Source organism: Gillisia sp. JM1, assembly GCF_000424645.1.
GTDB lineage: Bacteria > Bacteroidota > Bacteroidia > Flavobacteriales > Flavobacteriaceae > Gillisia.
The window spans coordinates 1,639,794-1,697,464 of record NZ_KE384218.1 but is presented as its reverse complement, the minus strand read 5'-3'; the positions used below and the strand labels follow the sequence as shown (position 1 = coordinate 1,697,464).

General features: G+C 34.1%; 62 protein-coding genes (2 of these 62 cut by a window edge). 12 read left to right on the top strand and 50 right to left on the bottom strand.

All coding sequences use genetic code 11. The features are described 5' to 3' along the window. The 16 genes from H033_RS0110815 to H033_RS21325 all read right to left on the bottom strand — a co-directional run. On the bottom strand, positions 1–77 hold the 5' portion of the coding sequence (locus H033_RS0110815; RefSeq protein WP_026838343.1) for a D-cysteine desulfhydrase family protein. Its footprint begins 919 nt before the window's first position; the window shows 77 of its 996 coding nt (coding positions 1–77); it begins with the start codon at positions 75–77; its stop codon lies beyond the left edge, outside the window. 171 nt (positions 78–248) lie between these two features. Further along, entirely contained in the window at positions 249–1,004 is a 756-nt protein-coding gene (locus H033_RS0110810) for a DJ-1/PfpI family protein (RefSeq protein ID WP_026838342.1), read from the bottom strand. Between the two features lie 227 nt (positions 1,005–1,231). Continuing rightward, positions 1,232–1,684, bottom strand: a complete 453-nt coding sequence (locus tag H033_RS20995; RefSeq protein ID WP_026838341.1) for a hypothetical protein — start codon at positions 1,682–1,684, stop codon at positions 1,232–1,234. A 768-nt stretch (positions 1,685–2,452) separates the two neighbouring features. Continuing rightward, positions 2,453–3,352: a hypothetical protein gene (locus H033_RS0110795; protein ID WP_026838339.1), complete on the bottom strand. Its 900-nt coding sequence runs from the start codon at positions 3,350–3,352 to the stop codon at positions 2,453–2,455. Then, complete coding sequence (locus tag H033_RS0110790; protein ID WP_026838338.1) at positions 3,352–3,810, bottom strand: DUF2141 domain-containing protein; 459 nt, start codon at positions 3,808–3,810, stop codon at positions 3,352–3,354. The genes H033_RS0110795 and H033_RS0110790 overlap by 1 nt, the downstream gene beginning before the upstream one ends. Continuing rightward, complete coding sequence (locus H033_RS0110785) at positions 3,794–4,189, bottom strand: hypothetical protein (protein WP_026838337.1); 396 nt, start codon at positions 4,187–4,189, stop codon at positions 3,794–3,796. Before H033_RS0110785 ends, H033_RS0110790 begins: the two co-directional genes overlap by 17 nt. A gap of 134 nt (positions 4,190–4,323) precedes the next feature. Next, on the bottom strand, positions 4,324–5,445 hold the full coding sequence (locus H033_RS0110780) for an ABC transporter permease (RefSeq protein WP_026838336.1): 1,122 nt from the start codon (positions 5,443–5,445) through the stop codon (positions 4,324–4,326). Next, entirely contained in the window at positions 5,445–6,551 is a 1,107-nt protein-coding gene (locus H033_RS0110775) for an ABC transporter permease (protein WP_026838335.1), read from the bottom strand. The genes H033_RS0110780 and H033_RS0110775 overlap by 1 nt, the downstream gene beginning before the upstream one ends. Positions 6,552–6,609: 58 nt before the next feature. Next, positions 6,610–7,344, bottom strand: a complete 735-nt coding sequence (locus H033_RS0110770) for an ABC transporter ATP-binding protein (protein WP_026838334.1) — start codon at positions 7,342–7,344, stop codon at positions 6,610–6,612. A 24-nt stretch (positions 7,345–7,368) separates the two neighbouring features. Then, a complete protein-coding gene (locus H033_RS0110765) occupies positions 7,369–8,271 on the bottom strand; it encodes an ABC transporter ATP-binding protein (protein WP_026838333.1) in 903 nt (300 codons plus the stop codon). A gap of 22 nt (positions 8,272–8,293) precedes the next feature. Then, positions 8,294–8,770 carry a Dps family protein gene (locus H033_RS0110760; protein ID WP_026838332.1) on the bottom strand — a complete coding sequence of 159 codons (477 nt, stop codon included), beginning with the start codon at positions 8,768–8,770 and terminating at the stop codon, positions 8,294–8,296. A gap of 22 nt (positions 8,771–8,792) precedes the next feature. Beyond that, positions 8,793–9,293, bottom strand: coding sequence for a hypothetical protein (locus H033_RS0110755; protein ID WP_026838331.1), 501 nt, complete (start codon positions 9,291–9,293; stop codon positions 8,793–8,795). Positions 9,294–9,335: 42 nt separating this feature from the next. Beyond that, positions 9,336–10,220 (bottom strand): HlyD family secretion protein, encoded by an 885-nt coding sequence (locus H033_RS0110750; protein WP_026838330.1) that lies wholly within the window; start codon positions 10,218–10,220, stop codon positions 9,336–9,338. A 7-nt stretch (positions 10,221–10,227) separates the two neighbouring features. Then, positions 10,228–11,475 (bottom strand): TolC family protein, encoded by a 1,248-nt coding sequence (locus H033_RS0110745; protein WP_231367599.1) that lies wholly within the window; start codon positions 11,473–11,475, stop codon positions 10,228–10,230. Positions 11,476–11,497: 22 nt separating this feature from the next. Then, a complete protein-coding gene (locus H033_RS0110740; RefSeq protein WP_026838328.1) occupies positions 11,498–12,106 on the bottom strand; it encodes a TetR/AcrR family transcriptional regulator in 609 nt (202 codons plus the stop codon). A gap of 157 nt (positions 12,107–12,263) precedes the next feature. After that, a complete protein-coding gene (locus tag H033_RS21325; protein WP_081661836.1) occupies positions 12,264–12,431 on the bottom strand; it encodes a LuxR C-terminal-related transcriptional regulator in 168 nt (55 codons plus the stop codon). A gap of 152 nt (positions 12,432–12,583) precedes the next feature. Between H033_RS21325 and H033_RS20020 the strand changes: the two genes are divergently transcribed. Further along, the gene (locus tag H033_RS20020; RefSeq protein ID WP_231367598.1) at positions 12,584–12,958 is read left to right on the top strand and encodes an integrase core domain-containing protein; all 375 of its coding nucleotides are present in this window, start codon (positions 12,584–12,586) and stop codon (positions 12,956–12,958) included. 16 nt (positions 12,959–12,974) lie between these two features. Here H033_RS20020 and H033_RS0110725 read toward each other — a convergent pair whose 3' ends face one another. The 12 genes from H033_RS0110725 to H033_RS20010 all read right to left on the bottom strand — a co-directional run bounded on the left by H033_RS0110725 (position 12,975) and on the right by H033_RS20010 (position 27,717). After that, positions 12,975–13,391, bottom strand: coding sequence for a pyridoxal-phosphate dependent enzyme (locus H033_RS0110725; protein WP_026838327.1), 417 nt, complete (start codon positions 13,389–13,391; stop codon positions 12,975–12,977). 320 nt (positions 13,392–13,711) lie between these two features. Then, positions 13,712–13,918 carry a GDCCVxC domain-containing (seleno)protein gene (locus H033_RS21320; protein WP_081661835.1) on the bottom strand — a complete coding sequence of 69 codons (207 nt, stop codon included), beginning with the start codon at positions 13,916–13,918 and terminating at the stop codon, positions 13,712–13,714. Between the two features lie 13 nt (positions 13,919–13,931). Beyond that, complete coding sequence (locus tag H033_RS0110720) at positions 13,932–15,278, bottom strand: dihydrolipoyl dehydrogenase family protein (protein WP_026838326.1); 1,347 nt, start codon at positions 15,276–15,278, stop codon at positions 13,932–13,934. A gap of 1 nt (position 15,279) precedes the next feature. Next, positions 15,280–15,882, bottom strand: coding sequence for a mercuric transport protein MerTP (merTP, locus tag H033_RS0110715; protein WP_026838325.1), 603 nt, complete (start codon positions 15,880–15,882; stop codon positions 15,280–15,282). Positions 15,883–15,968: 86 nt separating this feature from the next. Next, a complete protein-coding gene (locus H033_RS0110710; protein WP_026838324.1) occupies positions 15,969–16,343 on the bottom strand; it encodes an ArsR/SmtB family transcription factor in 375 nt (124 codons plus the stop codon). A gap of 156 nt (positions 16,344–16,499) precedes the next feature. After that, complete coding sequence (locus H033_RS0110705; RefSeq protein WP_026838323.1) at positions 16,500–18,701, bottom strand: acylase; 2,202 nt, start codon at positions 18,699–18,701, stop codon at positions 16,500–16,502. 295 nt (positions 18,702–18,996) lie between these two features. Beyond that, a complete protein-coding gene (locus H033_RS0110700; RefSeq protein WP_026838322.1) occupies positions 18,997–19,509 on the bottom strand; it encodes a GNAT family N-acetyltransferase in 513 nt (170 codons plus the stop codon). A 327-nt stretch (positions 19,510–19,836) separates the two neighbouring features. Continuing rightward, a complete protein-coding gene (locus H033_RS20015) occupies positions 19,837–20,289 on the bottom strand; it encodes a Gmad2 immunoglobulin-like domain-containing protein (RefSeq protein WP_081661834.1) in 453 nt (150 codons plus the stop codon). Between the two features lie 201 nt (positions 20,290–20,490). Continuing rightward, positions 20,491–20,985 (bottom strand): hypothetical protein, encoded by a 495-nt coding sequence (locus tag H033_RS0110690; RefSeq protein WP_026838321.1) that lies wholly within the window; start codon positions 20,983–20,985, stop codon positions 20,491–20,493. Further along, positions 20,985–21,287, bottom strand: coding sequence for a hypothetical protein (locus tag H033_RS0110685; RefSeq protein ID WP_026838320.1), 303 nt, complete (start codon positions 21,285–21,287; stop codon positions 20,985–20,987). The genes H033_RS0110690 and H033_RS0110685 overlap by 1 nt, the downstream gene beginning before the upstream one ends. Positions 21,288–21,447: 160 nt before the next feature. Beyond that, on the bottom strand, positions 21,448–24,171 hold the full coding sequence (locus H033_RS0110680; RefSeq protein ID WP_026838319.1) for a TrlF family AAA-like ATPase: 2,724 nt from the start codon (positions 24,169–24,171) through the stop codon (positions 21,448–21,450). 87 nt (positions 24,172–24,258) lie between these two features. Beyond that, positions 24,259–27,717 carry an Eco57I restriction-modification methylase domain-containing protein gene (locus tag H033_RS20010; RefSeq protein WP_051227880.1) on the bottom strand — a complete coding sequence of 1,153 codons (3,459 nt, stop codon included), beginning with the start codon at positions 27,715–27,717 and terminating at the stop codon, positions 24,259–24,261. Between the two features lie 56 nt (positions 27,718–27,773). On the opposite strand from H033_RS20010, the gene H033_RS0110670 reads away from it, so the two are divergent. From H033_RS0110670 to H033_RS0110650, 5 genes are all read left to right on the top strand, one after another. Further along, entirely contained in the window at positions 27,774–28,115 is a 342-nt protein-coding gene (locus H033_RS0110670; protein WP_026836780.1) for a hypothetical protein, read from the top strand. Between the two features lie 58 nt (positions 28,116–28,173). After that, entirely contained in the window at positions 28,174–29,094 is a 921-nt protein-coding gene (locus H033_RS0110665) for a transposase (RefSeq protein ID WP_026838318.1), read from the top strand. Positions 29,095–29,132: 38 nt separating this feature from the next. Beyond that, positions 29,133–29,864, top strand: a complete 732-nt coding sequence (locus H033_RS20005; protein ID WP_231367597.1) for a transposase — start codon at positions 29,133–29,135, stop codon at positions 29,862–29,864. 93 nt (positions 29,865–29,957) lie between these two features. Next, positions 29,958–30,299 carry a hypothetical protein gene (locus H033_RS0110655; RefSeq protein WP_026836780.1) on the top strand — a complete coding sequence of 114 codons (342 nt, stop codon included), beginning with the start codon at positions 29,958–29,960 and terminating at the stop codon, positions 30,297–30,299. A 58-nt stretch (positions 30,300–30,357) separates the two neighbouring features. After that, the gene (locus H033_RS0110650; RefSeq protein ID WP_026838317.1) at positions 30,358–31,278 is read left to right on the top strand and encodes a transposase; all 921 of its coding nucleotides are present in this window, start codon (positions 30,358–30,360) and stop codon (positions 31,276–31,278) included. On the opposite strand, the gene H033_RS0110645 is transcribed toward H033_RS0110650, so the two are convergent. After that, positions 31,262–31,573, bottom strand: a complete 312-nt coding sequence (locus H033_RS0110645) for a hypothetical protein (RefSeq protein WP_026838316.1) — start codon at positions 31,571–31,573, stop codon at positions 31,262–31,264. The genes H033_RS0110650 and H033_RS0110645 overlap by 17 nt on opposite strands. Positions 31,574–31,953: 380 nt before the next feature. Here H033_RS0110645 and H033_RS0110640 point away from each other — a divergent pair, with 380 nt between their 5' ends. Genes H033_RS0110640 through H033_RS0110630 form a run of 3 tightly spaced genes read left to right on the top strand, consistent with a single transcriptional unit; the run spans position 31,954 to position 33,909 of the window. Beyond that, positions 31,954–32,991, top strand: a complete 1,038-nt coding sequence (locus tag H033_RS0110640) for an ATP-binding protein (protein WP_026838315.1) — start codon at positions 31,954–31,956, stop codon at positions 32,989–32,991. A 4-nt stretch (positions 32,992–32,995) separates the two neighbouring features. Continuing rightward, positions 32,996–33,412 carry an STAS-like domain-containing protein gene (locus H033_RS0110635; RefSeq protein ID WP_026838314.1) on the top strand — a complete coding sequence of 139 codons (417 nt, stop codon included), beginning with the start codon at positions 32,996–32,998 and terminating at the stop codon, positions 33,410–33,412. Further along, positions 33,403–33,909, top strand: coding sequence for a hypothetical protein (locus tag H033_RS0110630; protein ID WP_026838313.1), 507 nt, complete (start codon positions 33,403–33,405; stop codon positions 33,907–33,909). Before H033_RS0110635 ends, H033_RS0110630 begins: the two co-directional genes overlap by 10 nt. 112 nt (positions 33,910–34,021) lie before the next feature. Here H033_RS0110630 and H033_RS0110625 read toward each other — a convergent pair whose 3' ends face one another. Genes H033_RS0110625 through H033_RS0110585 form a run of 9 tightly spaced genes read right to left on the bottom strand, consistent with a single transcriptional unit; the run spans position 34,022 to position 41,314 of the window. Next, positions 34,022–34,387 carry a hypothetical protein gene (locus H033_RS0110625; RefSeq protein WP_026838312.1) on the bottom strand — a complete coding sequence of 122 codons (366 nt, stop codon included), beginning with the start codon at positions 34,385–34,387 and terminating at the stop codon, positions 34,022–34,024. 7 nt (positions 34,388–34,394) lie between these two features. Continuing rightward, positions 34,395–35,249, bottom strand: coding sequence for a DUF4138 domain-containing protein (locus H033_RS0110620; RefSeq protein WP_026838311.1), 855 nt, complete (start codon positions 35,247–35,249; stop codon positions 34,395–34,397). A 27-nt stretch (positions 35,250–35,276) separates the two neighbouring features. Then, the gene (gene traM, locus H033_RS0110615) at positions 35,277–36,209 is read right to left on the bottom strand and encodes a conjugative transposon protein TraM (protein WP_026838310.1); all 933 of its coding nucleotides are present in this window, start codon (positions 36,207–36,209) and stop codon (positions 35,277–35,279) included. Then, a complete protein-coding gene (locus H033_RS0110610; RefSeq protein WP_026838309.1) occupies positions 36,199–36,813 on the bottom strand; it encodes a conjugal transfer protein TraK in 615 nt (204 codons plus the stop codon). Before H033_RS0110610 ends, traM begins: the two co-directional genes overlap by 11 nt. Positions 36,814–36,831: 18 nt before the next feature. Continuing rightward, a complete protein-coding gene (locus H033_RS0110605; RefSeq protein WP_026838308.1) occupies positions 36,832–37,674 on the bottom strand; it encodes a hypothetical protein in 843 nt (280 codons plus the stop codon). A 3-nt stretch (positions 37,675–37,677) separates the two neighbouring features. Then, positions 37,678–38,310 carry a conjugal transfer protein gene (locus H033_RS0110600; RefSeq protein WP_051227878.1) on the bottom strand — a complete coding sequence of 211 codons (633 nt, stop codon included), beginning with the start codon at positions 38,308–38,310 and terminating at the stop codon, positions 37,678–37,680. A gap of 1 nt (position 38,311) precedes the next feature. Then, entirely contained in the window at positions 38,312–40,720 is a 2,409-nt protein-coding gene (locus H033_RS0110595; RefSeq protein WP_026838306.1) for a TraG family conjugative transposon ATPase, read from the bottom strand. Continuing rightward, entirely contained in the window at positions 40,707–40,991 is a 285-nt protein-coding gene (locus H033_RS0110590; RefSeq protein WP_026838305.1) for a hypothetical protein, read from the bottom strand. The genes H033_RS0110595 and H033_RS0110590 overlap by 14 nt, the downstream gene beginning before the upstream one ends. A gap of 35 nt (positions 40,992–41,026) precedes the next feature. Beyond that, complete coding sequence (locus H033_RS0110585; protein WP_026838304.1) at positions 41,027–41,314, bottom strand: hypothetical protein; 288 nt, start codon at positions 41,312–41,314, stop codon at positions 41,027–41,029. Between the two features lie 194 nt (positions 41,315–41,508). On the opposite strand from H033_RS0110585, the gene H033_RS0110575 reads away from it, so the two are divergent. The 3 genes from H033_RS0110575 to H033_RS0110560 all read left to right on the top strand — a co-directional run bounded on the left by H033_RS0110575 (position 41,509) and on the right by H033_RS0110560 (position 43,737). Next, on the top strand, positions 41,509–42,183 hold the full coding sequence (locus H033_RS0110575; RefSeq protein ID WP_051227877.1) for an N-acetylmuramoyl-L-alanine amidase: 675 nt from the start codon (positions 41,509–41,511) through the stop codon (positions 42,181–42,183). A gap of 270 nt (positions 42,184–42,453) precedes the next feature. Beyond that, positions 42,454–42,822, top strand: coding sequence for a hypothetical protein (locus tag H033_RS0110565; protein WP_155827782.1), 369 nt, complete (start codon positions 42,454–42,456; stop codon positions 42,820–42,822). 210 nt (positions 42,823–43,032) lie between these two features. Further along, complete coding sequence (locus tag H033_RS0110560) at positions 43,033–43,737, top strand: SUMF1/EgtB/PvdO family nonheme iron enzyme (RefSeq protein ID WP_026838300.1); 705 nt, start codon at positions 43,033–43,035, stop codon at positions 43,735–43,737. A 464-nt stretch (positions 43,738–44,201) separates the two neighbouring features. On the opposite strand, the gene H033_RS0110555 is transcribed toward H033_RS0110560, so the two are convergent. The 12 genes from H033_RS0110555 to H033_RS0110500 form a co-directional block, all read right to left on the bottom strand. Then, entirely contained in the window at positions 44,202–45,455 is a 1,254-nt protein-coding gene (locus H033_RS0110555) for a Y-family DNA polymerase (protein ID WP_026838299.1), read from the bottom strand. Position 45,456: 1 nt separating this feature from the next. Then, a complete protein-coding gene (locus H033_RS0110550) occupies positions 45,457–45,879 on the bottom strand; it encodes a LexA family protein (protein WP_051227874.1) in 423 nt (140 codons plus the stop codon). Between the two features lie 212 nt (positions 45,880–46,091). Next, on the bottom strand, positions 46,092–47,249 hold the full coding sequence (locus H033_RS0110545; RefSeq protein ID WP_026838297.1) for a hypothetical protein: 1,158 nt from the start codon (positions 47,247–47,249) through the stop codon (positions 46,092–46,094). Next, positions 47,221–47,877 (bottom strand): ATP-binding protein, encoded by a 657-nt coding sequence (locus tag H033_RS0110540; protein WP_026838296.1) that lies wholly within the window; start codon positions 47,875–47,877, stop codon positions 47,221–47,223. The genes H033_RS0110545 and H033_RS0110540 overlap by 29 nt, the downstream gene beginning before the upstream one ends. Further along, entirely contained in the window at positions 47,861–48,349 is a 489-nt protein-coding gene (locus tag H033_RS0110535; RefSeq protein WP_231367596.1) for a hypothetical protein, read from the bottom strand. The genes H033_RS0110540 and H033_RS0110535 overlap by 17 nt, the downstream gene beginning before the upstream one ends. Positions 48,350–48,511: 162 nt before the next feature. Further along, positions 48,512–48,787, bottom strand: a complete 276-nt coding sequence (locus H033_RS0110530; protein WP_026838294.1) for a helix-turn-helix domain-containing protein — start codon at positions 48,785–48,787, stop codon at positions 48,512–48,514. A 312-nt stretch (positions 48,788–49,099) separates the two neighbouring features. Beyond that, positions 49,100–49,924: an RteC domain-containing protein gene (locus H033_RS20000; protein WP_196809432.1), complete on the bottom strand. Its 825-nt coding sequence runs from the start codon at positions 49,922–49,924 to the stop codon at positions 49,100–49,102. Positions 49,925–50,076: 152 nt separating this feature from the next. Next, positions 50,077–52,245 carry a prolyl oligopeptidase family serine peptidase gene (locus H033_RS0110520; protein WP_026838293.1) on the bottom strand — a complete coding sequence of 723 codons (2,169 nt, stop codon included), beginning with the start codon at positions 52,243–52,245 and terminating at the stop codon, positions 50,077–50,079. Positions 52,246–52,315: 70 nt separating this feature from the next. Then, on the bottom strand, positions 52,316–52,438 hold the full coding sequence (locus tag H033_RS22290) for a hypothetical protein (RefSeq protein WP_262489307.1): 123 nt from the start codon (positions 52,436–52,438) through the stop codon (positions 52,316–52,318). An 83-nt stretch (positions 52,439–52,521) separates the two neighbouring features. Continuing rightward, entirely contained in the window at positions 52,522–54,162 is a 1,641-nt protein-coding gene (locus tag H033_RS0110510; RefSeq protein WP_026838292.1) for a helix-turn-helix domain-containing protein, read from the bottom strand. An 88-nt stretch (positions 54,163–54,250) separates the two neighbouring features. Next, positions 54,251–55,534 carry an HlyD family secretion protein gene (locus tag H033_RS0110505; protein ID WP_026838291.1) on the bottom strand — a complete coding sequence of 428 codons (1,284 nt, stop codon included), beginning with the start codon at positions 55,532–55,534 and terminating at the stop codon, positions 54,251–54,253. 15 nt (positions 55,535–55,549) lie between these two features. Continuing rightward, positions 55,550–57,671, bottom strand: the 3' portion of a protein-coding gene (locus H033_RS0110500) for a peptidase domain-containing ABC transporter (RefSeq protein WP_026838290.1). It continues 53 nt past the right edge of the window; 2,122 of the gene's 2,175 nt are visible here — the last part of the coding sequence; its start codon lies beyond the right edge, outside the window; its stop codon occupies positions 55,550–55,552.

Sequence of the window (57,671 nt, the reverse complement as noted above, 5' to 3'; positions counted from 1 at the left end):
GGATATTTTTTTGATAATTTTCTTAATTCTTGAAGTGGAGTAGGAAAAAAACCTAAATTAAATTTATTGTTAATCATATTGTCATCCTATGTTTGTAAATAGTCTTGATTAATATATGGAGCTATGAGTAGCCACACGTCACGATTGCCATCGGTATTACCGGCTTAGGTATTTATTACTTAGTCTCTAAAATATCACTTTTCGCTCGACCATCCACTATTTGCTATTACCAATGTCGACCACAATTCTCACTCTTTCCAATTTTGAAGTCGGTCAAGATATAAGTAGCTTTCTACAAATTTTCTATGTTCTTTACTAGTCATTTTTTCTAATAGATTTAAAGCAGAAATATAACTGGTTAAATTTCCGTTTGAAGAACTAAATTTTCCGTCTTCTACAAAAGTTACCAAACTATCATCTTGAACTTTTAAATTCGGATAATCTTTTTGAAGCTGTTCGCCTCCACCAATCCAAGTAACGATTTTCCTTCCATCTGCAATTCCAGATGCTCCAATCAATTGTGCCCCGGCACAATTACTTACGGTATATTTAGTCTCCTTGTTTTTCTCTCTAATAAAATTCACGATTTTATCATTGTGGACTTGTGCATACATATCATATGCACTTGGAACGAAAAGAGCTTCCAATTTCGGGCAATTCTCAAACGTATAATCTGGAACGAATTTCATTCCTTCTTCTGTAGTAATTGGATTGTCAGTTTCAGCTATCGTTATTACGTTAAACAGTTGTTTTCCATCTTCGGTTGGTTTTGCAAAAACATCGGAGGTTGCAATAACTTCGGATTGTAGGACTCCGTTATACATTAAAAGTCCTATTGTTGGTAAATCCTTTCTAAAAGGTTTTATGTGTTTTGTCAGCGTATCAGATTGCTTCTCAGCTTGATTTATGTTCTCAACTTTGGGATTGGTTTTAGATTTGTCAGAACTGCAGCTCATCAAAATAGTTGCAAAAATCATTGTGGTTATAATTCTAAATTTTGTCATTATCTCGGTTTTTCTTGTATTGTGGGCATCTGTCTTGGCTAACTCCTGTAGCGTGGAATAGCGACACGTCCCATTAGTCATCGGGATTGTCGGCTTAGTTGTTTTTTAATTGATATTTAAATTATCACTTTTCACTCAATTGTCCACAATTTTCTAAAATGCGTTATTGACAATAGTGTTTTGTTTTACATTTGAAGCAGATGGTTTTCTTCCTGCATCTATCAATATTATATTTTCAGCTTTTCCAAATTAAGTTCCTTTAAAGTTTTTTGTACTTTATTATATTCGGTTGCATCAAAGTAGAGAATGGCTTTAATTGATTTTTTAGTATTACTTGCCTTTTCATATACCTCTACTTGTTTGGCTAAATTTTGTTTTAATTTGGAATTAGATGCTAATTTAAATTCAATTAAAGTTTTATCTTTTGAACCCCGTGAAACGGCATAGTCAACAGGGCCTCTACCATTGTTTACCTCTCTATTTACATCTAGATCTGATGCAAACCAAGTTAATCTGTAGATTAGCTGTAAATCTTCTTCTCTTTTAATTGGTTGATGATCTACATAAAACAACCTATAACCATCGTTATCTTCAATGAAAGATTTTAAAAATAACAGTCTTTTTAATGAACCTTCATATGAACTTTCTGGATCAATTGTGTAAAAATCAGAATCCACCATTAATCGTTCAACAAATTTACTTAGTTGATGAATAAATACGGTTTCAACTTGATCTACTTTTTGCTTGGAAATATTCTTCGCTCCGACTTTGTTTTCTTCTTTTTCTTTACGTAGTATTTAATTATTTCGGGGAATTGTTTTATCGTGTTATGAACAGCAAGTGAAATTTCCTTTTGGGAATTATTTTTATTTCTATGTGGCTTTGGTAATGATTTTTTGAAATAATTGAAAATTTCGTGGCGTAATTGGTCGTTAGGAATACTACCGCATATTCTATCAAAATTTCCTCTCAAATCATTACTGTTAATCCAGTTATCATCCTTTGTCAATAAGTCTCTAACTTAATAATATATTTTTAAAACAGCACCTGTACCTTTGTTTTTTCACAGAAAACTTCTGTCTGCACAAAGTTAACTGAGTTGAACCTTCGATTTCCCAACTTTGAAAACGATCATATGTAGAAATAGTAGCCCTGTTTTCTGAATTCTGTCGGCTTATAACTAGGAAAGAAAGTTCAAAAATAATAGGAAACCGAACTCAGGAGGCTTCAGGTCGCTTAGTAATTCTTCCAAAATTTTTAAAAGAAATTTTTGCTCCCCCCTCCGGCAAGGCAGGGAATAGGGCCTACAGGCGCGAAGTCATGAAATCCCATATGCGACGAAGTTAGACCTCACAGCGGGAGAAGAGTTTGCCTCAACTGGCGTAATGTGATCCAATAAAAGGAAATTCAGAGCGCCACACCAGCTCGGTTAATCCTTAGGTTAAGAATTAAAATCTCAGGATTTCAGTCATTATTCCAAAACGAATAACACTTATTTGATGATGAAAATAGATGTTGTAATAATCCATTCCGTGATAAAATTGAACAAACAGGCCAATATCCTCGAGGAATTTTGGATGATAATAAAATCTCAAACTTGCGGTAAGCCTGTTTAAATTAAAAGTTTCCCAGTTATTTACGTTGTCTATCATCCAACTGGTTTCAGCCTTTACAGATAAATTGGCTTTGTTGTTCCCATTAGAATTACTATTTATAGGAAGTTTATATGCCAAAAAAGTGTTATGCCAGCGCAATCCGCTGTATTTCCCCTGCATTTCATCGAGCATCCAGGATTTTGGATGGAACTCAATAGAGCTTTTAAAAAACCTGAAAGCATTATGTTTGGTGTTATAATATGATTTGATAAAGCCCAGTTCAGCGTAATTAGTGGCAAAATTTCCATATCTCAAATTGATCTCTCCACTTTCATCATAGAAATCTCCATCCTGCCCATTGGAGTGATGCGCTATTTTCCCAAATAGGCTTAGTTTATTTATGGATCGTTCGCTTCCTGTTAAAAAATAAAGTGTGATATTTGGCATATAGCTGGGTGTTCTTACCGGATAGGAGAATTCATCATACATTCTCACGATGATTTGCGGGGTAAGTACTGCCATTAATCTTGAATCTTTCCGCTCGCGAATTTTAAAACCAGGGCTTACATTTGCTTCAAAAATAAGTGGTTCTATATTTCCAAGGTCGGCGGGAAAAGTAACATAACTATCACCCTGATTAACCAGTGCAATTTGATCTAAGCTAAGATTTGATTTAGTATCTGCGACTGTCTGTGCATAAGCAAGGTTTGAAGGAATACCGATAAAAAACAATATGAAGCTAAACTTTTTCATCACAAATAAATAATATTGACCAGTTTTGTTAAACTGGAATCTACCCGAAAACTTGCTTTAGAAAAGTTAGGACGATTAAATAACCCGATGGATTCATAATTTGAAATACCAACACCTTCATTGGGCAAGGGAACAAGGAATTTCTTATCTATTATTCCATTTTCATTTTCATCGTGCAAAATAGAAACAGCATACTTCCCGGCCGGCAAGTCATTAAAAGTTAGTGTTGATCTATTTTTGCTGATTTCCGCAATCCCTTTTCTAAAATATTTTTCATATTTTTCATCGGGAAAGGAACCGTCCTTGTTATATATGGCATATTGTACCACTCCCTTTGAATTTCTTAAATTCTCAACCTTAATGGTCAGGGAGTAGTTTGCTTCCTGATCAGGATACGTAAACGAGAATAGCCCGATTAGCAGAGAAAGCATCATGAATTTTTTAATTATTTTTTTCATTTTTAATGAATTTTAGATATGCAATTAATACAAAAGCGAGCGTTACAATAATTCTGAAAATCATTGCACCAATAGTTTTTGTCTCATATAATCCTCCGGAATTAATATGAATAAACAAACCCACAAGCGCCATAATTAAGATCAAAGCCGAAAGACTTAAAATATTGAAGGTCACTTTTTTTTGTTTCAGAAAGCCATAAGCTGCAAATAGATATAGTAAACTGCTTATAAAATTTGCCCAGACCACAAATAAAACATAGTTACCTTCTTTCTCCCGAATCCCAAACCAGTCAAATATTATCGAGGTGCTCAAAAACAAGGTTAGTAAGGCAAATGCTATTAACAGGACTACCGGAAAATATCTGAATATTTTTTTCATTTTTTTAGATGTTATAAAGTGGGATACATTTAGTTCACGTTTTTCTTATAAAAAGTGAAATCCTGAAAAAATAGCCACCAATGAAATAAATATTTATTGGAGCCCTATAAGACATTTCTGCAAGTACCTACACATTAGTTTGTTTTCTTATAACTCCATACCGCCAGGCCATTCATTATTAAAGCATACAGTAAGGTTTTTAAAAACTGGGGTAAAATATCCTGAAATGAAGAGCCTTTAAGCATCACCATTCTCATGACTTCAACGAAATATTTTATAGGATTGAATTCTGTGATGATCTGTGCCCAGCCCGGCATACTTTCTATAGGGGTAAACAGCCCGCTCATCAAAATAAAGATCACCACAAAAAACCAGGCTATAAACATGGCTTGCTGTTGGGTATCTGTAAAATTTGAAATAAACAACCCGATGCCAAGAACTACGAGGATATAAATAGAAGTATAGAGATACATAAGGCTTAAACTGCCAAGCATCGGGACATCAAAAATCAGTTTTGCTATTAGTAGTCCTATGCTAAGCAAACCCATTCCAATAACCCAGAACGGAAATAATTTACCAATGATAAACTGGCTCTTTTTAATAGGTGTCACATTGATTTGTTCCAGGGTACCTATTTCTTTTTCACGCACAATGTTCATCCCCGAAAGGAACAAGGTGATCATGGTTACTAACAACACCAGGATGCCGGGTACCATAAATGTTTTGTAGTTTAAGGTCTCGTTATACCAAAATGAAGGAATACTGGTAATGTTTACGGGCGTTATTAAGGCATCTTCAGGTTGCAATAATTCTACCTTCAGTTTTTTATTAAAACTTTGCACAATTTGATTGACATATACATTTTCTACCCCCGCTGCTGCACCATCAATGGCATTTATAGTAACTCCTAAATCTGTATATTTCTCTTTTTGCAAATCACGTTCAAAGTATGGGGGGATTACCAATAGCACATCCACCTCTCCCTTTAACATAGCGGAACTGGCTTTAGCTTCCGAAGAAAAATCGGTTAACACGCTGAAATAAGTGGAAGCATTGAATTTTTCTATTAACTCACGAGAGTAGGAACTATGATCGTTATCTATATAAGCGAATTTGATGTTTTTTACTTCATAGGTTGCCGCATTCGATAAAATAACCAATTGCAGTATTGGCAAAATAAATATAATGGGAAGCATACCTTTATTTCTAAAGATTTGCCTGAACTCTTTTTGGATGATGTAACCTATAGTCTTCATTACTCTAACCTAATTTTATATTTCTTAATACTTAAGCCAATAAAAAAGAGTGTCATTGCCAATAAAATCAGGGTTTCCTTCCAGAGTAAAGAAATACCAACCCCTTTAAGCATGATGCCTTTTAAGATGATGATAAACCATTTGGCAGGGATAAAATGACTTATTATTTGCAAAGGCGCTGGCATGCTTGAAATGGGAAAAATAAAGCCCGATAATAAGATTACGGGAAGCATTAATCCCATTAAAGAAATCATCATTGCGGTTTGTTGGGTAGCCGAAATGGTTGAAATTAAAATCCCCAATGTTAAAGAGGTAATAATAAATAACACACTTTCCAGACCCAATAAAAAGAGGCTTCCCTGTACAGGCATTTTAAAAATAAAAATGCTTAGTAGAATAATAACAACAGCATTGATCATCGATAGAAAAATATAGGGCACCACCTTTCCAATAATTACCTGAAAAGGTTTTAGTGGAGACACCAATAAGATCTCCATAGTGCCCAATTCTTTTTCCCTAGTGATAGAAATAGAGGTCATCATGGCAGATACCAACATTAAAATGATAGTCATCACGCCAGGAACAAACATAAATACGCTCTTTAACTCGGGGTTATATATCATTCGGGTTTGCGGAACGATTTGGTATGCTATTTTGATGTCTTTATTTTGGTCTATCTGGTAATTTTGAAGGATCGAATTTATATAATTGCTTATGGTATTGGCGGTATTTGGATCGGTAGCATCGGTTATTACCTGAATGGTCGCCTGTTTTTCTTTTACAAGGTTTTTGCTGAAATCATTTTCGAAATTTAAAACCGCTTTAATTTTTCCCTTTTTAAAGGCAGCTTCTATATCTACTTCCCGCTCTATAAATTGATTGATACTGAAATATTTTGATGCTGAGATTTTATTGATAATCTCCTCGGTAGTAGCATCTTTGGAGTGATCTAAAATAGCGATCTCCACATTATTGATCTCGTTGGTAATGGCAAAGCCAAAAAGTAGTATTTGGGCGATCGGCATACCAAATAAGATGAATAGCGAACGCTTATCCCTGAAGATATGGTAAAATTCTTTTTCTATAAACCCTATAAAACGTTTCATATGCCCATAATTATTTTAATACCACCTAGATTTCAAATAAATGTTTCGACTGTTGATGTCATTCTATGTTTCGAGCTAATTTTAAAAAAACTTCATTCATCGAGTCCACTTTAAATTGATCCTTTAGCTTTTTTGGAGTATCTAAAGCTTCAATTCTTCCTTCTACCATAATGGATACCCTATCACAATATTCAGCTTCGTCCATATAGTGAGTGGTTACAAAAATGGTAGTGCCCTGGTTGGCCGATTTATAGATCATTTCCCAAAACTGTCTTCTTGTAATAGGATCTACACCGCCAGTGGGTTCATCTAAGAACACGATTTGCGGCTCATGAAGTAGCGATACCGAAAAAGATATTTTTTGTTTCCAACCCAGGGGCAGGGATCCTACTAATTGGTTGGCTACATCCTGTAGCACCAACTCTTCTAGGAGTGCTATGGTTTTCTCTTTGATTTTTGGACGGGATAAACCATAAATTCCGCCAAAAAATGTAATGTTTTCTTTAACCGTTAAATCATCGTATAAGGCAAATTTCTGGCTCATATAACCAATGTTTTTCTTAATATCTTCGGCATGGGTAAACACATCAAAACCCGCTACTTTTGCATTGCCCGAAGTGGGTTTTGAGATACCAATAAGCATTTTCATTGCCGTTGTTTTCCCCGCACCATTGGCACCAAGGAACCCGAAAATCTCTCCTTTTTTAACCTCAAATGTAATAGCGTTTACTGCGGTAAAATCACCAAACATTTTGGTGAGGTTTTCTACTTCTATGACATTTGTCTTTTTCATTTCTCTTTTAAAACCGCCAGGTGTTTATTTTGCTAATTCCATAAAAGTATCTTCTATGGTTGGTTTTGTACTTTGTATGCTTACCCCTGTTAAATTTTCAGCTTCCAGGTACTTTTTCAAATCGTCTAATTCAAAATTGGTACGTTGATCTGTATAATGAACAAATTCTCCAAAAGGATATACGCTATAGCTGTGTTCATAGGCATTTAAGCTCAAGATCAATTGATACATATTATTTGCGCCTATGTTGTAAATGGTTTTTGGGTAATGTTTTACAATAGCTTCCGGGGTATCTATTTTTAAGATCTTCCCATCCTGTATCAATGCTATCCTGTCACATAGGGCGGCTTCATCCATATAAGGAGTGGAAACCAAAATGGTGATGCCTTTTTGTTGCAGGCGTTTAAGCATTTCCCAGAATTCCTTTCTTGAAACTGGATCCACACCTGTGGTGGGCTCATCAAGAAACAGCACTTTTGGTTTGTGGATCAATGCACAGCTCAAGGCCAGTTTTTGTTTCATCCCACCAGAAAGTTTCCCAGCACGGCGATTTTTAAACGGTTCAATTTGCACATAAATATCTTTGATCAATTCATAATTCTCATCAATTGTGGTCCCAAAAATGGTCGCGAAAAATTTTAGGTTTTCCTCTACCGTCAGGTCCTGATACAAAGAGAATTTTCCGGGCATATATCCTACATTTTGCCGTATTGCTTTATAGTCTTTAACTACATCAAAGCCTGCTACGTTTGCATTGCCTTCATCAGCAAACAATAAAGTGGTCAAAATTCTAAATAAGGTGGTTTTCCCTGCTCCATCAGGGCCAATTAAACCAAACAGCTCATTCTCTTTTACCTCAAAAGAAATATCTTTCAAGGCCTCGACCTTCTTGTATGATTTACTGATATGTTGCAGGGTAATACTCACGTTTTATAGTAGTTTTTTTAAGTTATTTTTTTAGAAATGAAGAATACATCCAAACCTGTTTTTCTTGTAATTGGATGTAATCACTCATTAGGGCGTTAGTGCCTTCATCGTTTGCATCACTTGCAATATCCAGGATTTCCCTTTGCAAAAGTAAAATCACTTGAAAGCCATCCAAAATATGTTCAACCGCTACTAAGCCATCTGACACCTTTTTGCTTTCCGATATTTTTGATGATTTAGTATAACTTGAATATGCATGTTCCGGTGAATATCCCAAGGTTAAAATTCGTTCTGCTACTTCATCAATTTTTAACTGTAAATCATTGTACAACTCTTCAAATTTTAAATGCAGTTCAAAGAATTTATCTCCTTTGATATTCCAGTGAAACCCTCTTGTGTTCTGGTAAAAAATTGAATAGTTTGCTAATAGCTCGTTCAATTTATCGGCGAGCATTTTTGATTTATCTATGTTTAAACCAATTCTATTTAGATTTTTCATAATAGGTGTTTTTAATTTATATTTATTGAAAATAATTATAATATCCTTTCAGATTTTCCTCTATTCTGTAAGTGAGCATAGTCGCTTGACCTAGCGCAGAAGTATTTGATAAATCCTCAATTTTCTCAATTAACGGAACCAAGAATATATGAAGATTGTCGTGCGAAGCTCCTTTCATCGTACATTCTTTTACTATAAAATTCTTTTCTTCATTGAGTTTTGAAGCGAGGCTATGATAATCTTCCAGGGTTTTTAGGTTGCTGGATTTAATTAGATCGAGCATTTTTTCCACACCCTGAGTTGTTTCCAAATTGGCTTGCCATTTGGAACCATCGTCAAGTTTTATTTCATTCACCCAAGCATTATTCATTGCAGTGGTTTGGACATTTATTTTTTTTGTGTTCTGTTTAGGGACGGAATTTATTTTTTCTGTCCCATTGGTGTTTTCATTTGTATTTTTGTTGTCTTTGCAACCCAATAACAGGGCTGAAAGGATTACAGTTATAAAGATTGTTTTTTTCATAATTTTAGTTTTATTGTTTTATATGTTAATTAGGATCACTCGCTATTGAGAAACCCACATTTCGGCGGGCATTCCAATCTTTAGACTGCCGTCGTTTTTTACATCTATTTTTACCGCATACACCAGGGCCACGCGCTCTTCTTTTGTCTGAATGATCTTAGGGGTGAATTCTGCTTCAGAGGCAATCCAACTAATCTTGCCTTTATAGGATTTCGTAGTGTCTCCATCATCGATTTTCACGGTAACTTCCTGTCCTATTTTAATGCCTGCCAATTGGGACTCACTTATGTAGGTGCGCAATTGCATGGTCGATAAATCGGCTATTTTATAAAGCGGTTTTCCAAAAGCTGTAATTTCGCCAGGCTCGGCATATTTCGATAAAACCGTGCCTTTAACGGGGTTGATGATCTTGCTCTTTTGAATTTGATCCTCAATTATTTTTATTTGAACTTCAGCAGATTTCACTTCGTTTACAATGGGTGCATTTTGAGTTCCAACACTTTTTATTTGTTGGTTTATAACATTTACTTTCCCTACGGCTTGATCTACCTGCCGTTGAGTTGCGGCATTTTCTGAGGACATATTCTGAATCCTGCCTTTTTCGTTGCGGGCAGTTTTCAATTCTTCGTTCAACACGGCTATTTGCGATAACACGTTTCCTGACCTGGATTCAATTGTTTTCAGGGAAGCTATTGCCCGTTGTTTGTTTAAATACAGTTGCGTGGTATCTATTAATCCCACCGTTTGGTTTTTCTCCAGGATCACGCCTTCTTCAAGATTTAAAAATTCTATCTTTCCGTTTGCCTCAGCGGAAATCATAATTTCGGTAGCTTCAAAATTCCCGTAACCATCGGCCTTTTCATCATTCCCGCAAGAAATAAAGCTCCCAAAAACAGCTACTGATACCAATATTAATAATTTTCTCATTTTTTCATTATTTGTTGTTGTTTTCCCCTCTTAAGACCTTGTAATTTGCTTTGGCCAGATCCAGTTGGATCTCGTGCAATTTTTGGCCTATCATAGATTCGTATAAACTGTTGAACTCTGTTAAATATTCTGAAGAGGTGATTACCCCATTTTTCAGTTGGGAAGTAGCTGATTTCAATACTTTTTCCCTTAAAATAATGATCTCATTATCGGCCTCGATAAGTGCTTCAATTTTGCTTATTTCATAATCGGCCTCTTTCAGTTGCATTTCAGTGTTTAACTGAAAGGTTTCTTTTTCGGTATTCACAATCTCCTGGGAAACTGAGAGAGCTTCCTTTTGGATTTTGGTTTTTCCCCAGTCAAAAACATTCCAGTTTGCTTTTAATCCTATCATATAAAAATCCTGAAACGAATTATCCAGCATATTCAACCCCGGATTTCCATAACCGGCCTGTGCAAATCCGTAGACTTTAGGTAAATTAGACCTTGAGATCACTTCTTTGGATGATTCTATTTGTTTATTTTGAAGGTCGAAGTACTGAAGTTCCGGGCGTGAAAAATTTCCTGTAAACAAAAAAGGAAATTCCGGTTTTAAAAGAATTACATCCTGAGAGATCTCATTATTTATTAAAGCTGAAAGGTTGTTTATAGCTATTTTCCTGTCAAAATTCACCTGGGACAATTGCTGAGAAACTTTTAAGTTTTCAGCTTCCAGAACTTTTTCTGAAGCGGGCAAAATTGCTCCGAACTTCACCCCCGTCTTTACCTCATCGATCTGAGATCGCAATTGGTTCTGTTTTAAAACCAATAGGTTTTTTTGCTCCTGAAGCAATAAAATTGAAAAGTAAGATTGATTGATCCTGTTTTTTAACTGATACAAATTCACAGCTACCATTTGTTGTTGGGTTTCCAACTCTGCCATTTTTAATTTTGAATTGGCATCAATGCTTCCGCCATTATATATAAGCTGATTTACATCTAAAGTAGCCCTGTATTGATCCTTATTCAAGGGTTCAATAGAAGAATTTGGAAATTGAGGCAATTGCAGTACCTCCGACTGATACGTGGCTTGGGCATTTAAATCAACTTCTGGAAGCTTTGCTTTTTCCAGCACAGAAATTTCCAGATCGGTTTTATTTTTAAGCAAATCAGTTTGCCTGGTTAAGGGATAATTTTCATTAACCAGAGAATAACACTCTTCTAATGTCAGTATTTGCTGAGCTTTCATTGAAAATGAAAGCAATAATAAAATCATTATACCGATATTTTTCATCTTATTAAAGTCTGATAGAATTAATAATAAAGTCGGCAACTTCTGTTTTTCGGCTTTCCATGAGTTCCCGGTATTCCTTTTCGGTTATATTTATCAATCCCTGTAATAATGGTGCTGCAATAAATGGCAAAATATTCAATGAAATAATGTTGATAAATAATTGTTCTGCTCTAATTGGTTTTATAATACCACGGGTTATAGCGTCTTCAACCTGGGCTTTGAATTTTTCGATCCTGGGAAAATCTTTTTCTGTGCGCAACTTCCCGATAAAATCGGGGTTTTTATTAAGTTCCTGTATTACAAAGTTTGGTAAATATGGATGTTGGATCACGAATGAGATGTAATTATTGGTGAAGTTTCTTATTTTGTCAAATAATTCGGTATCATCATTTAAAACCCTATTCAATTGTGGGGCTAATAATCTAAAAGCATTTTTAAAAACCGCCTCAAAGAGCAATTGTTTGCTTCGGTAGTAGTAATGCAACATAGATTTGTTTATTCTCGCTTTATCGGCAATTTCCTGCATCCTGCTTCCCGCCATTCCTTTTTCCTGGAAAACTTCTTTAGCAGCGTTGAGGATCTCTAATTCGGTATTTTCTACTTTAGCTTTCATATTAAACTATTCGGTTTAACCATTTGGTTGACAAATATACAAATAAAAAACATATTTCCAGGAAATACGTTGTTTTTTATAGATGAGCAGGTCACCGTCAAATCACACAATTAAAACTGTGACCTACTTACTATGGTCATTTTGGGTACTCAAAATTTTACAGGACGGCAATAGCAATTGGATGTTGGGTGGCTTTGGTGATATATTCTTTTACGGTATTCTTGCTGATGGGCAAAGCCCGTGCAATGGTCTTTTTTCCTGTGCCTTGCAAGTGCATACGAAGTATTTGTTTTACTTGACTCATTCGTTTTGATTTTCCTGCCATTATTTGTCTTCTTGACAGTAATTCCTCAAATTTTTGTGCATCATTTTGTAATAAAGAAAATTGTTTGATGTATTTGATATTCTCGTGTGTGTTGAAAACATACTCGTAGGATACTGAAAGACCTTTTTGCTTTTTCTATTAAACAAGATCAAGTGATAAAGTTGCTCTCAGAATTGTTTATGACTTATCAATATCCTGATAGTGTTGTGATCAGAAGTGATAACGGAAGTCAATTTATAGCGAAAAATGTAAGGGAATACCTAGGGTTGATAGGAGTAAGTCAAGAGTTCACACACATAGCAACTCCCGAAGAAAATGCTCATATAGAAGCGTATCACGGAATTTTGAGGAAAGAAGTCTTTAATAGGTTTGAGTATAGGACTTTCGGGGAAATAGAAAAGATCCTTAAGGAATATGTGCTATTCTACAACAATGAAAGGCTACACGGACTACTTGGTAGAATAACACCTATGGAAAAATGGAACGCAGATAAACACCTTATTTTAATAAAAAAATTAACCGCATAATTTTAACCAACGAAATTTAAAAGAATACTCTCGTTTTATAGGGGTCAAAACAGTCTTCTCCTTTTCGGTTCTTACCCGTAAAATGTATGTTGGCTCCAAGAATTGACGAAAGCAATAAGTTTCCATCATAAACTTCTGGTTTTTCGCCTCCTAAAAGTAAATGACATTTAAGTCCGGCTATAGAGCAAGCTGCTGCAGTTTGTCTACAATGATTAGATTGTTGTGCTCCTGCTGTAATAACTGTATCGCAACCTTCATCAAGAGCTTGTTTAATAAGATATTCTAATTTTCTAGTTTTATTTCCACCAGAGGCTAGTCCAGTATTATCATCTCTTTTAATGAAAATAGTATAATCAGGGTGTTTTTTTGATAATTTTTTTAATTCTTGAAGTGGTGTAGGAAAAAACCCTAAATTAAATTTATTATTTATCATATTGTCATTTTGAGAGTTACTGCTAATAGTCTTGGTCAAGGCAAGTAGCGTGGAATAAGGACGCGAACTTGTCGGCTTTGTTCTTTTTTACTTGGTTTCTAAAATAACATTTTTCACTCAATTGCAAGCTATTTGTGCTTAACCGACGTTACCCACTGGCTTTCTCCGTCTTGTTTTTTGTCAGCCTTGGCAAAGACATATTTTTTTGAAATTTTTGATGGCGTGGTTTCTGGCGTGAACTATGAAGTAATCACGAACACAAAAAAAAATATTAAAGCCGTGAGTAATTTCAAATGAGTATGGCTTTTAGCGTTGGATTTTTAACAGCAATTTTTATTTTCTTGAATTGGTGGACAAGGTATAGTTCCATAAGAGCAATAAACACAACAATCTCCTTCGTTTGGTTTCAGAACCGTTTTACAATTCTCACACTCGTAAAAGAATTGACAAGCGTTTGTTGGCATATCTTCTACTTTTTCATGTCCGCAGTTTGGACAGGTGATTTCTGATTTTAATATAGTTTCCATTCAATTTTTTTTATTAAAGCATATGTGGTATGTCTGAAGCCAATGTTGGATATGAGAAAATCATTGTTCTAATATCATTAACCGTCATCTTTGTTTTTATGGCCATCGCAAAGAGATTTATTGTTTCTTCTGTATGCGGTCCTATTAAATGCGCTCCCAAAACTGTTTGAGTTTCTTCGTCAATTATAGTTTTGTATGCGTATTCGGCTACGTTCAATCGTTTGGCATTAAACCAAGCGCCAACCTCTTTATAATTTACCCGAATATTGTAATCCAACTCTCTTGCTCTAGATTCGGTATAACCTACAGAAGCCATAGTAGGCAATGTGAAAACCACCGTTGGCATTGGCGGATAACTTATTTTTTTATGATTGCCTTTGATGATATTTGACGCAACTGTATGACCTTCTAAAACTGCAACTGGGGTTAGCGGCAAACCTTCTGAATCTGCTGCATCTCCCGCAGCATATATAATTGGGTTTGATGTGTTTTGCAGGTATTCGTTCACTGAAACACCTTTTTTTGTAAAAGCTATGTCCGCTTTTTCTAAATCAAAATCAAATATTGCAGGTGGTCTACCGGCAGAATTAAAAACAGCTTCGGCTTCAAAATATTCTGTTTTCTCCGCAGTTTCACCTTTCACTCGATACTTGTTATCCGCTTTTTCAATGGCCGTTACCTCTGTATTAAGAATGAGTTTTACACCTAATTCTTTTGTTGCAGAAACAAGGTGTTTTACAATATCTTGTTCAAAATTTTCCAAGGGATTATTTCCGCGATGTACAATAGTTACATCTGCTCCACATCTGGCTGCAATATGTGCGAATTCAAACGCAATATATCCACCACCGATGAATAATAAAGATTTGGGTAATACTTCTAAATTCAAGAAATCAGTACTGGATTTGGCAAAATGACCACCTTCAAATTCTAAAACCCTTGGCTTTGAACCCGATGCGATAACAATTTTTTTGGCCTTTATCTTCTCATTTCCTAACTGTAATGTGTTTTGTGAAAGAAATTTTGCTGAACTATGAAAGGTGTCAATTCCGTTTTTTTTATACCCTTTTTCGATTTTTGGTGGCATTTCATCCACAAAGGATTGTTTAAAGGCCATTATGTCTTTCCAATTGACTTTGGGTATCGTATCGATACCGACACCTTTAAGCCTTTTAGCAAATTCTCGAACTTCAGTAGCACCAATAATTACTTTTTTTGGGTCGCAACCTCTCAATGCACAAGTACCACCGTAAGGTAATTCGTCTGTAATCCCAACTATTAGTCCTTTTGAGGCACATTTATTGGCAATGGTCATTCCTGCCATTCCCGAACCAATTATAAAAACATCGTATTCCTTCATATTAATTGATTTGGGTTTTGTCGGTTACTTTATAGCCTGTTGAATTTATGGCTTTCTCAATTTCCATTTCATCAGATTTGGTTTTGTCAAATTCTATGATTGCATTTCCATTTTCGTAGGATGCTTTTGAGTTTACAATTCCGTTGAGTTTATTTACTTCGTGGTTGACGTGTTCTTCGCAACTCGCACAAGTCATTCCGCTGATTTTGAATTCAGTCGTTTTAATATCCGATTTGTCAACTACCACTATTTGCTTTTCTGTGTTTGGGTAAAAAATTCCCGAATAGTATGGAAAAGCCAACATAACGATTGTAAATGCTGTTACAATTCCTAGGAAGGTTTTTGATTGTATGAATTTTAGTTTCTCTTCCGTTTCACATTCACAATCGATGTCCTTTCGAGGTTTTAGTTTTTGATACCAAGCAAAACCAAGAACCAAAACTGTTAGTCCGATTAAATAGGGTCTAAATGGCTCTATCCAAGAGAATGTTGAAGCAATCCCACTTGTTCCTGCAATTAGAGCCAAAACAGGTGTAATACAGCATAAAGAAGCTGTAATTGCAGTTAACAAACCTGTTCCGATTAATTTGTTTTCACTTTTCATTTGTAAAAATTAGATTGTTTTTTATCGGTCAATTGTAATTCGCCATTTTGTGTCTGAGTAAGCATTAAAAATCAATATGGCTCATTTCATATCGATTCTAAAATTTTGTTTCCATCAAGTATCTCAAAAAACGGATTCAGTAATGTTGAATATTCAGTTGTCAATGAATAAAAAATCGTTTGGGCTTCCCTTTCTGTTTTTAATAGATTTCTATCTTTCATTTTTCTCAAATGTTGAGAAATAGCAGAAATGTTCATTCCAAGAATATCGCTTAAATCACAAACGCAAAGTCTTTTTTCCTCAAAAATTAGGTAAAGTATTTTGAGTCTTACGCTGTTTCCTACTAATGAAAGTCCATTTGCTAAATGATCAAACGATTCACTTAATTCCGAAACAGTGTCTTTGCAACGGTTTATTTGTTCAATATCTGCTTGTTGTCTTATGCACGAATTATTTTCCATAACACAAACTTATACATATTTCTTATTTAAGCAAATACTTAAATAAAAATACTTTAAAGCGTTGGGAAATTTTTGCTCTCCCCCGCCGCTGCCTGCCGGCAAAACAGGGTTGGGAGACAGGCGCGATGTTATAAGTCTTGGAGCAGCGGGGTTAATCTAATTTTTTTCACCAGGATGATAGGTTTTTTCTGCGCGTTTTTCAACATCTTCTCTATAAAACGCTACATCTTTAAATTTTCCATCAGCATAAGGCTGTGCTTGATCATCAAAGTGAGGTGAATTTGGATCGCTGCTTTGTCCTCCAGCTAACATCGATTTTGCCTTAACCTTATCACCAAACTCTACAACAGCGACAAAGCTATTTCCAGAGGTTCCATATTGTCGTTTAGTGTCTTCGCCAAATCGAGTGCCAAAAGATGCTAATGCTCCCCAAGACCCTGAAGCCATACCTACAGCAAGATTTGGTTTTGAGTCATCAAACTCTTGATTAATTTCACCATTGTTTCTTTGGTATCGATTGAATTCTCCCCAAGGCGTTTCCCAGTATCCAAAATCTTCGGTCAACTTTTCTATGGCTGTTTGAAATACTTCCAAGCGTTCCTCTGGTGTTGAGGTCTTACTCATATAATCAAAACTTTCTAATTGGGTGATTCGTTTATTTCCTGTCATTGTTGGGATTTTACCTGAGCTATAATAGGCATTCAAATAAAATTGCGCTAAAGTCATTTCAACAGATGTTACAGACACTCTAAAATCCCAATTCTTTAAAAGTTCGATAGCTGCTTTAGCCTCTGGTGTTTTAGCAGCAGTCTTATTAGCTGCATCCAATAAACCACTAATTAACACCTCTGCCCCTGGTAAATAGGTGTCGTAAGCCAATTCAATTAATCCATCTAAGGTCAGATTCTCTGCTTTTTTCAATAAAGCAATGGCGTGAATGCCTCTGAAGTTTTCTGGATAAGAACTCATATAATTAGGATAGTTTTCTTTTTTTGGACTATTTTCAGCAGCACTTGAAAATGGTGTGGAATTGCAATTTTGAATCCAACCATTTGGTGGATTTTTCACCATTATATTATCTTTTAATTCATGAAGTCCATGCCAGTCGGTTTCTGAGTTACTACCATCAACAGGTTGTGTGTAATCAAACTTTTCATTCCTTTTTGGAATAAAATTCCCATGGTAATAGGCAATTGTGCCATCGGCATCTGCGTATACCGTATTATTGGAAGAGTTGGTACGAATATCCATCATTTTATAAAACTCATCATGATTAGATTTCTTGGTTCTTGTAAAGGATTGTTCCAAGGCTTTTATCGGACTCCACATTAAAGCGGTGGAAACCCATTTATCGTCATTGGCATGTGTTATAGGACCATGATGTGTACGATACATCATGAATGTTTTGTCTTTTAAACCATCATTACTTTTGTAGTTCAAAGTAACTTCCACAGAATCTACAGGACGCAACTCTTCACCATATTTATAGAATGTTTTACCATCTTTCTTAACGATGGTTTCCTCAAACTCGTCTATAATATCTGTTCCAGTTGAGGTATGCATCCAACCTGTTTTTTCATTAAATCCTTGGTAGACAAAAAACTGTCCCCAAGTAACTGCACCATAAGCGTTAAGCCCTTCCTCGCTAACCACATGAACTTCACCTCTAAAAAAGAAAGACGTGTGCGGATTAATAAGAAGCATGGCATCACCAGATTTTGTTAAGTCACCAGAAATCGCAAACCCGTTGGATCCTCTTGGTTCATCATCTTTTAATCTAATTAGACCCTCATTAACACCCACTCTAGTATCGCTGTCTTTTTCATAAAAATCTTTTATTATTTTAGTAGAAACCCTCTCAATATCCCCGCCAATGGAACCTTCGCTAAAATACATTGGCATCCAAGGCTCAAAATGTGTCAAGAGTTTTGGTTTTACTTCGGGATGTGTTTTAAGATAGTAGTTAACCCCATCAGCAAAAGCGATACAAAGCGCTTGTAACCATTTAGGACTATTCGTGTAATTCTCAATAGCTTCTTCTTTTGTCATATAAAGATTAGCGCGTAAATCGCTATATAAAGATGTTTCTCCTTCAACTTCAGCAAGTCTTCCCATCGCCCAAATATAATTGCGTTCTACACGATTAAAATCATCTTCGCATTGTGCGTATAATAAGCCAAACACAGCATCAGCATCTGTTTTTCCATAAATATGAGGCACCCCAAAATCATCTCTAATAATTTCAGTATTGGCAGCATGTTGCTCCCAACGCTCATTTTCCGTAAGTACCTTATCTTTTGGTTCCTGGGTCGAACACCCCATACATAGTATCGCTAAAAGAATAAAAATCTTGTTCATAATTTTTTTGTTTTAAGATTGCTCATAACTCATTATAAAATTTTTATCCCATTCTCATCAAGGATCACAGTATTATTTAATTAAACTGCATTAAATCTATTCTCATTTTTTAGCTCAAACTTTCCCTTCCAACATCGCAATTTATTGATTCTCTCTTAGTGTTTTAGAATTCTTGAATTGCAAAAGAAATTTTCCACCCTTCTATAAGCTTTCTGCTATGGCGATTTCTTCCTCAGTCAACATTGAGTTAATGTTGGGCCTTACCGCCACACGAACGCTTAGTTATTGTAAGCCGTTATTCTAATTCTATCTCAAAAAAGCACACATTTGCATTATGATAATGTGAGGGTAATTGAGATGTGTTTTTTAATTTTTTTATACCCAAATAATTAAATCCACAATGATTGTAATGATTGATTAATTTATCATTTTTCCCACAGGTATCCATTCTAATGAATTTTTTATTCTGCTTTCGGGCATAATTTTTAGACCAATCAACAATTTCTTTTACAAAGTTTTTTCCTCTAAATTCAGGGTTTGTGGCTATCCGATGAATGTAGATGGAAGAATTATTTTCTCTATCCTCCCAAATTTGGGCATCGCTATAAGTTATCGCCCAAATACAGGCGATTTTATTTTCAATTAATATTTTAAATTGTCGATTTTCAATAACTTCAGTAGTTATGAATTCTTTATCAAATTCAGGCCATTGGTTTTCTGGAAATTTTATTTTTTGAAAATCGGTAGCTAATTTATACAACCTGAAGATTTCCGGGATATCATTTAAATTACTGTTAGTTATTATCATAATTAGCTCAATTCACTTGGTTTTTTATGGCATTACAACTCCTTATATATTATTTATCCTATCCCATTCTCATCAAGGTAATAGTATGATTGTTAATTAAATTCCATTTAATTCTTTCTAATTTCGCTCCTCAAACTTTCACTCCATAAAAGTTTTGATTTGCAAGTAGCGTACAGTAAGGACGCTTACTTATCGACTTATTTGTTTTTTACCTAGTCTCTAAAATATCGCTTTTACTTCATTTCTAAGCTATTTACTGGGAACCGAAGTTATTTGCTGACTTAACCTTCTTGTTTTATGTTTCTATTATAGCAGCCGTTTGCTTAATTATTTCAAAGGTATATGTAATTCATATTGACGACTTCCATCTTTTGCGCTTATTTCAAATAGAATAATATTTAAAGTTGAATTATCTCTTTTTTTATGAGCTTCAATTGTAAAGTCAAATTTACCCCATTCAGGCGCTCCAGCATCTGTCATCTCGTAACCTTTTTTCAATTCATAATGACCATCTTCTATTACCCAATTAAAATTTGCTTCGAAAATTTGAGCTTCTCCTTGAATACGGAATTTGTTGGATGCAATTTTTTCAACTCTTACTTTTCGAAATCGTTGATTAGCATATTCCTTCGTAATTTCTTTGTTGGGTTTTATAGACTTATCACTTTGTGTTGTATCGGCGGAAATCACGACATCATTTTCTTTTAATTTTTCATCTTTTTGTTGATGATTATTACAGGAAAAAAGAAGCAACATTAATAAACACGCTATAAATTTCATCGAAATAGGTTTTCGTTTACATCAATACTTTCCTTTTTATAGATCAAGTTGAATTAATCAGCTTGCACTTAATGCCCTTAGTGAATGTAAGAAATGTGGATTAGAGATGCTTTCTTGGCGGTTTTGTTGTTTGTTACTTGACCTAAACTTCTTTTATTCGATTGTACGCTATTTTGATAACCGTAGTTATGCATTGCTTTATTAGATAAATATTGTATCAGTACTTTTAGGATTTTCAATTTTATATTCAGTAGTTTTAATTATTTCTAAGCACTGATTTTTTTCAATTTTTGCAGGATTGTTTTCTTCATTTCTTTCCTCAATCGAGCTATATCCAAAGTAAACGGTAAAGAAAAGGGCAGCTATAAACGTAAGAATCTGAATTCCTGAAAATAGTCGGATATTATTGTTATTTATGTCAACAGGTCGAACATTATTATTTTCAACTTCTGCATCATTTTTTTTCATTGGTTGTAAATTTCCAGTTAAAGCTAGAAGTGTTAGAATCCCAAATATTACTGAAACAATCAATAAAATCCACGCGGTAAAGATGGATGACGAATTTCCAATATTAGCAGCTCCAATAATATCTTTTGAAAAAGTTATAGTTAGAGCTATGATTGCTGTGGAAAGGGTGATTAGTTGTTTGGTAGCATCTGCAGCAAAATCAAACGCTTTTTTTATTCTTTCTTCCATTAGCAAAATGGCCAAAGTGGACAAATACTTGATCTCGCACTCGAGAAACTTTTGTAATCTAAACTTTCATTTAGACTTCTAAATTTTGCATTTCTAGACATATTATCTATCAACTTCTCAATATTTTCAAGAGCAATCAATCTTCTTGTGGCAGAATCATATTCGTCAGCAGACATACGATCAATACCTTGATTAATAAATTCTCTTAAATCTGTTTGAGCAACGTTTGTAAGGTTATAGCCTAAATTTTGAGCTCTTTCTTTTGCCCTTTGTAATACTCTTTCTTTAAAATCTTCTCTCATATTTTATGTTTGTAAAGGTTATGCATAACGTTTAGTATATGAAAAGTAGGCGATTACGAAGCAGGAAACTTTCGGTTAAGCACAAAGTTTGATGCGACCCAAAACCCTTATATTTGCTAATGTTTCGCCTATTTCATATATACATTGTTAGCCACTGGCTTTATTTCAAATCGTACTTAATTTCTCTTTGCTTAAAAGCTTCATTTCCACCTTCAAGAATTTCGCAAACGTGTTCTTTTATTCCTTGTCTCTCTAGTATGATTTCAATTCCTTCATTAATCTCTTTGGTATTTTCCAAACTACCTGATGCGTATTGAAATTTAGTGCTATTTCTATTCTTTGTATCAATTCCATTTTGATTTGCAACGATAACTTGTTCAGAATCGCCACCAACAACAATATTCGGATTGTGTGTTACTACAATTATTTGTCTTTCTTTTTTCTTCTTTTTTAGGTACTTAACTAATTCTTTATATATCGATCGATTATCCAAATCGTCTTCTGGCTGGTCAATTAAAATCGGACAATCTTTGTCGCTAAAGTCCAATAATAGCATAAGAACAACAAATGCTTTTTTACCCTCTGACATTTGATTAAAAGTGTCCTCATAAAGAATGTTGTAAGAAACTTGAAAATAATTGGTTGACATTAATTTTAAAGCTAAACCTAAATGTGCATTACCACCTTTTAGTGTGATTGATTGGTTTAGTAGTTTCTCAAAAATTTCATCAGTAAGTTTAAAATATTCTTCAACTTTATTTTCGATAGGTGTATTTACAATTCTTTTCCCTTCGTCACTTTGTTGATTGATACTCCAATTAAGAAGTTCCCTAAATTCAAATGCTTTAAGTTTTGGGAAGGCTAGAATCTCTAATTTTCCTTCAGACATCTTGAGACTTTCTTTTATTTCCTCAATTTTTGAATAGAAGTTTCTTTGGGCTTGTTTTATTGAGGTTTTGAAACTGTCTATTTGTAATACAAATTCCTCAATTTCTTTCTTAATTAGGGTTATATCAGCGAGTTTATCTCTTTGTGTTTTAAGTTTCTCTTCTACTTCTTTGTATTGCTTATTATTTCTAAAAGTCTCAATCCCTTTCATATAGTTTATGTTTTTCTCGATATCCGAGATTCGTAGACTATTTACTTGAACTATTGCAGTATTTTTTGAGGATATTTTATCTAGTTCTGAATTCCATTCAGCTTGGTACTTGTATTTCAGTTTGTCAAAAGATGATTTCACTTCTGACCTGTTAGAATCATTTAAGGACACTATATCAAAGTCAATATCCTTATTTAAAAAGAATTTTTCTTTTAAGGACTGAATTTTAGAAACTTGAGAATTATAATTTTCATTTGTTTTTGCAAGCTCATCAATTTGCAGTTTGAGTTTGTTGTATTCCTCAAGTTCTTGTTCAGTAATTTGAATTTTAAGTTTTAGTTCAGACAGTTCTTTCGTTAATTTTTCAATTTCACTTTTGATTCCTTTTTCATCTCCCTTTTCCTTTAGTTTGAGTTTACGCCTAACAAGGTCTTCTTGCAGCTGAAAGAGCTTGTTAATTTTGGTGGTTATATCTGAATTATTTTCACTAGAAAAAGAATCATAATTTGTGATAAGTTGATTTTTTGTTACATCTTGTTTTATAATTTCTTCTATTAGATTATCTAATTCGCCCTCTTTATTTTTGGCCAATTGATACATATAGCTTTGTGGGAAATATTCGATATTTCTATCATTATTTTCAACTCCATCTTTCCAAGTAATAGAGAGACCTGAAACTATTGCATTTACAAAATCCGTATATTCTTGATTACCAAATTTAACTGGCTTGTCGCAATTCAACTTTTTTGCAATTGCACCAAGTAAAACAGATTTTCCTGTTGACCTACCACCAATTATGCAATTGAGGTTTTGATTTAAGTATAACGTTTGATTTGTGAAATCACTATGTGTAATAGTAACAGAATCAATAGCTTGATAACCTGCTTTTTCTTGTGGTTTTATCTGCTCGATTGACACTCGCTCGTCAGGCTCGTATCCAATTTGTTTAATGCCGTTAAAAGTTGGATCTGCCTTTATCCAAGTATGACAATGATAATTCTCAATTGGCTTTTTAGTTCCGTTTTCTTCAAACTCAAAAGTGTCTAAATCTTTGAATGAATGAATATCGAGAGAGTGCAGTAGTTTTTTATTTCCAAATTCATTTAACCAATTTTGATTTTTCTCATTGGTTTCTACATTATTACTAAAAAATGCCTTTACTTGAGAATATAAATGGTCTTTTAACGGCTTTAACTGTTGGTTTTTCTCTAGATTGCTCCATTCTTTATATCCAAGAAAAAGAAAGGTTTTATCTTTCCAAGTTGTTGAATTAATTAAACCTAAAACTTCTTCTGTAGACGGAATTAATGATTCAAATCCATCTTTTAGCGTGCCTCCAATTTGGCTAAAGTTCTCTTTAGATATTTTTTTTGTTTGCTCAAGCCTTGAAATCTTAATGTTGTCAATAAATTCTTCTCTTATTTTTTTAATCTCGACAGCTAATTTAGTTTCGTCTACATCAAATAAAATATGCAAGTTTATTTTTTGTAAGTTATTTTGGTTTCCACTTCCAAAAGTGTCAATTCTAAATTCTAAAATCGGGAAAATCTTATCAATATTTTTAAGTCTGCCTTTAGCTTTAAAATCCATTACTTTTTCATAACCATCGATGAAATAGTAATCAGTTATTCCAATAACCTTAACTTCCTCGGGTAAGTTCTCTAAACAATTAATGAACTTTTCCCAATTTTCTGATGTGTTCTTATAGTCTTGACATATTGATTCAGGTGTATGAATATGTAAATCCCATAATCTCCATTCTGAACCTCTTTCTTTTTTCTTCATTGGTTTGTTTTCAGCTTGTGGCTAACTTGTTATATAATCTACTCTCCATTTCTTTAGCTTTTTTTTCCGGGGATAACAAATATTTCCCTATCCCACACTCCCCTCAATAATCCCGATTTCCTCCTCAGTCAACCCATAAAGCTCATAAACCAAGCTATCTATTTCTGCTTCTAAAAAAGAGGTATCTGCTGCAGTATTTTCTGTCTTCAGCATTAAGATTTGATTTGCTGTTTCCGCAATTATGTTCTGCTCAACTGCGGTTCCTTTTTTTATCGGGAATTTTCTCAGATCTTTAAGAATAATCTTTGGGAAGAGCCGCCTTACGGCCTTGGCTGTATTAAGTTGAAAGTAATATGAGATGAGTTTTGAATTAATTAGAGCTAAAATAAACTTTAAATTAATGTTACTTCCCTCTTTAGAATTAATGGCGATATTACTTCGATTAAACAATACAGTTTCTTCGGTATAACTGGCTAGCAGAGAATATGGGTGTTGTCCTGTAATTTCCCTTATAATAATCTTTGGATTGCTAAAAATTTCGAAGGACCTGGACGCCGCCAAATTTTCACCATATTTTAAGTATGAAGAATTTTCGTGGCATATATATCTGTCCACATCTTTCCCCTCCAGATAGGGAAAAGTCATTTTATCAAATTTGTGGTCATAATCATAAATTCTATTCGTAACATCTTCTCTTGATTGGACTGGAATTCCTTTGCCCACCTCATAAGCTTGGAGACCGGCCTTTATTTCCACTAAATCATCTAAAAGGTCAGAACCTTCTTTTAGTTTAAGCAAGAATTCATCCGTGGTATCACTGGAAAAAACATTCATTATTAAATCATCAGATTTAAGAACAGTTTCCGTTTTTTTATCGTGCAAATATTTTATTACTCCATTTTCACCAACGGAGACCTTAATTACTGGTAAAGATTTTCCCTTTAATCCAAAGTATGAGATCGTTTCAACACTAACACCTTCAAAAGATTCGCCTAAAAAGTTAACCACTTCTGTTATTGAAGCATTATTAAATAACAGCCTTCGTATTTTTTCGGTGGAACTCACCATTAAAAGAGTGTTAGGAACAATTAAACCATACATTCCTCTTTTGGTAAGGATCTTTAAAGTAAGTTCTGCAAACAGCACGTAAAGATTGACTTGATAATCAATTCCTTCATAATTGGAGTAAAAATAATTTTTGGAAGTTGTATCTAAATTATCACGTGAGAAAACATAAGGCGGATTCCCTATCACTACATCAAACCCCAAATAATCCCCTTCCTCATTAAGCACTTCCGGAAATTCAAATCGCCATTCAAAGGCGTTTTCATAGATCTTATTATCCTTGATCTCCTGTATTTCGGTTTCCAATTTTTTACTGTCCTTAGAAAGCTTTTCCAGCTTTTTATTCCAAGTGGCTTTTTCCCGTTTAGACATTTCAAACATCTGAGTTTGGTTGGTCAAAAGAAACAATTCGCCCTTTACTTTTTGCAGCTTTTTAACCTTAGGATCGTTGGAGGAGATCTCGCTCCTAAAGTCGTTCTTAATGTCGTGAATGATCTTTTCCATTTCTCGCTTCTGCTCCTTGTTTTCGGCGTTACGGTAGGTGTCAACAGCCACACGATAGCTGTCTATGTTCCATTTACTATCCTTCAGCGCCTTGCTTAAGTCGGCATCCAGATCAAAGCGGCTAATGAGCGAATTTCCACATTTGATGTTGATATCGATATTCGGCAGCGTTTCTAATTCCCCCTCCCGGCCTCCCCCGAAAGGGGAGGTGTCGTTTTCCCACTTATAATAAGTATTCTTTAAAAGTTCTATCCACAATCTCAGTCGGCAAATCTTAACTGAATTCGGGTTGATATCTACCCCAAAAAGGCAATTCTCAATGATCTGCTGCTTTTCATGGAAAAGTGCTTCCTGTATTCGCTGGCTTTCTTTCGCGGAGGGATTGTATTCAAATAGTTCCCCCTCCTCATCTGTCACAATAAGTTCATCGTTCACCACTTCCACCTGATATTCTTTCAGCCTTCTGCCGCTGCGATCCTGCAGAATGTTCAGGTCGTTTTTAATAGCGATTATCTCATTAAGAGCAGATACCAAGAAATGTCCCGAACCCACCGCTGGATCACAAATTTTAAGGCTGTTAATAATTGTATTCGCTTCCTTACGATCTTCAATACGATCATACAATTCCTCCAGATCTTTACATTCCCAGCTTTTGGTTTCATTAAATTTTTGAACTACCGCTTTCCTAATGGTCTCTCGGCACATATACATTGTAATAAAACCGGGAGTAAAGAAAGAACCGTCTTTATAACCATTGATCTTTTCAAAAATAAGACCGAGCACAGAAGCATTGATAAGCGTCTTGTTATCTTCCTGTATGCTCTCCCCTCCTTCACTGCTAAAATCGTAGGAGTTAAGAAACTCAAACAAATATTCGAGCGCATTGAGTTCGCCACTGCGCTTTTTGCCTTTTTTATCTTTCAGCACCGTGGCGCTATAGATAGGCAGCATTTTATCGTCACGGAGATTACTAATAAACAAAGTAGCATGTTCAATATCTGTAGGCTCAAAAAGTGAAGAGTTAAGATATGGCACCTTTTCAAAAAGCGCTTTTACATCTCCATTTCGTTCAGAATGTTTTTGCGCCAATACTTGAAAGAACAAACTATTAAGATCATCGTAATTGTGAATCCTGTCTAGGCTCAAAAATTCGTAGGTCTTATCCCCTTTCTGGTAAGTGAGCAATTGCGCTTCCAGCAGCTTAAGAAATAAGATTCTGTTGAGCCAGGTGATGCTTAATTCTAATCCCACATTAAACAATCGTTCCTGATGGGTATCTCCAAAATGAGAAGGATTGGACAATTGACCAATCTTGTCCATACTTTCCAATTGGATGATTGCATTTTCTAAAAAAGAGCCTGTGTTTCGATTGCCTTCCTTTTGTCGCTCTATGAGCTTCTTACCTCCTTGTTTGGTTTCAGTAAGGCCTATAATATGAAGTAACTCGCCGTAAAAGCGTTTATCTAGACTATTGCTGTCATTGGTAAACGGAAGCTTCAGCAAATGTTCTGGCGATAGCAGTTTGAAAAGTGCTATCAGTTTATTGTCATCTTTCGGATTGTTATTCCGAAGCGGTTTTTCATAATTCCGTATGTCGAAATGGGTGAATTCCACCTCCTGTTGCATTTCAGCTATAAAAGGTTCAGCTATTTCCTTATAGAAGAAATCGGTTGTTTTCCCGGCCAGCCTTCCGGCTTCAAAATCTATAAACTGACTTACAAGCCGTTTGTTTTGAGCGAAGGCTTTTTCAAAAATATTGGCATCAAAAATAAACCACTCATTTATGTTGGTTGCAATTAGGTATTTCACCTCCAGATTCTTCTGTGTTATACGCTCCCTGAGATAATATAAAACCAGTTCCTGAAAGGCTTTAACGTTCACCTTCTCTTTACTAAGCATCTCTGCCCTATTCGTAGGTTTCTTCGCTTCAATGATAACACCAACAGTACTTCCGGCTTTGTTGCCGTTATGGATCACGGATCAAGGTAAATACTTGGGGAGAAATGTATCTTTGCAAGCAAAACACTTAGAACTTGGATAAAGAATTAGCCCGCTATTTATTGCCAGAAGGCATATTAGAATATTTTGAGATCATCAGTCATAAATCATCAACAGACAAGGTTCATTTCTATTTAGAAGAGAAGAACATTCTACCCAAAGAATATCAATCAGAAATAGCACAATCCAAAGGCTTCTTACCAGAAATAACGGTTGAAGATTTTCCGCTAAGGGGTAAATCCGTATTGCTCCATATAAAACGTAGGCGTTGGACCCTGGTCAATACAGGAGAGATAGTAAAAAGAGATTGGAACTTAATAGCTAAAGGCACTCGGATAACTAACGAGTTTGGCTCTTTTTTAAAAGGTATCGCTTGATACTCATGCGGTAAGTGCCAAACGGTTTGGTGACTATTATAAGACCAATGGCAAAGCGCTGCAGTACCACTACAAAAACCATCTCAGCGACTTTAAGGATTGGGCGCAAAAAGAGCATTCACAAGATTGGCTGCTCTATGGAAAGAACTTGGGCAACTATTTGAGTTTAGATGAAACCTCTTTATCCAACGGTGAACTTTACACTATTCTAACAAACAAAGCAGCTAACGGAAAGAAAGGCAGCATAGTGGCCATTGTTAAAGGAACCAAAGCAGTTGATGTCATTGAGGTACTAAATGAAATCCCAGTAGAAAGGCGCAATATGGTAAAAGAAGTCACTGTGGATATGGCTGGGAGCATGAATTTGATCGCTAAAAAATGTTTCCCCAAAACCGAAATAGTCACAGATAGGTTCCATGTTCAAAAACTGGCCTCAGAAGCAGTGCAAGAAGAACGTATCCGATTAAGGTGGGAAATTATAGAAGAAGAAAACAAAGCTATTGAAGAAGCCAGGAAAAATGAAAAAACATATAAACCAGAGCTTCTCAGTAATGGGGACACGCACAGGCAGCTGCTCGCTAGAGGCCGATATCTATTGTTCAAATCAAAAGCCAAATGGACGGCAAGACAAATAGAAAGGGCTGAAATATTATTTGATCTATACCCAACTATTGAAAAAGCATACAACTTCTCTCAAGGGCTAAGCCATATTTTTAGAAACAACACAAATAAAGATGTAGCTAGGCTAAAATTGGCACACTGGTACAACAAAGTCGACAATTCCGAATTTAAGTCTTTCAATACCATTGCAAGATCCGTAAAACTGCACTACGAGACCATCCTAAACTATTTTAACAACAGAAGCACCAACGCTTCAGCGGAATCCTTTAATGCCAAAATAAAAGAATTCAGAGCTTCATTTAGAGGTGTCAGAGATGTGAAATTCTTCCTCTATAGACTAACTAAATTATATGCATAATTTTTGAGCTCCCCAATAATATGGTTTGATCCAGCATAGTGGCCATTGTTAAAGGAACCAAAGCAGTTGATGTCATTGAGGTACTAAAGGGAATCCCAGTAGAAAGACGCAATATGGTAAAGGAAGTCACTGTGGATATGGCCGGGAGCATGAATTTGATCGCTAAAAAATGTTTCCCTAAAACCGAAATAGTTACAGATAGGTTTCATGTTCAAAAATTAGCCTCAGAAGCAGTGCAAGAAGAACGTATCCGATTAAGGTGGGAAATTATAGAAGTAGAAAACAAAGCTATTGAAGAAGCCAGGAAAAATGAAAAAACATACAAACCAGAGCTTCTCAGTAATGGGGACACGCACAGGCAGCTGCTCGCTAGAGGCCGATATCTATTGTTCAAATCAAAAGCCAAATGGACAGCAAGACAAATAGAAAGGGCTGAAATATTATTTGATCTATACCCAACTATTGAAAAAGCATACAACTTCTCTCAAGGGCTAAGCCATGTTTTTAAAAACAATACGAACAAAGATGTAGCTAGGCTAAAACTGGCGCACTGGTACAACGAAGTCGAAAATTCCGAATTTAAGTCTTTCAATACAATTGCAAGATCTGTACAAATGCACTACGAAACCATACTAAACTATTTTAATAATAGAAGCACCAACGCTTCCGCGGAATCTTTTAATGCAAAAATCAAAGAATTCAGAGCGTCGTTTAGAGGTGTCAGAGATGTGAAATTCTTCCTCTATAGACTAACTAAATTATATGCATAATTTTTGAGCTCCCCAATAATATGGTTTGATCCTTCAGGGATCAAGGTAAATACTTGGGGAGAAATGTATCTTTGCAAGCAAAACACTTAGAACTTGGATAAAGAATTAGCCCGCTATTTATTGCCAGAAGGCATATTAGAATATTTTGAGATCATCAGTCATAAATCATCAACAGACAAGGTTCATTTCTATTTAGAAGAGAAGAACATTCTACCCAAAGAATATCAATCAGAAATAGCACAATCCAAAGGCTTCTTACCAGAGATAACGGTTGAAGATTTTCCGCTAAGGGGTAAATCCGTATTGCTCCATATAAAACGTAGGCGTTGGACCCTGGTCAATACAGGAGAGATAGTAAAAAGAGATTGGAACTTAATAGCTAAAGGCACTCGGATAACTAACGAGTTTGGCTCTTTTTTAAAAGGTATCGCTTGATACTCATGCGGTAAGTGCCAAACGGTTTGGTGACTATTATAAGACCAATGGCAAAGCGCTGCAGTACCACTACAAAAACCATCTCAGCGACTTTAAGGATTGGGCGCAAAAAGAGCATTCACAAGATTGGCTGCTCTATGGAAAGAACTTGGGCAACTATTTGAGTTTAGATGAAACCTCTTTATCCAACGGTGAACTTTACACTATTCTAACAAACAAAGCAGCTAACGGAAAGAAAGGCAGCATAGTGGCCATTGTTAAAGGAACCAAAGCAGTTGATGTCATTGAGGTACTAAATGAAATCCCAGTAGAAAGGCGCAATATGGTAAAAGAAGTCACTGTGGATATGGCTGGGAGCATGAATTTGATCGCTAAAAAATGTTTCCCCAAAACCGAAATAGTCACAGATAGGTTCCATGTTCAAAAACTGGCCTCAGAAGCAGTGCAAGAAGAACGTATCCGATTAAGGTGGGAAATTATAGAAGAAGAAAACAAAGCTATTGAAGAAGCCAGGAAAAATGAAAAAACATATAAACCAGAGCTTCTCAGTAATGGGGACACGCACAGGCAGCTCCTCGCTAGAGGCCGATATCTATTGTTCAAATCAAAAGCCAAATGGACGGCAAGACAAATAGAAAGGGCTGAAATATTATTTGATCTATACCCAACTATTGAAAAAGCATACAACTTCTCTCAAGGGCTAAGCCATATTTTTAGAAACAACACAAATAAAGATGTAGCTAGGCTAAAATTGGCACACTGGTACAACAAAGTCGACAATTCCGAATTTAAGTCTTTCAATACCATTGCAAGATCCGTACAACTGCACTACGAGACCATCCTAAACTATTTTAACAACAGAAGCACCAACGCTTCAGCGGAATCCTTTAATGCCAAAATAAAAGAATTCAGAGCTTCATTTAGAGGTGTCAGAGATGTGAAATTCTTCCTCTATAGACTAACTAAATTATATGCATAATTTTTGAGCTCCCCAATAATATGGTTTGATCCTGGATCACTAGGTCATTACGACCTTTGGTATTTATAAAATGATGGGGTTCATAATACGTTTTCTTGAGAAAATCTATGACCAGGTTCTTGTGGAATTCCTCGCTTTCGGTATCGTTGGTCCTATCCAATAACTGAATAAGATTCTCCTTAAACTGCTCGATTTGCGATCTGTTGGGCTTAACCTTTAGAAATGCTTTGTTGAGTGCCTTGCGCGGCTTAAGTATGTTTGTATTCCCTGAATTGATTGACTGTTCTGTCTGCATGCAGAAATGGGGGTTATTATTAAAAACAAACAGCGCGTAGGGACGCCATTATCAAGTACCTTGTTAATGAGTTCTTAAAAGTAGGTAAATAATTTATCATAAAGTAATTGAACCTTTAATAACTGTTGTTTTGTTAATTCTTATTAAAATTAATAACTTTAACTCCTTTTAAATTACACGGGTCCCCATTATAGCCCCATTTTTGTAATTTCAACTTTGAAAGTGAGAGTTAGGCAAAACCTATATAAAGTTCATTTCGATTTTTATTTTTGTTGAAAATATTAACTAACTTTCCCACTTTGGATCTTGCCATAACTTGATTCTTTTTTACTAATAAAATCCACCATCTATAAAAAATTTTTAAGAATTCCTGCAGAAGAATGAAAAAATTGTTTACAACCTCAAAATATAAAAAAAGGAATTTAAGAAAAGGAAAAAGGGTGGCAAAACAAAAATCGAGGAACAAACCTTATATTCCTAAAAACAGACCTCTTAATTATTTTAGAGATGTAAATATTAAAAAACCTGCCGTAGTTGCTCCTAGAAATTTCCAATTAATTAAAAATACAGAAGATTGTTTAAGATTTTTTAAGAAAATTAGAAGCCAAGAAAGTCTTAGCCAATTTAAAAAATTACGCTATATTGAAATATCTTTGACAAAAGTAAAGGATATCGATTATAGCGCAATATGTATATTAATAGCAATTATAGATGATTACAATTACAAAGGAATTCTTTTGAGAGCAGGATTACCAGAAAACAAAAAATGCAGAAATTTCATAATTGATTCTGGCCTTTTAAATAAAATGTATGATGAAAGTGGTAAGCCTTTTGGAAAAGCTGATAAATCAGATCATTTATTCTTTACTAGAGGTGCGAAGAAACTCAGCAGAGAAGATAACATAAGAATAAGTAATGCTGTTAAAAATTCCGTTAAACATTTGACCGGGCTTGAAAGACATTGTCCAAAATTGAGAAGAATTCTTTTGGAAATTTGTGGTAATTCTATTGAATGGGGTGGTACTGCGGATAGACAATGGCTTTTAGGAATTAAATATGGCGAGGATAGCGTTATTTTTACAGTTACTGATGTGGGAAAGGGAATTTTAAAAACACTGCACAAAAAGTTTGATCGAAAAGTAAAGGATTTTATTCAGGATATACCAGAGGATCAAATATTGTTAAGTGCTTTTAAAAAGAAATATGGCTCTAATACACAAGAAATTAATCGAAATAAAGGATTGCCAGCAGTTAAATTAGGTTTTGATGAAGGGAGAATAGAAAATTTAAAAGTATTAACTAATAACGTAATCTTACATTTTGATAATACAGCTAGTTCAAAAACATTTGCTAAGAGTATCCCTGAATTCTATGGCACCTTTTACAGATGGAATGTCTCAAAAAAATGCATAGAATGAAATTATGAAAATTATTAATGTAGCAGAAAATTTTTCGGAATATCCAGGTCTTAGGCATTGCAGTATTAGTGATGACTCCGGAGAAGAATTCTATCATAAAATTTTAAACTCAGCCTTTAAAGAAGCAGTCGACAAGGGAGCAAAATTAATGCTTGACTTAGATAATACTGCAGGATATGCCCCTTCTTTTTTGGACGAAGCATTGGGGAATTTAGTTTATGATTTTACATTAGAAAATGTTACGAAACATTTGGAAATAATTTCAATTCAGGAACCGGATTTAAAAACCATGTTACAAAATGAAACTTTTATTGAATGGGAAGAGAGGAGAAAAAGAGGAAATACCCCAAAAATAACTGGAGTACATTCTGCATGGTACCGGTTGGTTAATGGAAAATTGATTTTAGATAAATGGGAATAATATCAGGCTGTATTATACTCGCAAGTCTGGAAGTTTCGGATTATATTAATATTTTCTCAGTAATTTTGAATGCAATTTTAGCAATTTGGATAATAAATACCATTCAAAATAGATTAAATAATAAAAGAGTTTTAAAGGATTATTTTATCAATGAGGTTAAGGATATTAGAGGGGAATACCGAATACTCTTAAATGAGATATATAGAAGTAAAATTAAACCTAATAAAATTTCTCCGTGGTTGAAATTAATGAATATTAGAACTAATGATTTAATGGACATAATTCTAAAAAAACATCGAGTTAGCGAAAATTTTCTCAGACCTTATCATATTGACCTCCGAAATTTAATAACTGAAGATGCAAATTTCATTCAAAGTTTTAAATTAAATGAGGAATTTGTTTTAACAGAGAAATCAAAAAAAGATTTAATTGTGTTTCAACAAAAAAACAATAGTCTATTTAATAAACTCATAATTGAAATAAATGATGCCACTTAAATAGGCAATAAAATTTAGGGGTTTCTCATCGATTCTATTTCTACTTATTTAAATTTCTAGTTTCATCTCAAATTAGATTAAAGTATGTTTCTAAAATTAATTATGGCCATCTTCAAAACGGCGCCTTCTCCCCCATTCCACTCTCTGTAACCTTCCACATATTTTCTTCTTTAACAAGTTTAAAGGTCTCTGGTTTTTTTTCATAAATGGTAGTAAATTTTACCCATGCATTGTTTCCAATAATGCTGTCGCGAATCAGCTTAAAATTTGACTCTTTAACATTATTCTCCTGTGTAAACAGCTCTTGCACACTAAGGAAAGATTCATAACTTTCAGAGGTAGTGTATTTCTTTAAGTCTGAATTTTGCTTTTGGTAAAAACTCTCCACTACTGTCTCAGCAGTTTCAGCAGAGCTCATTTGAGATTCCCCACAGGAAATAAAAGTGGTCAGAATCAAAATAAAAATTAAATTTCTCATAATAAGTTTAATTAGGGTTATTGATATAGCGTTGCTTAACTTTCAGTTTCAAATCGCGTTCGCCATTCTTTTCGTTGAGATCTAATACTACCTCTTTATCATCTGCGATAGAAAATTTTGGCATCACATAAACAAACCTGGTAGATTGACCTTCTTTAATTATCCCTGGCATTTGATATTTCAGGGATGGCTCTTGAACCAGTTTTTGCATAGATTTCCTTTTTCCATTCTTCCTGGTTTGCACCGATAGTTCCAGAAAGTTTAATTCATAATCTATAGTAGATCTATTTTTAATTTCCAATACAAAAAACAAATGCTCCTTATCGAAAACAATATTTTCTACTCTTAGAATAACATCATTTTTTCGCTTTTTAATCCTTCCAATACCTTGCTTCTTCTCAATTAAATAGGAACAAGACTTCCGGAAATAAATTTCATCAGAAACGGATAAACTTTTATCTGAATCTTCCTTTAAACCCGGATCTTTAATGACGTCTTTAATTCCTTCAGAAACAGGAAAAACATTACCTATACTATTGGTATCAGCAATAAAATAATTCAGTTTTTTAAGATCTCCGGAATACTTTACAAAATACGAAAAAATAGCTCCTGAATCACTGATAACCAGTAAATTACTTTCTTTTCCAGGTGTCGCCTGCAGCAATCCGAAATGTTGTTCTTTCTCCCTATTATAGGTGAAAACAAAATTTTCTGAACCTGTAATTCCCTGCTGAATAGGAGAAGGAAAAAACAATGCTACATTCTTATGCTCATTAGCGTAAATGGTGTCCAGTTTTAGACTCTGGCTGTATAATTTGAGCGAGGACAGAACCAGAAATATTATTAAAATTGAATTTTTCATTTCTTAAGATTTTAGTATTTATAATTTTTAATTAGCCTGTTTTAAAATGAGCTTGTAGTTATTGGTAATAGTCACTTTAATATTTTTGTTATTTTTCTGAAAAATCTTTTTGATCCCTCCTACCTGCGGAACTCCCGCAATATTAATATCATCTACAACATCACCAATTACCTCCCGTGTGGCATCGGCACGAAAACTATTCTCTACATAAATGCCTTCACTGCCATCCTGAAGATCGTAAGCTTTCAGTTTTACCGGGTGCTGATTGATATTCTCAATTTCGATGATCGCACGATTGGGCTGAAAGCGAATAAACCCATAAATAAGAGTATTCTTTTTAACAGCTAAACCATCGATTACTGTTTCTTTTACCAACCTCATACGCAATCGGCTATTCACCATTACCATTTGCTCCCCATCCACTTTTGCATAAATAGATTCTTCAGGTCTTATTGAGGTAGTTGCGCTAGTATTCTTCAGCGGATTTGAACTAAAAAACAACTGATGGTCCAAGCCCATTTCCTTGCTGGCAATCTTATTTTCTTTATTCTGAATAATTGAGGTATCCACAACTCTTTCAGAAAAATTGGTCTTTTCAACTTCCCTATTCCTAGTGCGGTTTTCAGTGTAATTAATCCGTCCGGAATTGTAGATGCTGTCCACAATCCGCTCTTTTTCTTTTTCCTTTAAATCAGGATCATAAAAACCAAGAGAATCAATAAGCTTTTCATCATAGATGCTTGGTGCATTGGTTTCCCTTACTTCCTTAAGTGCATTGACCGCATCCAGTTTGGATTTGTATTCTTTCTGATCCTGTTTCAATTCAGGAACTTCGGTTTGTTCGAGAGTTTCAGATTCATCATCCCCATCCCCCATTACAATAACAGAATATGAAATGATGAATATAAGGATCAATGCCAGCACACTCCCGAATACGATTTTGTTTCTCTCAATTTTCATTAGTTATCTTTTTTAAAGTGTTTTCAAAATAATTTGTGATCAGCAATCCATGAGTATTATTTGGGAAGTTCCTATCAACTTTAATCAGGTTTCCACTGGAAACCAGTTCATAAGTGTCGACAATAGAACCCCTATTGATTTCAAAAACTGTAGTAGTCCTGAATTGGTAAGGTTGCGTCTCAAGATCTACATCAGATTCTATACTTAGGACATTCTGTACCAAAGAATACTGAAGCAAGCGATTATATACTCCATCTGCCTTTTTCTGCCGGTATAAATTATCTACCGAGCTATTGCCAAGCCATAAAGCCTTTTCCAGATTTCGTTCGTAATTACTGGCGTCAATATCATAAAAATAGGTCTGAAATAATTCCAGATGTGCCAGAGCTTCCACCTTTAAATTTTCTTTCTGACTGACCCATTTTAATGGAATTACAGCTCCATCAGAATTAATAGCAAAGGCATTATTTAAAGCTTCTTGATTTATTTGAAAAACAATCCATGCAGAAATTGAGGTGGAGAAAAATGCCATTAAAACAACACTAATTACTACGAAACGATTAATTTTTAGTACCGAAAAAATATTTTTATAAAATGTTTTCATTGCTTAATAATTTATACTTTATGATGTAAAGAGTTTAAGGGTGAATGAAGTTGCTCGGGTGTAAAGCTTGAATTTTAGAAAAACGATAAAGGCAATAGAGCCGGCTTCCACAATGATTTTTATGATACTATTATCTGATGATGAGCCCAAAAGGTTAGACCAAAAATTTATATTGATCTCCGAATAAAGGGTGTTCACGAAAATATTGACCAGAAAAAATGCAGGTACAAGCATGTAAACCCCAGCATACAACCTAAAAAAACTATAAGCCATGGTGCGGAATTTTTCAAAAACAGAGAGACTGATCACCAAAGGGAAAAAAGCTTGCATGATCCCTAGCAAAAAATACCGTTCCGCTAAAAACAATGGGTATATAAAAAGATCCAGAACCCATAAAAACAATCCTAGAACAAAAGAGATAACTTTTACAGGATATAATGGCGTTACTAAGGCTTCATACAATAAAGCCATTGCTTTTTTAGCGGCTTCCAGTGCACCCACATCTTGTTCAATATCTATATCTTGAAGTTGCAAAGGAATGAGTGCGGGTGCCGTATCTCGGTAAGTCGATTCAATTGCCACTAAAATTCCATCAAAAACTCCTAACACTTGGGTTGAAAAAATAACCAGCAGAACGATCGCAAAGTTTTTTGCAAGTTCCCCTGGGCTCAATCCCCAAGTGTAGCCTGAATTTTCGGCAATGCCTTCATTGTATTTCTTGAGTATATTCACCAAGAAAAATAGTACTCCCAAGCTTTTCATCCCAGCAATGGTATATTGTGAGAAATCACTGCTTTTGATAGTTTGAAAAACAGCATCCAAATATTCGAGTCCAATTCCTAAAAAAATACTTGCAGCCATGGCTTAGTAATTGGATTCTCTGTTATTAATCTTATCCTGCATTTCCCTAAAGGAAATGATATCCCGATATCTTAGAATCTTCTGATTGATCTCCACGACCATTTCTTTTGAGCTGAGTTCTTTTTCTTTCAATATCACTGCTCTTTCAGAATCGGTCATTTTTAAATAATCGCTGGAAAGTACTTCTTCAATAAAATCGAGATCTTCCAAGGAATTATTAATAATGGCGTTGAAAGAATCTGAGATTCGGGTCACCTCTTCGGCTTTGATGTATGGGGAGTTGAGAATCTCACGAAGATCATCTCGAACAACATTGAAAAGTCGCTGGTTATTTTCAGAAATCTCTCGTACAGCCTTCAATTGTTTAATTACACTGTTTACTTTTTCAAGATTTTCCTTCTGTTGTTTTAAAAAATTTACGGTCTTAAGCAACTGTGAAGTCTGTTTAGCCGATTCTATTAATGACTTTGCTAGACTTATAAAATTAGTATTATCGTAAACCGGCATTCCCTGGGCCGCAACACGGTCAGGCATTAATAAGACAGTCGTCATTATCACTAAAACGATTTTAATTTTGGTTTTACTCACAACACTACTATTGTGTAAGTGTTCATGAATTTTCTTTGAAATTTTCATACTACTTGTTTTTTGGGTTAATAAATTCTGTGATTGCTTTTTCCATATTCTGATGCTTTTCATAAAGTGATATTATTTCTTCATTTTCGACGCCATCAGTCAGGTAGGCAGCATAAACTTCTTTAGGAACTTCCAGACGGAAGACATTGCTTTGCTTTCCTATCTTGATAAATATTTCGGTGTATTTTCTTGGACCAGTAAGGTTGTTTTTTATAGATTTAAGTTGATTTAGATCATGACTGGAGAGATTTAGCCTTTTCTTCAGCTCATCATACCCTTTTTCATTATGAAGGCTGTATATCACTTGAGTGTTCTCTAGAATACTTGCTGAAACAGAATTATTCGGAAGCTGATTTATAGACTGAAGGATAATACCAATAGCTCCATTTTGTTTCCGGATCGCCTGATAATAGAATTCCACACTTTCCAGAACATTTTCGAACTTCAGCTGCTTAGCGAACTCATCAAAAAGAATGATTCCCTTTTCTGCTTTGTTTTTCCATATGGTACGTTGTATGGCAGATTTTATTAATTTCAGCATAACAGAAAGGATCTCTTTATTATCCTTTACTTCATCAAGTTCAAAGACAATTAAACGTTTATCTTCAATTTTATAGGTCTGATCTTCCCCTGCTTCGAAAAGAAAGCTGTAAAGACCGTCTCCCACATATTCTGACATGATGTGTAGGAAGTTTTGAATGTTAAAATAATCTGGATGGATACTTAGATCTGTAAGCAGGGTTTTCTGATTGTCTTCTATAAACCGATAAAAACTCTCCAGGGAATGTTGACTTGACACAGTTTGATAATAATTAAGCAGAATCTTTTTTGCTGAAACCGACTGACTTCGACTAATTTTTTCATCTGAAGTAAAGAGTTCAAAAATAAAGACAGATAGATCTTCTAGCCTCTCCGCGTTCAGATCGTTCGGGTTACTGATATAAAAAGGATTTATTCCCAGATTTTTACCGCTTTCATAACGCAGGATGGTGTATTGCCCGGGGTATAATTTTGCGAATTTGGTATAGGAACCCCCAAGGTCAATAATCACCAAACGCACTCCAGCTTCAAAATACTGACGGAGAATGTTATTGGCTAGGAAAGATTTCCCTTCCCCGGTGGGCGCGAAAATGGCAAAGTTCCTTGCTTTAATCCGTTTTTTCTTCTCGTCCCAAACGTCTTTAATTACAGGAATATTAAATTCCCGATCATTAAAAATAACCCCCGTGGAATCCGATTTATAGTTGGTATTATTAATAAACAGGCAGAGTGCATGTTTAAGATCGGTTACATACAGGTCTTCATTTGAAAAGTTTGGGGAAAAGCAGAAAAAGCTATTCAAAAAATAATTCTTACGCTCTTCTCCGCCCGGAGAATAAGGAATGATATCCAGTTCCTTTAATTCGGTCTTTATCTTAGAAGCTATTTTTTTGAGCTCTTGAAATTCCGCAGCCCAATAAACTACATTCAATTGTCCGCGGATGATCCTTGAGCTGTCATCAGCATTGATCTGTTCCAGAATATGCTGAACCTTTTTGAGTACTACTTTGTTCTGCGATCCAAAATTGGAACTTTTACTAAGTTCTTCTATTTTCTTATCTAGAAGCTTTCGCCATTTCTGTTTATCATCTAAGTAAATGAGTTGGTTTACAATATGGTTCTCATTCAAAGTAAGACCAAGACCGTCTATAAATCCCTGGTGAAATTTAAAATCATCTGAAGTAAAATGCTCATTGATCTTACTGCTTTGAACGTTTTCTCCAAAACAGAGTTCGCTATTCACAGCCAGAACATCGAAGTAATTTTCTCCAATATGAATATGGGATTTATCTAATAGAATATCAGAATCGAAATCCTTATTAAACCCGTTGAAATAAGTGTTACAGATTTTATTGATTTCCTCAGAAGGAATTGGTAGAAGTCGAAGCTTACGGCTATTATTTATATAGGAAACCGAATCTATTACATCTCCAATAAAATTTTGAACATTCTCATCCATCTGCTGAGGGATCTGCTTCAAAATATTTCGAAAAGGATTTACAAATTTTGAATTATTTAAAGCCCTGTTCTTGGTGCAGATAAAAAACACGTAACAATCGTGTTTGATATAATCCCGTCCCTTAAAATGTCGATTGGTAGCTTTTCCAAGAAAAGTAGTATTAGGTAAGTCTGTAGAGGAATATTTTACCTTTTGATAGACATCCTGTTTATGAACGATACAACCAACAGGTAAAGATTTTAGAGCCTGAAACCAGCTAGTATGCAAATCCTCAAAATCCTTTTCAGATAAAGAATAGATCTCTGGTAATTTGATTTCATAGCAAAGTGCCACGTTTCCATTTGCGGCAAATACAATATTCTCCTGAATATTGGCTATTGGTGGATGAGATACAAGATTAATCCTGCTCATAATTGAAAAAGTTTGATTTCTTATTGCTGATCGTTTCAGGAAATACCTTAGAAATATGAAATAGTTGGGGAGAAGCTGAAATTCTGGTAAGTGCGATATAAAGTGCCGCATTAAAAATGAATACTCCGATAATGACTGTTAGGCTGAATGAAAAAATAATCATCAGCAACGCTCCTACTACGGAAATCATCATTAGTGCGAAGAGCGATATGGGCAAACCCCATATCATTGCTCTTTTCCTGATATTCTTATAAATTTCAAATTTCTTCATAGTGTTTTGATAATTAAAAGCTTCACAAGGCCTGATTATACTGTAATTGAAATGAGATAGGTAAAAATGCCCACTACTGCTCCTGCAATTAGTACGAATACTAAAACCCTGGTAATACCTTTTTTCAGATCTGCATTTTCACCAAAGAAATGTCCGGCGTTAAAAAGGAATCCTACAAGAAATATCACTCCTAAAAGGACGGGGAAAATTGTTCTAACAGTATCAGAAATATCTGATACAGAATTTTCTATTCCACCAATCTGTGCGAAAAGTGGAATAGAAAAAAGGGATAAAAAAAGTGTTGGGTAAATAGATTTTTTCATAATGAACGTTCTTTGATCTGCTTTCGCAGAGTGGTTGATGAAGACCACTTGATGATTAATTTTTATGAAATTTATTGTGAAAAGGAAAGAGGTGGACTAAATGTTCAAACTTTAACGCGAGTTCATGTTAAAGTTTGGAAGATTCTTATAAATCAGATTGATTCTTTGAATTTTGTTGAAACAAAGAATAATTTATGGAACTCAGGAAGTCAATTTTTAGCATTTTTTTCTTCAGCACTATAGCCATTTTCCCAATTGAAAATTACTCTCAGACTGAGAAAGCTAATCAGTTTGTTATTGTTGTTGATCCCGGCCATGGAGGAAGTGACCCCGGTGCAGTTGGAATCAATGGAAATAAGGAAAAAGATGTGGTCTTGAAAATAGCCCGGGAGATGATAAGAATAAGTAAGTCATCTCCAAAAAATGAATTCAAGATTTACCTCACTAGATATAAAGACAGCTTAATCTCCTTAAGTGACAGAACGAAACTCACAAAAGCATTAAAAGCCGATGTATTTATTTCTCTTCACTGCAATCATTCTAATGATCCTAGAGCTCGAGGAATTGAGATATATGTATCTAACAGAATATCTCACCAATCGAACGAATCTGTTTTACTTGCTTACCAATTACAAAAAGAGCTACGTAAGAAATTAGGCTTTGAAAGCAGGGGTGTCAAATTTGCGAATTTTCAGGTGCTTAGGGAATCTGTTACTGATTATCCAGCAATATTGTTAGAATTGGGATTTTTGAGTAATTGGGAAGAGGAAAAATGGTTGAATAACCCAGAAAATATAAATCACATGGCTTCTTTAATTTTAGTTGCTATTCGGAAAAGTTTGAATTTAGATAAAAAACCTAAAACTTAGGTTTATCCCAAATGTTTTTTGTTTAAAAGTGTATATTCGAATTCATATAACACGTTACAAAGCATTGCGCCGATAAAAACAAAATTCTGCTAAATAAGAAAAAATAAATTTTTGACTAAAAATTGAAAAAAGGATAGCAGAAATTGAAAACTCATGAGCAGAAAATTTTAAAGTCCTTTTCATAATTTAAACTAAGACTTTACAAAGCAAAAAATTATTAAAAATGGAGTCCAGAGACCATCAAAAACGGAATATATATATTATTCAAAAATGAAAAAATATTATTTATTACTCACAGCTTTCCTTTTTATCGGTTTTATGTACACATCTTGTAAAGAAAAAGCTGATAATTTAAAAGTAACCTATGAAGTAACAACAAACAAAGAAAATTTTGATATTTCATATATAGATGAGAACGGAAAGAAAATTGAGAAAACAATAAGTGGGAAAGATTGGACAACATCCTTTATCGGTAAAGAAGGAGATTCTGTATCTATATCAATTAAGTCCCATAATCTAAATGATAAGATCGCTGCTAAAATAATTTATGACAATAATGTAATTCAAGAAATTGTTACTTATGGACAATTGAGTGATGAATATGTTGCAGCTAACATTTCTTCAATATTGCCTTATTAAAAAACTCAGAGAACTATTTTTACAATTTAAATGTCATTGGACGGTTGCTTACTCGGGCGGGGCGCACGCTATGTAACATCGGTTAAGCGCAAATAGCGGGCATTCTGGTGAAAAGTGCTATTTTAGACATCAAGTAAAAAACAACTAAGCCGACAAGAACGCGTCCCTACTCCACGCTACTTGCCTTAACCAAGACCGTTGGCAATTATTATGAAGAAAATTTTAGTTTTAATTATAGTTTTAAATTTGACCTCTACTATTACTTTAGGTCAAGAAAAAAAGGTGGTACCACCAGGTACAATATATTTAAATGATAGTTTATATATTGATAAAACTCCTGTTACTAATCAGATGTTCTTAGAATATTTGACAGCGAAACATTTTCTCAGAGAAAAGGGATTCATTTCATTCTCCGACTTTCATAGAAGCACGGAAGAAAAATTTGAGAGGCTAATCATATTATATCCTTCTTTCTTAAAAAACTTGAATAAGAATGAAAGCTTGCTAACAAAGAAAAAATATTTTGAAAATCTGAAATATCAATATTCCCCTGTTCTGAGAATATCTAAAGAGCAAGCAATTGATTTTTGCAAGTGGAGATCGGAAATGGTTGATTACTTATGGTCTAATAAAAGTGAACCTATTAATCAAAATATAAAATATAGATTACCTAAAGAGAATGAAATTAAAATAGCGAAAGAGTACTTCTCAAAAAGAGAAAGGTTCAGATTTTATGATGGTAAAAATCCAACAAAATTTAATACTGTTAAAAAGACTAATAATTTCATTATTTATAACATTTCTGAATTCACAATATCAGACAAGATTTTTGGGAGTAATTGGAAAAATATTTCTCCGACTGAATTTCCGAATGAAGTTACAGGATTTCGCTGCGTATGCGAGATCCAACCATAACAATAGCCAACATCGGTTAAGCACAAATAGCGGGTATTTCAACAAAAAGTGATATTTTAGATACCAAAAAACAAACAACAAAGCCGACAAAAACGTGTCCTTACTCCACGCCACTTGCCTTAGGTACTGTGTTATAAAACAAGTATTTTTGTTAAAAATTTTAGGAAGAAGTCAATGTTAAATTGCTTCTATCCTGTGCAGCAAGGACTTCGGTTCTTGCTGTCTTTTTTTGCTCATGTTTCGGATCGTAATCTATTTCATTCTTCCACAGACTATACATTAGATGCAATAGTTCTTGTACTTCTATTCAAACTATTATTGGTTTGACTTTGTTAGGTTTAATTCGCTCATAAAATTTCTTAAAATAGGATTCCATATGATTAGAAATTTGAGAGGAAAACAATACGTAGGGAACGTTAAAATATCTCTAATGATTTCTTCCTGAAGATCTAATATTCTGGCATTTAGTACACCTGAATAATTTCATCTAATCGAGTGGTAAAATGCTTTGAAAGCTGATCTTGCTTCATTTTCCAAACTCTCCCAAGATCTTGACCTCCAAACTTCACTTTATCATTTGTATTAAAATTGATTTTATCGATAGTTTTCATTAATATAATATGCTTAGGATTTTCAGTATTAAAAAGTGATTGTTGCAAAGAATAACTAGGCGTAATTCCCATAAGGATTACTCCTGCCTTCTTATAGTGATATCCTTCTTTAAATATCCGTTTTAAGCCGTCTAAGGCTGAGTTAATAATAGTAAGCGTAGAATTCGAGGGAAAAGGCAAATGGACGCAAATATGAGAGCTGTATTGCTTTAAATCGTTTCTATGTGCATTAGTATGAAGAAATATATACACCAAATTGCAATGGGTATTCTGTTTCCTTAATTTCCAAGCTGCTTTTCCACAATAGGTTGATAATCGCTCTGTTATATCTGAATAATCAGAATACATTCTTTCGAAAGATCTGGTAACAGAGATGTTTTTTTTAGGTTGGACATTTTCAAAATTTAAAGTTCTTTCACCAGATAAATCTCTTTTCAATCTTAAACCTACTTGCGTCATTTGTTTTAACACATAGCTATTAGGAAGATTTATAAACTGATGTGCGTTTAAAACCCCTATGTTTTCCAATTTTCTTTCGTACTGTCTTCCAATGCCCCACACATCACCAATCTTTGTCCATTTTAAAGCCTTCTCTATTTTATAAGGAGTATCTATAATGTGAACTCCTTCAGTAGCTTCACTAAATTTTTTAGCAATCTTATTTGCAACTTTGGCTAAAGATTTTGTCTCTGCAATACCTATGCTAATCGGAATACCTGTTTCTCTATATACCCTGGAAATCATTTCTTTACCTAATTTCTTCAAATCCACTTTATAAAATTCCTCGAATTTCAAAAACGATTCGTCTATGGAATAAATTTCTATTTCGGGTGTGAATTCAGCTAGTATATTCATAATACGACTGCTCATATCGCCATACAGAGCATAATTTGAGGAAAAAATATTGACATTGTGCTGCTTAAATAGTGGACGGAATTGAAAAGCTGGAGCACCCATTGGAATCTTTAATGCCTTTGCTTCATTAGATCTTGCAACTACGCATCCATCATTATTAGACAGAACAACAATAGGTTTGTTGTTTAAGGATGGATTAAAAACTCTTTCGCAGGAAGCGTAGAAATTATTACAGTCAACTAGAGCAAACATGTTATAGAGTTTTAATCACGTGTTTAACAATCCCCCAGATAATAAAATCGTTATCCTTAGTTACTTTTATCGGCTGATATTTAGGATTGTCGGCTATTAACCATATAATATCTATTTCAAACTTTAATCTTTTAACTGTAAACTCTCCATCAATAAAACATACTGCAACTTTATTCGAGATTGGTTCTATGCTCTTATCAATTATAAGCAAATCACCATGATGAATTCCAGCTCCCTCCATAGAATCACCATTTACACGTCCGAAATAGGTTGCATTTTTATTCTTTATGAATTCTCTATTTAAGTCAATAGAATTATCAAGATGATCATCGGCGGGAGAAGGAAAACCAGCTGATAATAAACCAATACATGGGATTTGAACTGGTTTAATATTATATAAAGGATGATAAATGGAAATTTTCATACATCAAAACTACAAAAAAGGAATGTTTCCATTTATTAGGATTATATCCAATTTAGTTTTATGCTTCATAAATATTTCCTCATGGTATTAAAGTATCTAAATGTTTAGTTTGGGAATCGTCTTCAGAACTAAAACATCTATAAACATTTTTTTATAAATTCCATTTCTGAATCTAAACAGTTTCAATTAGATCTAATAACGCTCCTACACGTTTAAATTTCGAAATTTCCCCATATTACCGGATGTTCACTAGCAGCTTGATTTTTTTGATTTATGCTTGGAAAGTAAGACCAAATGGGTTGCTTTTCTGGCCAGATACCTTTCCTATTTAATCCGCTACTTTGTACTTTATTAAAAAGTTCAGGCGATAATAACAAATAATCTTTTTGCTTAATATTCACTCCCATTCGGTACGCTCCAAGGCTATGATATTCGGCATCTACTCCTTTATCCACGTCCACTTGGAAGGACTGGTGCTTTGTTATATCTTTCAAATTGGTTTTGATAAGTAATGGGGAGAGGGAATAACAATAAGAAACAGCATTTAATGTACCCACAATTGCGATGTATTTTTTCCCCTGAGCATATAATTGCTTATAAACCTCAGCAATCCTTTTGGTCTGTCCTTCCCTTATATTATCAGAAATTTCTTTATCTTCTGTTTGTTCCTGCAAATGAGTAGCTAAAACGTATATGATATTTCCTTTGACGCTACGGATTTCATACTCCAATAAATCCTTATTGAAAATAGGTTCTTTCGTGATTTTATAATCATAACTGTGACTCCGCACCGACAGAATCTCAATATCACTGCGAGTAAGAAGTCCTATTTCTTGACCACGTTTATCATTTCCTTGCACCACAAAAGTATAATGAAAAGGTTTGCAATTAAATTTCGGCAGAAACACTTCATTAAATTCCGTTAGAGAAGCGCGATCTTCAATTTCCTGAAGAATCAAAATATCTGGATTCACTTCGGCGATTACCCGAGCCTTATTTTCTACTGCTCTAGGGTCTAATGGATAATTCTGAAGTGCAATCCAACCATTCCAATCTGTTAGCTCCCCTGCTTGCAATTCTTTTGAATAATTCATCCCCTTCAAAAAAAGAAAACCAGCTTTTCTCCTTAGAACTGCATATGGTAATTGAAGACTATTATCGATACCTATAAAAAATGTCAATTCTCTTAAACGATCTTTATCTCCATTTGTCTTTATAGGTTTGCCCATTAAACCGTCTATCTCTATAAGCCACTCATTGTTACATTTATCATAGGGATTTACTAAATAACTTCTGTCACGATGGAATATATTCTGGATATTAAAGGTGGCTATTTTCATATTATTTTCTCTTGTCTTTAATTTTTTCATCGAAGGCTACTAGATTGAACATTTTTTTCATTCTGCTTCTTACTCGCTGCCCATATAATTCTTCAAGTTCATAAACACTCAAATTAGTAGTCGCATGGGTTTTTAATTTTGTTTGAAGAAATAATTCATATCTGGAGAGTAGGATTTCACCAATCACATTACAATCTTTACCGAAATGTCTTCCTATAGGCTCCACACCCAAATCATCAAAACAAAAACTACTGCTGTCTCCGTAATCTTCAATAGTTTTATAACCCAGATGATTAAAAGCAAAAACAATATTCCTGCAAGGCATTACTACATAATTACGCATATGCGGCACCAAATACCGTAAAAGTTTCATCATGCTAGTTTTTCCACAGCCCACAGGACCAGAAAGTAAAATTCCTTTTTTAGGATCCATTTCGTATTTCTCACAATAATTTCTATCTTTTATGAAATAATTACATAGCTTGAATAAGACATTTTTATCTTCTTTATAAATTTTAAAATTCGGACCGAATAGGATTTTGCCTTTTGCCTCCAGATATACCATAATTTTCGGGAAGTCGTAGATTATTTTGGTACCGTCGAAACTTCCCAAGGAATATTCAATTCCATCTTCAATAATACTAGAGGGGTTCGTCATAATTCTTGTATTTACTAGTTTTCAAGTTATCTCGTTTTTGAAATGCTGCCGGAGTCCTTTCAAATTCGTTTGCTTTTAGCATCCAATTTTCCGCTGTTGCATGCCAATCGATAATTTTGATTTCATTTCTGAGCTTCCATCCGATTGACCGGTAGTGATTATAAAATTTTTTTCCTTCAATAGCAGACCAATTTTTATTTTTAAAATAAATTAAAACATCATTTTCATTTTGGGGGAGCTCTAGTTTATTAATGTTTATTTTTTGTTTATTATAGTTTATTAAAGGAGTTAATGCTTGTTTACTACTTGTTTCATACGTGTTCATAGCTTGTTTAATACTTGTATCAAAAATGAGCATGTTAACTCTGCTTCCCTTATAGGGATTATAAGATGGCAGATATTGAATGTATTTTTGTTCATGCAATTTTTTCATACAACGATGGTAAGTTGGGTTAGAACCAATTTTTCCCATTCTCATAATTTCTTCTCTATGGATATAGAAGCTATTTTGGAATCTATGAATATTCCAGGTTTGGAATAAGGCCATGTACAAACTTATGTGAGTGGCATTAAGACTGGAATCCCTTGAAAACTGCTGAAATACAGCATTCAAATGCGTTATATAATTCATATCTCAATCATTTTTTACAAGGTTATTTGCAAGTACTTTCTGAATTGCTGCGGAATCATAATAAATAATTCCTCCTATCTTACTGAAGGGTAGTGTGCCGTTAATTCTAAAATTGTTAAGTGTTCCGGCACTAATTTTCAGCATTTCTCTGACTTGTGTAGATTTCAGCCATTTTTTTGAAACATGTCCCGATTCTTTTTCAAGTAGTTTTTGGATTTCTTCAAGGAGCTCCATCTTGAACTCCATTAAATCTTCTGTGGTTACAATTGATGTTGGCATAATTAAATGTTTTTAAAACAATCCCACCGCAGGTTAAAAGGTTTAAAGCGATGGGATTGCTTTGGTTTGACTTTTAATTACAAAATTGAAGCAGTTAGATGAATAAAAATCACCATATCACCGGACTCCGGTAAAAATTTAACATTTCTAAAATAAATATAAATGGAGCTATTAAGAAGAAAGTTGAATAATTTTATAACGCAAATCCCTTTAAAAAACCTGAATTTATTTACAATGATGAATACCGAAGATTATCCAGGTAGGGTTGTTTTTTAACATCTTAAATAATAAAACAGCAATTTTTTGAAAGGTTCAATATTCGGAATCCCTCATCTTAGTGAGTAGATTGATAGATAACTCCTCTAAAAATGGAGTGCGGCTTTTCTTCCTAGACTTTAATTCTGAAAAAATTTTATATATATCTCCTGGATCAAAATGAAATATAATTTTGAAAAAGGCCGCAATATCTTTTAAATCAGTCTTTCCATTATTAAAAACCTTTTGTTCATGAAGTGCATAAATAAGTTCTGTTAAACCCGCTTTAGATCCTGTCCACTTAAGTTCATTCTTGCCTTCGGAAGTATCTGAAAAATCAGAATCCAAGCTCTGTAACTGTTGTTTAAGAAATTTTATGAAAAGTTTATTTGCTTTTAGTTCCCCCAACAGGAGATCGTGGGAGGTATTAAAATCAGGATCTCTAAAATGGAGTAAAGCTTCTGTAATCACTATATTATTAAATTCTCGAGTAAAATAAAACGAATCCAGATAACTTTGATTAGTCTCTATATACTCGACAAATTCTGAATTGATCAAAAAGAATTTGTTCAATTTTTTAAGTTTTGTATTAATAAATTCTGTCAAAAATTTCTTTCCGCCTTTTGGCGCTTGAACATAAAAGGAATGCAGCTTCGAATAGTAAATTAATTGGCTTAAGGGAAGTTGTTTCTGTGTTTTAAAAAAAAGGATTTCTGAAGAGATATCCTGGAAACCTCCAGAATTGATCTCTTTTCTATAAGATTCCAATATTATACGGAAATAATTAATAATTTCTCTGCAGACAACAAGCTTGTTGAGAAAAGTTCGTTCGATTCTCCAGATTTCAGCCTCTATTTCTTCTTTTGTAATCTGAAAGTCCATTTTTTTGATATTAAGAAGTATCATCTTAAATATCCGTCTATTTTTTAAGATCTGAAACCCGCTATACGTTCCATTTATAAAGAAACGGCGTCATTTATAAAGAATAGGAAAATAAATTATGGAAATCTGAATTTTAACTGGAAAGTACTATTTTAATTCTTCATGTTGGATTTGGCAAAACTGAAAATCTTGCTATACAGCCTTATCGTTTCATTATAATCACCAAAAGTTTCATGGCCAGAATTATAATCTATATCCATTAAAATAGCTGTATTTGCTGTATTGTATTTCTGAAGCTTGGCGATATACTTACCGTTATCCCATAGAGGAATCCGGTCATCATTGTAGCTTGGCATTATAAGCGTAGCTGGATAGTGGGTGTTAGGTTTAATATTTAAATAGGGGTCCATTTTTATTAGTCCCGCATATTCTGCACTGTCCTTTACAGTTCCATATTCTAGATAACTTGTACTGCTTGCCGTACTGGAAGATTCAAGGCCAAAAGGGTTTAATCGCGGTACTTCAGCAATAAAAGATGAAAAAAGATCTGGTCGTTCATTAACTGCCATTGCTGCGGTAACACCTCCCGCACTGCTTGTATATAAAGAAATCAAACCTTCTTTAGTAAGATTCATATATATTAAAGCTTCCGTACAAGCTATAAGGTCCTTCCATGAATTATATTTTAGATTTTTCATGCCCTGTTCATGCCACTCCTTTCCTTTCTCCCCTCCACCTCTAACATGCGGAAATGCTAGAATTCCTCCCTGTGCCGCCCAGTCTAAAAAAATCGGAGAGAAAAATGGGCTCAAGCTTTCACCATAAGCTCCATAAACAAAAATGAAGACTTCATTATCTGAATTCTTCTTGATCCCTTTTTTATATACCAATGACATGGGAACTTCTATTCCGTCATGCGAGCTGACCATTACTTGCTCAGAAATAATATCTGCAAAGTCATGGTATTCACTTTCAGTTGATAGAAGCTCTTTTTGAACATTACCTTTTTCATCTATTATATAGCGGATATAATCCGAAGTCCAGCCATCCAATCCTAATCCCATGTTATTATGAGAAAGAGATTCTCCAAAAAAAGAGATAAAGCCTGGCGTAAAAGGAAGGTCGAGTTCGGTAAGCTGATTCCCAGAACTTATTTTAAATAAGGAAACATTTGCACCGTACAAAGATCTTGTGAATAATATATGATCCTTAGTTAATCCAAAATTTGTAATTGGATCGTCTTTGGTTCCTTTTACTAAGATAATGGGATTATTAAAATCTGGACTTGAAATATTTATCTTTGCTAAGCTATTTCCCTTCAATTTTCCTTGGCGGAAAATAAACTCTTCCCCGCGCATTTCGCCTTGGTCATAGTATATTTTATCATCCTTTTTAAAAAAAGGTTTCCAATCTGGTTTTCCATTAATAACATCACTCATTTCAGCGATAAAACTGTCATAATAATCATCTGAGCTGGCCACATATCCAATAATAAACTTATCCTTGCTCGAGCCAATCTTTACTTTAGGATAAAAATCTGCTGAAATTTCTAAATTTGTATCAGATCCAAAAATTGGTGTAACATTTATACTATCCTCCCCTATTTTATGTAGTACTGAAAACGATTTTTTTTTAAAATCTGGCTTAGATGTGTCAACCTCTGGAAAATATAAATAGATAAAACCAGAGTTATCTGGTAGCCATTCTATTCCGCCAAAATCAGGATTTATATTTGTTATTTCATCATTTAGGAATTTGCCTGCTTCCAAATCGTATATTTTAATCTTACTGGAAAAATCATTATTTTCATTAAATCCAATGGCTATTTTTTTTCCATCGAAAGAAGGTTTAAGGTAGCTGATCTCTTTATCCCCACTAGCATAATGGTTAGGATCGAATAATTCTTTTTCCTCGGCATCAAGTTTCTGTTTATAAAATAATTTTTCCATTCCTAGACTGTCATCTTTTTTCAAGTAGAAATAATTTCCAGTCTCGTTTACAGTAATCATACTCACTTTAGATTGAGTAATATTTTGAAGTTGTTTAAATCTTTCCAGGTATTTCTGCATTGATTCAATGGTATCAAAATATGCTTCTGCCAAAGAATCCTGTAATTTGAACCACTCTTTAATTTTCTCATTTTCAATATCGTTTAGGTTATAAAAATCATCTGTAACTTTTACGCCAAATTTTATCTCATGTTTAATCTCCCCATTAATATTGGGATATATCAACTGGTTAATTTGTTTTTCCTGAGAATAACAAAATATTGGTAACAGGATCAGGTAATTGGTCAGAAAAAGTTTCTTAAATGTCTTCATAACTGTAGTTTTAAAAATTCCCGAGCCATTAAATTTGACTCGGGAATTTAGGAAAATGACACGATTAAATTTATACTCCTGCCTTGGGTCTTTTAATTTTGTCCCTATCTATAGGCCCATCCTCTCCCCCACCTCGAATTTTATCCAAATTCTTCAGTGCTCTTCCTTTGAAATCTTTTAGTACTTTTTTCATAATTTAAGTATTTGATTAATAAAAATTTACACTCACTAAGTAATCACAAATGAACACAATCAGCAAAAAATTTAAACCGTCATTTATAAATGGCGACTAGTTTCCCTCGATTTTAGTTCATTTAAAAACATTGAAGGAGAAACTCCAGTTTTCTTATAAAAAGCTTTGGAAAAAGATTCTCCTGTCTTAAATCCGAAAATTTCTGCCAAGCCCTGATGATTGTATTTTAATAAATCTGGATCCTTGCTAAGGCGATTGATGGCGGCTCTTATCCTCAGATCCTTAAGATAATTGGGGAAATTCACTTTTTTGTAATGGTTAATAATGGTTGAAAGGTATGTTGTGTTAGTGCCTAGATCATTGGCTAGATTGGACAAATCAAGATCTTTATTTAAATATCGGTCTGAATTTTCAAAGGCATTAAGTTTTGATAAGATCTCTTTTCTAATTTCTATTGGTACCGAAGATGGGTGCTCAGTAACTTGCTTCGTTTCATATATTTGAACTTCACCACCTTCCATTAAAATATTTAATCTTTTTCTTATGTTTCTTGAACGGAGGAAAAAGTAAATACCGATTAAAATAGCAATCCCTGCAAAAACAGCTATTCCAATTATATAAAAAGTTTTTGCTTCTAATTGTTTTTCAGCTTTCAGTTTTTGCCGTTTAAGATCGGGTATATCATATGCTATTACAACCTGATTATTCACATTTTCCTGAGCCGATGATAATATGCTATCATTATGAATCAATTTTTCTATGTATTCAATTTGCTCTTTATCGTTATCCTCAAGAACAGAAAAGATAATAAGCTGCTGATAAACATCCTTAACTTCTCCAAAAGGATCCCCAGATAAGGAAACAATAGAATCTATTTCTTTAAAATAAGCCATTGCAAGCTTATCATTTTTCAAATATTTTTCAATTTTTCCTAGGTAATAAAGTTTAATTGCTCTCTCGGTACCCTCTAATTTATTAATATATTTCAACAAGCTATCTTTTGATTTTTTGTAATCTTTCTGATAGTAATTTATCTGGGCATCAACAAGCACGAAATCCCTGAAATCATCAGTTTTTTTTAAAGATTCCGCCAGTTTCAAACCTTTTCGCACATAAAATTTTGCAGTGTCTATTTGTGATAATCTTAAGTAAGTAAGGGAAAGATTATATAACAAGGTGGAGTAATCTTCATAATACGCATCAGGAAAATTATCATTCTGCTTTAATAAGCTTAAGGACCGTTTATATAGATCAGCGGCGGCATAATGCTGACCATTAATATTTCGAATTGCTGCGATTGCCAGTGATATTTCCCCTTGGTCTTCTTTGTTTTCTTTTTCTAAGGCCAGATTATAGGCTTTTAAATAATTATCAAGTGCAGGTTGAAATTTTCCCTGATCATAAAACAAATTTGCTTTAAGGGTGTATCCCAGTGTAGGATAACTTTTATGATCACTATTTTGCGTAATAGAAATAATAGAATCTGCATAAGCTAAAGCGAGCTGCGGCTCTTCAATAAAAACTAAATGGTAGAATGCCCTTGCAAGTTCAATAGGATTATTTTCTTTTTTTGACTTGCTTACATGAATTCTGATTATATTTCGAAGTTCATCAAATTTTGATGCTTCCGCAGCCTCTGCTTCTATTATATGCAGTTGCTCATAAGTGGTAGTAATTGAATAGTCAGAAGGTGACTTAGTGTTTATAGTTTGTGAAAATCCCATCTGAGTTACACAAAATACGAGTGCTAGGCAGATAAAGGCCTGGAATCGAAAATATTGTATTAGAGAAGAGAAGATCATTCCTTATCATTTAAAATTCCTGATTTGACCATAAATGTCGAACTTGAAAAAAGACCCGGTCCATAAGCGTTACTTCATTAAGCAAAATTTCAGCAGTACCTTTCAACTCTTGATGAAATTGCAAATTTTTACCATACGATGTCCTAAGGTTACCAATATCTAGATAAACAATATAAGCAGGATTTTCACCTATTTTCGGTACTTCAGATATCGATCTTACCTTCGCTCTTACCAGGCCCCATTCACGGTATGGATAATTTTCAAGTTTCAAATTTACCTTTTGGCCGGCTTTAAGCTTACCAGAATTTCGTAATGGTACTTCACATTTCCCGATTAGGTTTTGCTGAATTAAAGGAACCACCGTGAAAATATTTTCGCCTTCGGTAATATTCTGATACTCTCCCCAAACTTCGAAAAATGAAAGCCGTCCCTCAATAGGGCTTTTTAGAAGATATTTATCTTCCCATTCTGTAATGGAATTAAGTAAATTTTGCCTGGATAGCTCTAAATCCATTTCTAATTTATTTTTATTCCTAGCAGAACTGTGTATGGTCAGTTTTTGTTTGTTTTGAAATCCGCTATTCTCTAACTTCAACTGGTTAAATTCTTGTTTTAATAAATAAAATTGCCGTTGTACACTTAAAAGTTCTTTTTCTGTTGTTTCCAGGTCCAGTTGAGATATCACACCCTTTTGAAACAACTGCTTATATCTACCAAAATTATTTTGAGAAACATCCAGGTTTCTTTCCATAGTAATTAATTCCTCTTTTTTGTTCTGAATTGAATTTTTCTGATTGAATAGTTCTGCTTTGATCTGTTCATCATAAATATTAAAATCCTGAAGAGATTCATCTAATATCAATTGCTGATAATTATTCCAAAAAGTATTATAATACAATTGGATATCGCTTCCTAAATGCAATTGTGGTGAAAAAGTTTTTGATAAAACTTCAAGAGAGTAAATTTCAACTAAGGAACTCTTTAGTTGATTTTTAAGATAAAGAATATCCTCTCTATTTCCGTTATTTTCTAATTCACCTAAAATATCACCTTTAATAACCGTATCTCCAGCTTTATAATTAATTGCCAAGATCTTTCCAGTATTTTTTGCCTTAATATGTGCTGGTGGATTATCTGAAGTAACCATGACATTTCCTTCAACCACTTCATTAAATGGGAAGAAGGAAGCAAAAAGGAGTATAAGAATTAACATTACAAAAATAAAGATAGTACCGTAGCGTAATATCCATCCAGGCTCCTTTTCAAGCTTACTATCTTTATTTGAATTAAACATTTTATAGTATTTATTTTAAAGTTGATTCTGTATTAATTGGTAATAAAAACCTTGCCGTGATAGCAGTTCCTGATGATTACCTTCTTCGACTACCTTGCCTTTATGCATGACTAGAATTTGATCCGCATTTTTTACCGTGGACAATCGATGAGCTATTATGACTACAGTTTTGTTTTTATAAAACTGATTTAAATTTTCAGTAATTACTTTTTCATTTTCCGCATCCAGAGAACTAGTTGCTTCATCGAAGAACAGATAATCAGGATTCTTATAAATTGCTCTTGCAATAAGTAATCTTTGCTTTTCACCTCCGCTTAATAGCTGGCCTTGCTCCCCAATTTTAGTCTGATATTTAAATGGCAGTTCATCAATGAAATTCGACAAATTTGCCAGTTTCACTGCTTTTTCAATTTCGTGTTGGTTCACAGGCTCTTGGGATTTAGATTCTGTAATGTTTCTTTCTATGGTATCATTGAAAAGTATTCCATCTTGTAATACCGCGCCACAAACCTGTCTCCATTTGTCTGCTTTAATATTCTCAAGATTTTGATCTCCAATGCTAATTTTTCCTTCAATGGGGTTATAAAGTTTTAGTAATAATTTCAGAAGTGTTGTTTTACCCGAACCACTGGCACCGACAATGGCAGTAACTTTACCTTGAGCTATGGTTATAGAAATATTATGAAGTATAGATCTTGAACTTACGGGATTGAATTTAAAACTTACGTTTTTAAAGACTATGTCACCAGGATCCATATAAAATCCGCTATAAGCATTTTTAACTTCAGGTTCTTGATTATGAATTTCGGATAACCTATCTAAAGAAAGTCTGGCTCTTTGATAACCTACAAGGAAATCCATGCTGTTTGAAATGGGAACATATAAACTTCCAACGATAAATTGAATCGCAAGCATAGTACCTAAGCTAATTTCTCCTGTTATTACAGCCTTTGCAGACCAGAATATAATAAGGATACTCGTAAATTCATTAATAAATTTACCTCCATTGATTTGTGCCTGATCTACTCTCAAAATACTTGATTGCAGCCCAAAAAGTTGGGTTTGATTTAGCCTCCATTCAGCTTTTCTTCTTTCCTCAGAATTATTTAGTTTGATTTCCAGAACACTTAATATTATTTGAAGGAATAAAGACTGATCTTTTCGGTTTAAATCGAATAGCTGATGATCCAGCGCCTCCTTTTTCTTCATAAATAACAATGACCATCCCATAAACAAAAAGGTTCCAGTAATAAAAATCATTAGAATGGAAGTATTGAAAATTCCCAGGATAATAGCAAAAATGAAAATTGTGAGTAGATCAAATAGAATTGTTAGTGATCTACCACTCAAAAATTCTTCTATTCTTTGATGATCATAAATGCGCTGCATAAAATCCCCGGTAGTTTTAGAATCGAAAAAGGCTATGGGAAGTTTTAAAATTTTATCCAAGTAATCAGAAATCATTGCGATTATAACCTTAGTTCCAATATGTAACAATATCCAATCCCTGATTATTCCTGAAGCAGATCTTACAAGAAATAAAAAAAGCTGTGCTATAACGATGAGGGATATAAAATTAATATTCTCATAGTTAATCCCGTAATCAACGATACTTTGAGTAAGAAAAGGTAAGATTAATTGAACAACAGAAGCGATGAACAATCCTAGAAAAACCTGATAGATATATTTCTTATACGGTTTCAGATAATCGATTAGAAATCCTAAACCCTGCGCTTTGATATCTTCTAAATCTTGTATAGAAAAATTTTGATTAGGTTCAGCCAAGAGCAATACGCCTTCATTATTTTCTTCTACCCAGCTATTTCGAAATTCAGCATGAGAGTATTTCATTCGTCCTAGAGCAGGATCTGATACAAATACATTCCTTTTATCTGTTCTATACACTACCAAAAAATGATTGTTTGACCAATGAGCGATTGCAGGCAGTGGCACTTCATGAAGAAGCTCATGAATAGTTGCCTTAATCCCTATGGAATCGATTCCTATTCGTTTTAAGGCATCGGAAAGACCTGCCAGAGACACACCTCCTTTTTGAAGACAAGATATTTCCCTGAGATAATTCAAATTATAATTTCCTCCATAAAAATCTGTAATTATTTTTAGGCAGGTGGGACCA

Bases quoted from the DNA above. Each gene is read 5' to 3' on its own strand.
- H033_RS0110810 (WP_026838342.1), bottom strand. From the start codon at position 1,004: ATGACAAAATTTAGAATTATAACCACAATGATTTTTGCAACTATTTTG.
- H033_RS20995 (WP_026838341.1), bottom strand. From the start codon at position 1,684: ATGGTGGATTCTGATTTTTACACAATTGATCCAGAAAGTTCATATGAA.
- H033_RS0110795 (WP_026838339.1), bottom strand. From the start codon at position 3,352: ATGAAAAAGTTTAGCTTCATATTGTTTTTTATCGGTATTCCTTCAAAC.
- H033_RS0110790 (WP_026838338.1), bottom strand. From the start codon at position 3,810: ATGAAAAAAATAATTAAAAAATTCATGATGCTTTCTCTGCTAATCGGG.
- H033_RS0110785 (WP_026838337.1), bottom strand. From the start codon at position 4,189: ATGAAAAAAATATTCAGATATTTTCCGGTAGTCCTGTTAATAGCATTT.
- H033_RS0110780 (WP_026838336.1), bottom strand. From the start codon at position 5,445: ATGAAGACTATAGGTTACATCATCCAAAAAGAGTTCAGGCAAATCTTT.
- H033_RS0110775 (WP_026838335.1), bottom strand. From the start codon at position 6,551: ATGAAACGTTTTATAGGGTTTATAGAAAAAGAATTTTACCATATCTTC.
- H033_RS0110770 (WP_026838334.1), bottom strand. From the start codon at position 7,344: ATGAAAAAGACAAATGTCATAGAAGTAGAAAACCTCACCAAAATGTTT.
- H033_RS0110760 (WP_026838332.1), bottom strand. From the start codon at position 8,770: ATGAAAAATCTAAATAGAATTGGTTTAAACATAGATAAATCAAAAATG.
- H033_RS0110755 (WP_026838331.1), bottom strand. From the start codon at position 9,293: ATGAAAAAAACAATCTTTATAACTGTAATCCTTTCAGCCCTGTTATTG.
- H033_RS0110750 (WP_026838330.1), bottom strand. From the start codon at position 10,220: ATGAGAAAATTATTAATATTGGTATCAGTAGCTGTTTTTGGGAGCTTT.
- H033_RS0110745 (WP_231367599.1), bottom strand. From the start codon at position 11,475: ATGATTTTATTATTGCTTTCATTTTCAATGAAAGCTCAGCAAATACTG.
- H033_RS0110740 (WP_026838328.1), bottom strand. From the start codon at position 12,106: ATGAAAGCTAAAGTAGAAAATACCGAATTAGAGATCCTCAACGCTGCT.
- H033_RS21325 (WP_081661836.1), bottom strand. From the start codon at position 12,431: ATGGCAGGAAAATCAAAACGAATGAGTCAAGTAAAACAAATACTTCGT.
- H033_RS0110725 (WP_026838327.1), bottom strand. From the start codon at position 13,391: ATGATAAATAATAAATTTAATTTAGGGTTTTTTCCTACACCACTTCAA.
- H033_RS21320 (WP_081661835.1), bottom strand. From the start codon at position 13,918: ATGGAAACTATATTAAAATCAGAAATCACCTGTCCAAACTGCGGACAT.
- H033_RS0110720 (WP_026838326.1), bottom strand. From the start codon at position 15,278: ATGAAGGAATACGATGTTTTTATAATTGGTTCGGGAATGGCAGGAATG.
- merTP (WP_026838325.1), bottom strand. From the start codon at position 15,882: ATGAAAAGTGAAAACAAATTAATCGGAACAGGTTTGTTAACTGCAATT.
- H033_RS0110710 (WP_026838324.1), bottom strand. From the start codon at position 16,343: ATGGAAAATAATTCGTGCATAAGACAACAAGCAGATATTGAACAAATA.
- H033_RS0110705 (WP_026838323.1), bottom strand. From the start codon at position 18,701: ATGAACAAGATTTTTATTCTTTTAGCGATACTATGTATGGGGTGTTCG.
- H033_RS0110700 (WP_026838322.1), bottom strand. From the start codon at position 19,509: ATGATAATAACTAACAGTAATTTAAATGATATCCCGGAAATCTTCAGG.
- H033_RS20015 (WP_081661834.1), bottom strand. From the start codon at position 20,289: ATGAAATTTATAGCGTGTTTATTAATGTTGCTTCTTTTTTCCTGTAAT.
- H033_RS0110690 (WP_026838321.1), bottom strand. From the start codon at position 20,985: ATGGAAGAAAGAATAAAAAAAGCGTTTGATTTTGCTGCAGATGCTACC.
- H033_RS0110685 (WP_026838320.1), bottom strand. From the start codon at position 21,287: ATGAGAGAAGATTTTAAAGAAAGAGTATTACAAAGGGCAAAAGAAAGA.
- H033_RS0110680 (WP_026838319.1), bottom strand. From the start codon at position 24,171: ATGAAGAAAAAAGAAAGAGGTTCAGAATGGAGATTATGGGATTTACAT.
- H033_RS0110645 (WP_026838316.1), bottom strand. From the start codon at position 31,573: ATGCAGACAGAACAGTCAATCAATTCAGGGAATACAAACATACTTAAG.
- H033_RS0110640 (WP_026838315.1), top strand. From the start codon at position 31,954: ATGAAAAAATTGTTTACAACCTCAAAATATAAAAAAAGGAATTTAAGA.
- H033_RS0110635 (WP_026838314.1), top strand. From the start codon at position 32,996: ATGAAAATTATTAATGTAGCAGAAAATTTTTCGGAATATCCAGGTCTT.
- H033_RS0110630 (WP_026838313.1), top strand. From the start codon at position 33,403: ATGGGAATAATATCAGGCTGTATTATACTCGCAAGTCTGGAAGTTTCG.
- H033_RS0110625 (WP_026838312.1), bottom strand. From the start codon at position 34,387: ATGAGAAATTTAATTTTTATTTTGATTCTGACCACTTTTATTTCCTGT.
- H033_RS0110620 (WP_026838311.1), bottom strand. From the start codon at position 35,249: ATGAAAAATTCAATTTTAATAATATTTCTGGTTCTGTCCTCGCTCAAA.
- traM (WP_026838310.1), bottom strand. From the start codon at position 36,209: ATGAAAATTGAGAGAAACAAAATCGTATTCGGGAGTGTGCTGGCATTG.
- H033_RS0110610 (WP_026838309.1), bottom strand. From the start codon at position 36,813: ATGAAAACATTTTATAAAAATATTTTTTCGGTACTAAAAATTAATCGT.
- H033_RS0110605 (WP_026838308.1), bottom strand. From the start codon at position 37,674: ATGGCTGCAAGTATTTTTTTAGGAATTGGACTCGAATATTTGGATGCT.
- H033_RS0110600 (WP_051227878.1), bottom strand. From the start codon at position 38,310: ATGAAAATTTCAAAGAAAATTCATGAACACTTACACAATAGTAGTGTT.
- H033_RS0110595 (WP_026838306.1), bottom strand. From the start codon at position 40,720: ATGAGCAGGATTAATCTTGTATCTCATCCACCAATAGCCAATATTCAG.
- H033_RS0110590 (WP_026838305.1), bottom strand. From the start codon at position 40,991: ATGAAGAAATTTGAAATTTATAAGAATATCAGGAAAAGAGCAATGATA.
- H033_RS0110585 (WP_026838304.1), bottom strand. From the start codon at position 41,314: ATGAAAAAATCTATTTACCCAACACTTTTTTTATCCCTTTTTTCTATT.
- H033_RS0110575 (WP_051227877.1), top strand. From the start codon at position 41,509: ATGGAACTCAGGAAGTCAATTTTTAGCATTTTTTTCTTCAGCACTATA.
- H033_RS0110565 (WP_155827782.1), top strand. From the start codon at position 42,454: ATGAAAAAATATTATTTATTACTCACAGCTTTCCTTTTTATCGGTTTT.
- H033_RS0110560 (WP_026838300.1), top strand. From the start codon at position 43,033: ATGAAGAAAATTTTAGTTTTAATTATAGTTTTAAATTTGACCTCTACT.
- H033_RS0110555 (WP_026838299.1), bottom strand. From the start codon at position 45,455: ATGTTTGCTCTAGTTGACTGTAATAATTTCTACGCTTCCTGCGAAAGA.
- H033_RS0110550 (WP_051227874.1), bottom strand. From the start codon at position 45,879: ATGAAAATTTCCATTTATCATCCTTTATATAATATTAAACCAGTTCAA.
- H033_RS0110545 (WP_026838297.1), bottom strand. From the start codon at position 47,249: ATGAAAAAATTAAAGACAAGAGAAAATAATATGAAAATAGCCACCTTT.
- H033_RS0110540 (WP_026838296.1), bottom strand. From the start codon at position 47,877: ATGACGAACCCCTCTAGTATTATTGAAGATGGAATTGAATATTCCTTG.
- H033_RS0110535 (WP_231367596.1), bottom strand. From the start codon at position 48,349: ATGGGAAAAATTGGTTCTAACCCAACTTACCATCGTTGTATGAAAAAA.
- H033_RS0110530 (WP_026838294.1), bottom strand. From the start codon at position 48,787: ATGCCAACATCAATTGTAACCACAGAAGATTTAATGGAGTTCAAGATG.
- H033_RS20000 (WP_196809432.1), bottom strand. From the start codon at position 49,924: ATGGACTTTCAGATTACAAAAGAAGAAATAGAGGCTGAAATCTGGAGA.
- H033_RS0110520 (WP_026838293.1), bottom strand. From the start codon at position 52,245: ATGAAGACATTTAAGAAACTTTTTCTGACCAATTACCTGATCCTGTTA.
- H033_RS22290 (WP_262489307.1), bottom strand. From the start codon at position 52,438: ATGAAAAAAGTACTAAAAGATTTCAAAGGAAGAGCACTGAAGAATTTG.
- H033_RS0110510 (WP_026838292.1), bottom strand. From the start codon at position 54,162: ATGGGATTTTCACAAACTATAAACACTAAGTCACCTTCTGACTATTCA.
- H033_RS0110505 (WP_026838291.1), bottom strand. From the start codon at position 55,534: ATGTTTAATTCAAATAAAGATAGTAAGCTTGAAAAGGAGCCTGGATGG.